The organism is Pedobacter sp. ASV28, from assembly GCF_016428855.1.
In the GTDB taxonomy this organism is placed as follows: Bacteria; Bacteroidota; Bacteroidia; order Sphingobacteriales; family Sphingobacteriaceae; genus Pedobacter.
The window spans coordinates 1-57671 of record NZ_JAELTN010000018.1 but is presented as its reverse complement, the minus strand read 5'-3'; the positions used below and the strand labels follow the sequence as shown (position 1 = coordinate 57671).

The 57671-nt window shown below is 37.5% G+C and carries 53 protein-coding genes and 1 pseudogene (1 of these 54 running past the window's edge); 26 read left to right on the top strand and 28 right to left on the bottom strand.

The genetic code is table 11. From position 1 onward, the window contains the following. From JHD79_RS08790 to JHD79_RS08775, 4 genes are all read left to right on the top strand, one after another. On the top strand, positions 1-729 hold the 3' portion of the coding sequence (locus JHD79_RS08790; RefSeq protein WP_199118856.1) for a copper homeostasis protein CutC. 12 nt of this gene lie to the left of the window's left edge; the window shows 729 of its 741 coding nt (coding positions 13-741); the start codon falls outside the window, past its left edge; it ends in the stop codon at positions 727-729. Further along, positions 726-1157 carry a hypothetical protein gene (locus JHD79_RS08785; protein WP_199118855.1) on the top strand — a complete coding sequence of 144 codons (432 nt, stop codon included), beginning with the start codon at positions 726-728 and terminating at the stop codon, positions 1155-1157. Before JHD79_RS08790 ends, JHD79_RS08785 begins: the two co-directional genes overlap by 4 nt. 246 nt (positions 1158-1403) lie before the next feature. Further along, on the top strand, positions 1404-3191 hold the full coding sequence (gene lepA, locus JHD79_RS08780; RefSeq protein ID WP_199118854.1) for a translation elongation factor 4: 1788 nt from the start codon (positions 1404-1406) through the stop codon (positions 3189-3191). Positions 3192-3272: 81 nt separating this feature from the next. Further along, positions 3273-4151 carry a bifunctional 5,10-methylenetetrahydrofolate dehydrogenase/5,10-methenyltetrahydrofolate cyclohydrolase gene (locus JHD79_RS08775; RefSeq protein ID WP_199118853.1) on the top strand — a complete coding sequence of 293 codons (879 nt, stop codon included), beginning with the start codon at positions 3273-3275 and terminating at the stop codon, positions 4149-4151. Between the two features lie 96 nt (positions 4152-4247). On the opposite strand, the gene JHD79_RS08770 is transcribed toward JHD79_RS08775, so the two are convergent. After that, the gene (locus JHD79_RS08770) at positions 4248-4601 is read right to left on the bottom strand and encodes a Rieske (2Fe-2S) protein (protein WP_199118852.1); all 354 of its coding nucleotides are present in this window, start codon (positions 4599-4601) and stop codon (positions 4248-4250) included. Between the two features lie 46 nt (positions 4602-4647). Between JHD79_RS08770 and JHD79_RS08765 the strand changes: the two genes are divergently transcribed. The 3 genes and pseudogenes from JHD79_RS08765 (at position 4648) to JHD79_RS23130 (ending at position 7668) form a co-directional block, all read left to right on the top strand. Beyond that, entirely contained in the window at positions 4648-5271 is a 624-nt protein-coding gene (locus JHD79_RS08765; RefSeq protein ID WP_199118851.1) for a 7-carboxy-7-deazaguanine synthase QueE, read from the top strand. A gap of 84 nt (positions 5272-5355) precedes the next feature. After that, entirely contained in the window at positions 5356-7245 is a 1890-nt protein-coding gene (locus JHD79_RS08760) for an OmpA family protein (protein WP_199118850.1), read from the top strand. Further along, positions 7224-7668 (top strand): annotated as a pseudogene (locus tag JHD79_RS23130) (DUF6526 family protein). The gene JHD79_RS08760 and the pseudogene JHD79_RS23130 overlap by 22 nt, the downstream one beginning before the upstream one ends. 149 nt (positions 7669-7817) lie before the next feature. Here JHD79_RS23130 and kdsA read toward each other — a convergent pair. Further along, complete coding sequence (kdsA, locus tag JHD79_RS08750; protein WP_199118848.1) at positions 7818-8630, bottom strand: 3-deoxy-8-phosphooctulonate synthase; 813 nt, start codon at positions 8628-8630, stop codon at positions 7818-7820. Between the two features lie 120 nt (positions 8631-8750). Further along, the gene (gene recQ, locus JHD79_RS08745) at positions 8751-10940 is read right to left on the bottom strand and encodes a DNA helicase RecQ (protein ID WP_199118847.1); all 2190 of its coding nucleotides are present in this window, start codon (positions 10938-10940) and stop codon (positions 8751-8753) included. A gap of 87 nt (positions 10941-11027) precedes the next feature. Between recQ and JHD79_RS08740 the strand changes: the two genes are divergently transcribed. After that, positions 11028-11993, top strand: a complete 966-nt coding sequence (locus JHD79_RS08740) for an SIS domain-containing protein (RefSeq protein ID WP_199118846.1) — start codon at positions 11028-11030, stop codon at positions 11991-11993. A 21-nt stretch (positions 11994-12014) separates the two neighbouring features. Next, positions 12015-13106, top strand: coding sequence for a mannose-1-phosphate guanylyltransferase (locus JHD79_RS08735; protein WP_199118845.1), 1092 nt, complete (start codon positions 12015-12017; stop codon positions 13104-13106). 12 nt (positions 13107-13118) lie between these two features. On the opposite strand, the gene rlmB is transcribed toward JHD79_RS08735, so the two are convergent. Then, positions 13119-13886, bottom strand: a complete 768-nt coding sequence (gene rlmB, locus JHD79_RS08730) for a 23S rRNA (guanosine(2251)-2'-O)-methyltransferase RlmB (RefSeq protein WP_199118873.1) — start codon at positions 13884-13886, stop codon at positions 13119-13121. Positions 13887-14076: 190 nt separating this feature from the next. Between rlmB and dnaB the strand changes: the two genes are divergently transcribed. Further along, entirely contained in the window at positions 14077-15636 is a 1560-nt protein-coding gene (dnaB, locus tag JHD79_RS08725) for a replicative DNA helicase (RefSeq protein WP_199118844.1), read from the top strand. Positions 15637-15936: 300 nt separating this feature from the next. On the opposite strand, the gene JHD79_RS08720 is transcribed toward dnaB, so the two are convergent. The 3 genes from JHD79_RS08720 to JHD79_RS08710 are packed head-to-tail and all read right to left on the bottom strand — an operon-like array spanning position 15937 to position 18253. After that, positions 15937-16677, bottom strand: a complete 741-nt coding sequence (locus JHD79_RS08720) for a TIGR00730 family Rossman fold protein (protein ID WP_199118843.1) — start codon at positions 16675-16677, stop codon at positions 15937-15939. Positions 16678-16692: 15 nt separating this feature from the next. Next, positions 16693-17892 carry a chromate efflux transporter gene (chrA, locus tag JHD79_RS08715; protein WP_199118842.1) on the bottom strand — a complete coding sequence of 400 codons (1200 nt, stop codon included), beginning with the start codon at positions 17890-17892 and terminating at the stop codon, positions 16693-16695. Between the two features lie 25 nt (positions 17893-17917). Beyond that, positions 17918-18253 (bottom strand): lipopolysaccharide assembly protein LapB, encoded by a 336-nt coding sequence (locus JHD79_RS08710; protein ID WP_199118841.1) that lies wholly within the window; start codon positions 18251-18253, stop codon positions 17918-17920. Positions 18254-18435: 182 nt separating this feature from the next. On the opposite strand from JHD79_RS08710, the gene JHD79_RS08705 reads away from it, so the two are divergent. From JHD79_RS08705 to JHD79_RS08685, 5 genes are all read left to right on the top strand, one after another. Next, positions 18436-19173 carry an electron transfer flavoprotein subunit beta/FixA family protein gene (locus JHD79_RS08705; RefSeq protein WP_199118840.1) on the top strand — a complete coding sequence of 246 codons (738 nt, stop codon included), beginning with the start codon at positions 18436-18438 and terminating at the stop codon, positions 19171-19173. Between the two features lie 82 nt (positions 19174-19255). Beyond that, a complete protein-coding gene (locus tag JHD79_RS08700) occupies positions 19256-20224 on the top strand; it encodes an electron transfer flavoprotein subunit alpha/FixB family protein (protein ID WP_199118839.1) in 969 nt (322 codons plus the stop codon). 56 nt (positions 20225-20280) lie between these two features. Further along, a complete protein-coding gene (locus JHD79_RS08695) occupies positions 20281-20898 on the top strand; it encodes a bifunctional nuclease family protein (RefSeq protein WP_199118838.1) in 618 nt (205 codons plus the stop codon). A 98-nt stretch (positions 20899-20996) separates the two neighbouring features. Continuing rightward, positions 20997-22382 carry a nucleoside permease gene (locus JHD79_RS08690; protein WP_199118837.1) on the top strand — a complete coding sequence of 462 codons (1386 nt, stop codon included), beginning with the start codon at positions 20997-20999 and terminating at the stop codon, positions 22380-22382. A 25-nt stretch (positions 22383-22407) separates the two neighbouring features. Continuing rightward, positions 22408-23481 carry a DUF3667 domain-containing protein gene (locus JHD79_RS08685; RefSeq protein WP_199118836.1) on the top strand — a complete coding sequence of 358 codons (1074 nt, stop codon included), beginning with the start codon at positions 22408-22410 and terminating at the stop codon, positions 23479-23481. Between the two features lie 371 nt (positions 23482-23852). Here the strand turns inward: JHD79_RS08685 and JHD79_RS08680 are convergent, their stop codons facing one another. From JHD79_RS08680 to JHD79_RS08640, 9 genes are all read right to left on the bottom strand, one after another. Then, positions 23853-25121, bottom strand: coding sequence for a citrate synthase (locus tag JHD79_RS08680; RefSeq protein ID WP_199118835.1), 1269 nt, complete (start codon positions 25119-25121; stop codon positions 23853-23855). Positions 25122-25214: 93 nt separating this feature from the next. Next, entirely contained in the window at positions 25215-25751 is a 537-nt protein-coding gene (locus tag JHD79_RS08675) for a DUF3347 domain-containing protein (RefSeq protein WP_199118834.1), read from the bottom strand. 171 nt (positions 25752-25922) lie between these two features. Next, positions 25923-26429, bottom strand: coding sequence for an outer membrane beta-barrel protein (locus JHD79_RS08670; protein ID WP_199118833.1), 507 nt, complete (start codon positions 26427-26429; stop codon positions 25923-25925). 227 nt (positions 26430-26656) lie between these two features. Beyond that, on the bottom strand, positions 26657-27196 hold the full coding sequence (locus tag JHD79_RS08665) for a hypothetical protein (protein WP_233164615.1): 540 nt from the start codon (positions 27194-27196) through the stop codon (positions 26657-26659). A gap of 180 nt (positions 27197-27376) precedes the next feature. Further along, positions 27377-28504 carry a DNA adenine methylase gene (locus JHD79_RS08660; RefSeq protein ID WP_199118831.1) on the bottom strand — a complete coding sequence of 376 codons (1128 nt, stop codon included), beginning with the start codon at positions 28502-28504 and terminating at the stop codon, positions 27377-27379. 15 nt (positions 28505-28519) lie between these two features. After that, on the bottom strand, positions 28520-29455 hold the full coding sequence (gene miaA, locus JHD79_RS08655) for a tRNA (adenosine(37)-N6)-dimethylallyltransferase MiaA (RefSeq protein WP_199118830.1): 936 nt from the start codon (positions 29453-29455) through the stop codon (positions 28520-28522). Continuing rightward, positions 29455-30306: a hypothetical protein gene (locus JHD79_RS08650; protein ID WP_199118829.1), complete on the bottom strand. Its 852-nt coding sequence runs from the start codon at positions 30304-30306 to the stop codon at positions 29455-29457. Before JHD79_RS08650 ends, miaA begins: the two co-directional genes overlap by 1 nt. Next, positions 30297-30674 carry a hypothetical protein gene (locus JHD79_RS08645; protein ID WP_199118828.1) on the bottom strand — a complete coding sequence of 126 codons (378 nt, stop codon included), beginning with the start codon at positions 30672-30674 and terminating at the stop codon, positions 30297-30299. The genes JHD79_RS08650 and JHD79_RS08645 overlap by 10 nt, the downstream gene beginning before the upstream one ends. A gap of 159 nt (positions 30675-30833) precedes the next feature. Then, positions 30834-31310 (bottom strand): YMGG-like glycine zipper-containing protein, encoded by a 477-nt coding sequence (locus tag JHD79_RS08640; protein ID WP_199118827.1) that lies wholly within the window; start codon positions 31308-31310, stop codon positions 30834-30836. Between the two features lie 327 nt (positions 31311-31637). Between JHD79_RS08640 and JHD79_RS08635 the strand changes: the two genes are divergently transcribed. Next, a complete protein-coding gene (locus tag JHD79_RS08635) occupies positions 31638-33023 on the top strand; it encodes an MBL fold metallo-hydrolase RNA specificity domain-containing protein (RefSeq protein WP_199118826.1) in 1386 nt (461 codons plus the stop codon). Here the strand turns inward: JHD79_RS08635 and JHD79_RS08630 are convergent. The 6 genes from JHD79_RS08630 to JHD79_RS08605 all read right to left on the bottom strand — a co-directional run bounded on the left by JHD79_RS08630 (position 33020) and on the right by JHD79_RS08605 (position 40662). Next, the gene (locus JHD79_RS08630; protein ID WP_199118825.1) at positions 33020-34003 is read right to left on the bottom strand and encodes a type IX secretion system membrane protein PorP/SprF; all 984 of its coding nucleotides are present in this window, start codon (positions 34001-34003) and stop codon (positions 33020-33022) included. The two genes, JHD79_RS08635 and JHD79_RS08630, sit on opposite strands and share 4 nt — an antisense overlap. 1 nt (position 34004) lies before the next feature. Next, positions 34005-34928, bottom strand: a complete 924-nt coding sequence (locus JHD79_RS08625) for a gliding motility-associated C-terminal domain-containing protein (RefSeq protein ID WP_199118824.1) — start codon at positions 34926-34928, stop codon at positions 34005-34007. A 32-nt stretch (positions 34929-34960) separates the two neighbouring features. Next, positions 34961-35704 carry a hypothetical protein gene (locus JHD79_RS08620; RefSeq protein ID WP_199118823.1) on the bottom strand — a complete coding sequence of 248 codons (744 nt, stop codon included), beginning with the start codon at positions 35702-35704 and terminating at the stop codon, positions 34961-34963. A 47-nt stretch (positions 35705-35751) separates the two neighbouring features. After that, complete coding sequence (locus JHD79_RS08615; RefSeq protein WP_233164614.1) at positions 35752-38397, bottom strand: hypothetical protein; 2646 nt, start codon at positions 38395-38397, stop codon at positions 35752-35754. Between the two features lie 380 nt (positions 38398-38777). Beyond that, entirely contained in the window at positions 38778-39461 is a 684-nt protein-coding gene (locus JHD79_RS08610; protein ID WP_199118821.1) for a DUF4397 domain-containing protein, read from the bottom strand. Positions 39462-39648: 187 nt separating this feature from the next. Further along, complete coding sequence (locus JHD79_RS08605) at positions 39649-40662, bottom strand: hypothetical protein (protein ID WP_199118820.1); 1014 nt, start codon at positions 40660-40662, stop codon at positions 39649-39651. Between the two features lie 207 nt (positions 40663-40869). Between JHD79_RS08605 and JHD79_RS08600 the strand changes: the two genes are divergently transcribed. Further along, complete coding sequence (locus JHD79_RS08600; protein WP_199118819.1) at positions 40870-41523, top strand: YceH family protein; 654 nt, start codon at positions 40870-40872, stop codon at positions 41521-41523. Positions 41524-41578: 55 nt separating this feature from the next. Here the strand turns inward: JHD79_RS08600 and JHD79_RS08595 are convergent, their stop codons facing one another. Beyond that, complete coding sequence (locus JHD79_RS08595) at positions 41579-42358, bottom strand: C40 family peptidase (RefSeq protein WP_199118818.1); 780 nt, start codon at positions 42356-42358, stop codon at positions 41579-41581. Positions 42359-42486: 128 nt separating this feature from the next. Between JHD79_RS08595 and JHD79_RS08590 the strand changes: the two genes are divergently transcribed. Continuing rightward, positions 42487-42936 carry a universal stress protein gene (locus JHD79_RS08590; RefSeq protein WP_199118817.1) on the top strand — a complete coding sequence of 150 codons (450 nt, stop codon included), beginning with the start codon at positions 42487-42489 and terminating at the stop codon, positions 42934-42936. A gap of 5 nt (positions 42937-42941) precedes the next feature. Here the strand turns inward: JHD79_RS08590 and JHD79_RS08585 are convergent, their stop codons facing one another. The 3 genes from JHD79_RS08585 to JHD79_RS08575 all read right to left on the bottom strand — a co-directional run bounded on the left by JHD79_RS08585 (position 42942) and on the right by JHD79_RS08575 (position 46511). Then, positions 42942-44162 carry a sterol desaturase family protein gene (locus tag JHD79_RS08585; protein ID WP_199118816.1) on the bottom strand — a complete coding sequence of 407 codons (1221 nt, stop codon included), beginning with the start codon at positions 44160-44162 and terminating at the stop codon, positions 42942-42944. A 2-nt stretch (positions 44163-44164) separates the two neighbouring features. Then, positions 44165-44920, bottom strand: coding sequence for an alpha/beta fold hydrolase (locus tag JHD79_RS08580; protein ID WP_199118815.1), 756 nt, complete (start codon positions 44918-44920; stop codon positions 44165-44167). A 106-nt stretch (positions 44921-45026) separates the two neighbouring features. Next, entirely contained in the window at positions 45027-46511 is a 1485-nt protein-coding gene (locus tag JHD79_RS08575; protein WP_199118814.1) for an aldehyde dehydrogenase (NADP(+)), read from the bottom strand. 195 nt (positions 46512-46706) lie between these two features. Between JHD79_RS08575 and JHD79_RS08570 the strand changes: the two genes are divergently transcribed. Continuing rightward, complete coding sequence (locus tag JHD79_RS08570) at positions 46707-48482, top strand: aminopeptidase P family protein (RefSeq protein ID WP_199118813.1); 1776 nt, start codon at positions 46707-46709, stop codon at positions 48480-48482. A 10-nt stretch (positions 48483-48492) separates the two neighbouring features. Here JHD79_RS08570 and JHD79_RS08565 read toward each other — a convergent pair whose 3' ends face one another. Beyond that, positions 48493-48987: a very short patch repair endonuclease gene (locus JHD79_RS08565; protein ID WP_199118812.1), complete on the bottom strand. Its 495-nt coding sequence runs from the start codon at positions 48985-48987 to the stop codon at positions 48493-48495. 164 nt (positions 48988-49151) lie between these two features. On the opposite strand from JHD79_RS08565, the gene JHD79_RS08560 reads away from it, so the two are divergent. The 3 genes from JHD79_RS08560 (at position 49152) to JHD79_RS08550 (ending at position 52381) form a co-directional block, all read left to right on the top strand. Beyond that, positions 49152-50216, top strand: a complete 1065-nt coding sequence (locus JHD79_RS08560; RefSeq protein WP_199118811.1) for a sensor histidine kinase — start codon at positions 49152-49154, stop codon at positions 50214-50216. An 18-nt stretch (positions 50217-50234) separates the two neighbouring features. Further along, positions 50235-50960 (top strand): LytTR family DNA-binding domain-containing protein, encoded by a 726-nt coding sequence (locus JHD79_RS08555; RefSeq protein ID WP_233164613.1) that lies wholly within the window; start codon positions 50235-50237, stop codon positions 50958-50960. Between the two features lie 110 nt (positions 50961-51070). Continuing rightward, on the top strand, positions 51071-52381 hold the full coding sequence (locus JHD79_RS08550) for a sensor histidine kinase KdpD (protein ID WP_199118809.1): 1311 nt from the start codon (positions 51071-51073) through the stop codon (positions 52379-52381). Here JHD79_RS08550 and JHD79_RS08545 read toward each other — a convergent pair. After that, on the bottom strand, positions 52378-53826 hold the full coding sequence (locus tag JHD79_RS08545) for an ATP-dependent RecD-like DNA helicase (RefSeq protein ID WP_199118808.1): 1449 nt from the start codon (positions 53824-53826) through the stop codon (positions 52378-52380). The genes JHD79_RS08550 and JHD79_RS08545 overlap by 4 nt on opposite strands. 1061 nt (positions 53827-54887) lie before the next feature. Between JHD79_RS08545 and JHD79_RS08540 the strand changes: the two genes are divergently transcribed. From JHD79_RS08540 to JHD79_RS08525, 4 genes are all read left to right on the top strand, one after another. Then, entirely contained in the window at positions 54888-55712 is an 825-nt protein-coding gene (locus tag JHD79_RS08540; RefSeq protein WP_199118807.1) for a DUF3822 family protein, read from the top strand. Further along, positions 55703-56251, top strand: a complete 549-nt coding sequence (locus tag JHD79_RS08535; RefSeq protein WP_199118806.1) for an RsmD family RNA methyltransferase — start codon at positions 55703-55705, stop codon at positions 56249-56251. Before JHD79_RS08540 ends, JHD79_RS08535 begins: the two co-directional genes overlap by 10 nt. Positions 56252-56344: 93 nt before the next feature. Then, positions 56345-56806: a pantetheine-phosphate adenylyltransferase gene (gene coaD / locus JHD79_RS08530; RefSeq protein ID WP_199118805.1), complete on the top strand. Its 462-nt coding sequence runs from the start codon at positions 56345-56347 to the stop codon at positions 56804-56806. Between the two features lie 118 nt (positions 56807-56924). Further along, a partial coding sequence (locus tag JHD79_RS08525; RefSeq protein ID WP_199118804.1) for a TraB/GumN family protein occupies positions 56925-57671 on the top strand: 747 nt, incomplete at its 3' end.

The window sequence follows — 57671 nt, the reverse complement described above, 5'->3', positions numbered from 1 at the left end:
GAAATCTGTGCCAACTCGATCGAATCTGCCAAGGCTGCCGCCAATGGCGGTGCCTCTAGGATTGAACTTTGTAACAATTTGGCCGAAGGCGGAACCACGCCCAGCTATGGACAGATAAAATGGTGCCTAGATCATCTTAAATTAGAAACATGGCCTCTAATTAGACCCAGAGGGGGTGATTTTCTCTATAGCGAATCAGAATTTGAAAGCATGCTGATTGATATCCATATGGCAAAACAACTCGGCTGTGATGGACTGGTAACTGGTCTGCTAAATTACGATGGGTCTATTGATAAAGATAGGTGTAGGCAGGTCATTGACACAGCCCACCCTTTACCCGTAGCTTTTCACCGGGCCTTTGACATGAGCCATAACCTCAATGTGGCATTAGAGGCAATTATTGAGCTTGGATTTGTTAGAATCCTAACTTCTGGAGGTAAAGAAAATGTTGATGTTGGAGCGACCAACATTTCAAAATTGGTTGAACAAGCAAATGGAAGAATAGAAATCATGCCCGGCGGTGGGATAAACACAAATAACATTTTAGCTATTGCCACTCAAACCCAAGCCAAAAGTTTTCACACCACCGCAAGGGAACTTGTCAAAAGCCAAATGTCATTTATCAATGAAGCAAGTAAAATGGGAAAAGCTACCGATGAATATAGCATAGAACAAAGCTCAACAAGCATAGTTAAACATTTGGTTGATCTCTTAAATCGCCATCAATGAAAACCATAAGATTAACCTTAGTCCTTTTGCTTTTTGGTCAATTGCCCATGGCACAAGAAACAAAGCAACCTATACCTTCATTTATGAAAGGTAATTTTGCTGATGATTACGATATAAAATATTCCATTAACGACACGCTTTGGACACAACACCCAAACATCAACTATCATATTATAAAATGGAATATAGAGGAGCAATACCTGATTGCAAAAAATGACAGTAAAAATAAGGCTGATGCGAATAAATACACCAGAATAGATTTTATGACCTTCGAAGATATGCCTCCATGGTTATGGGGATTTTGCCTTACGGCCTATAAAGCGAATACAGATGAAGAGGCCGAGAAAACAGCCGCTTCCGATAGGAAAAACCCAAGAAAAGGCTGTAATGGCTATCCTTTTTCAAGAATGAAAGGTATTGTGCCATAAATAGTAGCCATGGCTTCTATCAAATAAACCAGCTTGCAGTGGTTATCCTTTTTGATGCCTTGATCTTAAATAAGATTCTAGGTTTTAAAGCCTATAAGTTTATACAATACCAACTCCTCAAAAAGATAAAAATGGAAAGCTGGGCTTCCGATAGATCGCACGCCCCATATTTGCTTTTCAAAATGTTAAACATAAGCCCTTTAAAGGTCACTTAAATTTGCCTAAAAAGGTTATCTTTGCACAAAGATGAAGAATATACGTAATTTCTGCATAATTGCACATATAGACCACGGCAAGAGTACTTTGGCCGATCGCTTATTAGAATATACCAATACCATTTCTCAACGAGAGGCACAAGCACAATTGTTAGATAATATGGACCTGGAACGTGAACGTGGAATCACGATTAAAAGCCATGCCATACAAATGAATTACAAAGTTGACGGCGAAGAATATGTCTTCAACTTAATTGATACACCCGGGCACGTTGACTTCTCTTACGAAGTTTCTCGTTCCATAGCTGCCTGTGAAGGTGCACTACTTATTGTTGATGCTTCTCAAGGCATACAGGCACAAACCATTTCTAACCTTTATTTGGCACTAGAACATGACCTGGAAATTATTCCTATTCTAAACAAAATGGACTTACCTGGTGCCATGCCAGAGGAAGTAAAGGACCAGATCATAGACCTGATTGGCTGTAAAAGAGAAGAGATTATTCCTGCTTCTGGTAAAACAGGCATGGGCATCTCCGATATCCTACAAGCTATTGTAGACAGGGTTCCAGCCCCCGTTGGAAATCCAGATGGAGAACTACAGGCATTGATTTTCGATTCGGTTTTCAACTCGTTTAGAGGTATTATTGCTTATTACAAAGTAGTCAATGGTCAAATCAAAAAAGGCGATAAGGTAAAATTCATTAATACCGGCAAACAATACCTTGCAGATGAAGTAGGCATTTTGAAGCTGGACATGTCGCCACGCAGTGTAGTGAAAACAGGTGATGTAGGCTATATTATTTCTGGCATCAAAGAGGCGCGAGAGGTTAAAGTTGGTGATACCATTACTACCGTTGATAGGCCTGCAGCCGATGCCATACAAGGTTTCGAAGAAGTAAAACCCATGGTTTTTGCCGGAATTTATCCTGTAGATACCGAAGATTTTGAAGAGCTGCGCGAGGCCATGCATAAATTGCAGCTTAATGATGCTTCTATTGTTTTCGAACCTGAAAGTTCTGCTGCCTTAGGCTTTGGTTTCCGTTGTGGTTTCTTGGGAATGCTACACATGGAAATTATACAAGAACGTTTGGAACGCGAATTTGACATGACCGTAATTACTACGGTACCAAACGTATCGTATATTGCCTATACTACAAAAGGAGCTGAAATTATTGTAAACAATCCTTCTGATCTACCTGACCCGAGCAAACTCGATTCGGTTGAAGAACCTTTCATTAAAGCCAATATCATTACCAAAGCAGAGTTTGTAGGACCTGTAATGTCGTTATGTATACAAAAAAGGGGGATTATTGTTAACCAATCTTACCTCACCTCCGATCGTGTAGAATTGGTGTTCGAAATGCCAATGGGCGAAATAGTATTCGACTTCTACGACAAGCTCAAAACGATATCCAAAGGTTATGCCTCATTTGATTACCATCAAGTGGGTTACCGCAAATCTGATCTGGTACGTTTAGACATGCTTTTAAATGATGAGCCGGTTGATGCTTTATCTTCTTTAATCCATCGCAGCAATGCCTATGATTTTGGAAAAAAAATCTGTGAAAAACTAAAGGAACTTATTCCTCGCCAACAATTCGAGATTAAAATACAAGCTTCTATTGGAGCCAAAGTTATTGCCCGCGAAACATTGAGCGCCTTACGTAAAGATGTAACGGCCAAATGTTATGGTGGAGATATTTCCCGTAAGCGTAAATTATTGGAAAAACAGAAAAAAGGTAAAAAACGGATGCGCCAGGTAGGAAATGTAGAAATACCACAATCTGCATTCATGGCAGTTTTAAAATTAGATTAATTAGTATCAAGATTTGAGGATCTAGTAGCAAGACTTATTGCCATCTCGATACTCGATACTTGCTACCAGATACTTTATAAAATGCAATTATTAGACGGAAAATACGTATCGGAAAAAGTTAAGGTTCAAATTGCTGAAGAAGCTGCCGATTTCTTAAAAGAAACGGGCAGAAAACCACATTTAGTAGCCATTTTAGTGGGGAACGATGGTGGTAGCGAAACTTATGTAGCCAGCAAGATGAAAAACTGCGAAAAAGTAGGCTTTAAATCTTCTTTATATCGTTACGATGAAACGGTTAGTGAACAAGAACTGCTTGAAAAAATTGAAGAGATAAATGCTGATGCTGACGTAGATGGCCTAATTGTTCAATTACCGCTACCCAAGCATATAGATCCTGAGAAAGTAACCGAAGCTATAGACCCTAAGAAAGATGTAGATGGTTTTCATCCCATTAACCTGGGCAGGATGATGCGTAATCTTCCTTGTTACATTCCGGCAACTCCCTATGGCATCTTACTCATGTTACAGGAATATCATATAGACACTACCGGAATGCATTGTGTAGTGGTTGGACGTAGTAATATTGTGGGTAGCCCCATGAGCATCTTAATGGCCCGTAATGCTAATCCCGGCAATTGTACGGTGACTTTAACGCACAGTAAAACCAAGGACCTTAAAGACCAAGTTTTGCAGGCAGACATTATTATTGCCGCAATTGGCAAAAAGAATTTTATTACTGCCGATATGGTAAAACCTGGAGCTATTGTTGTTGATGTGGGCATCAATAGAGAAGTTTCCACCACTACAAAATCTGGTTATAAATTATATGGGGATGTCGATTTCGAAAACGTAGCTGAAAAATCTTCTTATATCACACCCGTACCAGGTGGCGTTGGCCTAATGACTATTGTTGGGCTGCTAAAAAACACTTTGGCTTCAGCAAGAAAAGAAATCTATTGATATTTACGAGTTGTTAAAAATATTTCATATGAGCTGCTGTATTTATAAATACAGCAGCTTTTTTTGGCAATGGAATTTTAGGAAGAATTTCTCAATTTACGCAAGCAGTAAATGCAACTTAAAAAATCTTTGCCATAAACTTTCCTTAAAACCTACATACAATCCATCGTCCCTCAGCTCAACAGGGTAAATATTAATATAATCACCTTGTCCTTCTGCTCCTCTCCCATTTTCCAGGTTATATTCATAACGGTGAATTGGACAAACAATATGCCCATTCTTACACCAACCACTACTTAAATTTCCACCTGCATGTGGGCAAGTGTTCTGTGTAGCATATAACTTTTGTTGATGATTTATAACGCATATTTTCTTCCCGTTAGCCTTAACCTGAAGCACAAAATCAGTTGGCAACACCTCTTGTTTTGACAAAACCTTTACCCAAATCATATTATATGGTTTATTGAATGCTTATATTTGCACACTAATTTACAAAATGGCACATCAAATACCAGAAGACGGTACCTTACTTCCTTTAATGGAAGAGTTTTACACGATACAGGGCGAAGGATATAATACGGGCAAGGCGGCTTATTTCATCCGTCTAGGTGGCTGTGACGTAGGTTGTCATTGGTGCGATGTAAAAGAAAGCTGGGATGCCGAATTACATCCACTCACCCAAGTAGATGATATTGTGGCAAAAGCAACTACTTTTCCTGGCAAGGCCGTAGTGGTAACCGGTGGCGAACCTTTAATCTATAATTTAGACTATCTGACCAAAAAACTACAGGAACAGCAGATCCTTACTTTCATAGAAACTTCTGGTGCCTACCCGTTATCAGGTTCTTGGGATTGGATCTGTTTATCACCAAAGAAATTTAAGGAACCAAGACCCGATATTGCCCCATTCGCTAATGAACTAAAAGTGATTGTATTTAATAAAAGTGATTTTGAATGGGCGGAAAGATATGCCGAAATGGTAGGCGAAAACTGTAAGCTTTACCTTCAGCCCGAATGGTCAAAAGCCAGTACGGTTACTCCGTTAATTGTAGATTATGTAATGGCCAATCCTAAATGGGAAATTTCATTACAAACCCATAAATTCCTTAATATTCCTTAGTTTTTTGATTAATTGGTTAATTGCTAATTGTTTGTAACTTGCTTAGCTAAATTTCTATAAATCATGGATTTTTACTTTAGATGTATGCGTAGTTGCTTTTTATTGATCCTTCTTTTTTGTGCCAATCTAGTTTATGGACAATCTTTGGTAAAAAAAGCACAAAGTAGTTATGATGATGCCCAGCAATTCGTTAGACAGAATATTTTTGACGAAGCACTTAAAAACCTCAACCTTGCTGTTACGCTCGACCCTAAATTTCAAAAGGCCTATTTACAATTAGGTGATATCTACAGAAGGTTAAGAATTATAGATAAGGCTAAAGAAAATTACAGAAAGGCCATTGCCGCTGCCCCAGTAGAAGATTTTAGCCTGTATTATACTTTGGCAGAGACCGAATTACAGACTGGAGATTATGAACAGGCTAAACGAAATTTTGAGCTTTTTCTTCAAAAGAATGTTAATGTAGATAAAAAATACATCGACAAAGCGCATAAATACATCAATGATTGTAATTTCTCTCTCGTGGCCATTAAAAATCCCGTTCCGTATGAGCCCTTTAATATGGGCTATTATATCAATAGTGAATACAGGGACTATTTCCCTGCGCTAACTGCCGATGGACAAACGATCATTTTTACCAGAAATATAAAAGGAAATGAAGATTTCTATACTTCAACCAAAAAAAATAATGAATGGCAGAAAGCTGTTCCTTTAAGTGATAATATCAATACGCCTAATTATAATGAAGGGGCACAATCTATATCTCCAGATGGCAGATACCTCTTCTTTACCGGATGTAACCGACCTGATGGTTTAGGCAGATGCGACATCTATGTTTGTAAAAAAGAGGGCAATGATTGGAGCAAGCCCCTCAACCTGGGCGACAAAGTGAACTCTGAAAACTGGGAATCACAACCCTCTATCAGCCCAGATGGCAGTACATTATATTTTTTGAGCAATAGGCCTGGTGGATATGGTGGTTACGACATATGGAAATCTTCACTTGACGATGATGGGCACTGGGCAGCCCCTGTAAATTTGGGACCCAATGTAAATACGCCCTATGATGAAGCTGCTCCATTTATACATGCTGATGGAAAAACACTTTATTTTTCTTCTGATGGTTGGCCTGGATTAGGTAATAAAGATATTTTTTACAGTCGCTTGCAAGAAGATGGCACTTTCTCAAAAGCTGTTAATTTAGGCTACCCCATCAATACCTTTAATGACGAATTTGGTTTCATTGTAAGTGCCGATGGCAAAGAAGGCTTATTCTCCTCAGATTTAAAAGGTGGTTTTGGTGATGTAGATATTTATCGTTTTAAGCTTCCTGAAGCCTTAAAACCCCTTCCAGTTACCTATGTAAAAGGTATCATCAAGGACAAAGAAACTAAAGAAACGCTGGAAGCCTCGGTGCTGATTATTAATTTAAATAAGCAAGAAGCTGCCTATAATGAATATACCGATAAAGCTACAGGTGATTTTATGGCTGTGATGCCCACCGATGAAAAGTATTCATTCAATGTGATGGCCAATGGCTATATGTTATATTCCAAACACTTCGACATTAAAAATTCAGATGCCAATAAGCCATTGGAATTTGAAATATTGCTAGATAAAATAAACGTAGGCAGTAATGTGATGCTGAACAATGTATTTTTTGATACCAACAAATACGAACTTTTACCTGCCTCTCTCATAGAACTCAATTTATTAACTGAACTGATAAAGAGCAATCCTAATATCGTTATTGAAATTCAGGGACACACCGATGATGTAGGCGATGTAAAAGCCAACCAAAAACTATCTGAAAACCGTGCAAAGGCAGTTTATGATTTTTTGATTAAAAATGGCATAGAAAGTAAACAATTAACTTTCAAAGGTTATGGAGAAAGTAAGCCTAAGTTTAACAATACCACCGAAGAAGGAAGACAACTGAACAGAAGAACAGAATTTATCATTACCAAAGTCTAAAAAAATGGGATAAAAATTATAAAAACCACAAAAGGTATAGTATTCCCTTCCATTTTATTATTTTACCTCTTATCTTAATCGGTTTGGCAATAGCCATCATTAATTTCACACATTATTCAGATGTAATGTATGGCTTAATGTGCCTTGTATTTTTACTCATCGGGGGTAGCTGCTGCATTTGCCCGTTATTTTGCTTTAGGCGTACAAGATAGGATAGCCAGAACTGAAGAGAGATTACGTTATTACACTCTTACCGGAAAAACCTTACCAAGTAATTCAAAAATGGGACAAATATTAGCACTTCGCCTTGCCAGTGACGATGAATTTATTTCCCTAGTCGAAAGGAAGATAAAAGAACAGCTATTGCCAAATGAAATAAAAAAAGTCGTAATAAACTGGATAGCCGACTATTATAGGATTTAGTTGTTTATGTATTGCCTATCCTTTTCTTTGTCCCTTAATTGATTTTCAAGAAGGCGTACAAAAATATCTTTCCTTTGCGAGCTCCAATTCACTTGGTTACCATAGACAAGTGAATTAGAGACTTAAGGCCAACATTGACACTCCTTAAATTAGATTACCGCCTGCCTAATTCTGACCAATTTGGTCAATAGTTCTTCTAGCAATGCTAAATTCAACATATTGGCTCCATCAGATTTTGCATTTGCCGGATCTGGATGTGTTTCTATGAATAAACCATCAGCACCCACCGCAATAGCAGCTTTGGCAATGGTAGTGATCAATTCTGGTTTACCTCCAGTTACTCCGCTACTTTGGTTTGGTTGCTGCAGGGAGTGGGTACAGTCCATAACTACAGGTACGCCGAAACTTTGCATTTCTGGTAACCCCCTATAATCTACTATTAAGTCTTGGTATCCAAATGTATTTCCCCTATCCGTTAAAATCACCTTATCATTCCCAGCGTCCTTTATCTTATCTACGGCAAATTTCATGGAACCTGCAGAAAGAAATTGGCCTTTTTTTACATTTACCACTTTATCTGTCTCTGCAGCTGCAATTAACAAATCGGTCTGGCGACATAAAAATGCAGGGATCTGAAGTACATCTACATAAGCAGCTGCCATAGCCGCCTCCTTACTTTCATGAATATCAGTAACGGTAGGCACGTTAAATTCTTTTCCTACCTTCTCCAAAATCTTCAATGCCTTCTCATCTCCTATTCCTGTGAAGGAACTTCCCTTACTTCTGTTTGCTTTACGGTAGGAGCCCTTAAAAATATAAGGGATATTCAGTTTATCGGTTATACTTACAATTTTCTCTGCTATGCGCAAGGCAATGTCTTCTCCCTCAATAGCACATGGCCCCGCCATTAAAAAAAAATTATCCGTATCTGTATGTTTTAATTTATCTAAGTAGTTTATCATGTTTAATATAGAGTATCAGTATTTTAATATCAAGTATCAAGATGTGAGCATAAGGATGCGAGTATCAAAACTTAAAGAGCAGGATGTGGAGATAATAAATACTAGCTCCACAATCTGTAATTAATTTCCAAGTTCAGACATAAATTTAATACGCATCAATTGTATTTCTTCTCTTGTGTAGTCCGCTTCTCCCAATTCTCTTAAAGCTTCATCAATAGAATCAGAATCTGCAGATCGGAAATAATCAAATACTTCATCTTGCCTATCTTCGTCAATGGTCTCGTCCACGTAATAGGTCAGATTAAGTTTAGTGCCAGAGTTTACAATGGCTTCCACTTCTTTAAGGATATCGAAATAGGTGATGCCTTTTGACCTGGCAATATCTTCTAGACCAATCTGTCTATCTATATTCTGAATAATGGAAACTTTTAATGCCGATTTATTAGCCTGAGTTTTGATTACCATATCTACCGGACGATCAATGTCATTATCTTCGACATATTTTTTGATCAGTTCGATAAAAGGTCCTCCAAACTTCAATGCTTTGCCATGCCCAACCCCTGATATCTGTTTCAGTTCATCATTCGTGATTGGATAATGCGTACACATTTCCTCTAAAGAAGGATCTTGGAAGACCACAAATGGAGGAACGTTTTTTTGTTTTGCAATTTTCTTCCTGAGTTCCTTTAACAGTTGTAACAACTGTGTATCCAAGGCCCCTGTTCCTTGTTTAACATCTTCCTCATCGTCATCATTTACCGTTTCAACAATTTCATTCAAGATGAACTTAAGGTTATATGGGCTCTCAATAAAATCCCGACCTATCTTGGTCAGTTTAAGCAGGCCGTAATTATCAATATCCTTTGCCAAAAAGTTATTTAAAATTGCTTGTCTTAATAACGATTTCCACAAAATTTCGCCATCTGTTTTACCTGAACCAAACTCTACCAATTTATTTTGCTCATAAGCAATGGTTTGGGCTGTTTCATGGCCCATGAAAATATTCAGCAGGTGGCTATCATCAAATTTTTCGCCGGTAGACTCTATTAGTTTTAATAAGGTTAATAGGTATGGTTCCGCTTCAAACTGTTGTTTTGGCTTTTTACAATTATCACACATGCAGTTACAGCCTGTTTCGTTAAAATTCTCTCCGAAATAGTGTAATATTTGCTTTCTTCTACAAACTGATGATTCGGCGTAATCGATTACCTCTTTAAGAATTTGGGTACCAATCTCACGTTCAGAAACAGGCTTGTCTTTCATGAATTTAGCCAGCTTATCTACATCTTTTTGCGCATAAAAGGCAATACAAACCCCTTCTCCTCCATCTCGGCCAGCCCTTCCAGTTTCCTGATAATAGCCTTCCATACTCTTTGGTATATCATGATGAATAACAAAGCGCACATCTGGTTTATCTATCCCCATTCCAAATGCAATTGTGGCTACAATCACCCCTACATCCTCCATCAAGAATTTATCCTGTGTATCGGCCCTCACTTTAGGCTCCAAACCTGCGTGATAAGGCAAAGCCTTTATGCCGTTAATGTTTAAGGCATCAGCCACCTCTTCGACTTTCTTCCTACTTAAACAATAAATAATTCCAGATTTCCCTGGATTATATTTAATATACTTGATAATTTCTTTGGTAATATTACGCTTAGGTCTAATCTCATAAAACAGATTAGGTCGATTAAATGACGACTTAAACAATGTAGCATCCGTCATTTGTAAATTTTTGATAATGTCTTGTTGTACCTTGGGCGTAGCAGTAGCCGTTAGCGCAATAATTGGAATACCATTTCCCAAATTAGCAATTACCTGTCTGATCTTACGGTATTCTGGTCTGAAATCATGTCCCCATTCAGAAATACAATGTGCCTCATCGACGGCAACAAAAGAGATCTTCAATAACCTCAAAAATTCGACGTTCTCTTGTTTGGCCAATGATTCAGGTGCTACATAAAGTAATTTGGTATGTCCATCCAATAAATCGGTCTTCACCTGATTGATTTCCGATTTGTTTAATGATGAGTTTAAAAAATGGGCTATACTATCACTTCCTCCAAACGCCCTGATCTGATCAACCTGATTTTTCATCAGGGCAATTAATGGTGATATGACAATAGCAGTTCCTTCACTCATTAAAGCAGGCAGCTGGTAGCAGATCGATTTACCTCCACCTGTTGGCATGATTACAAAAGTATTTTTGCCCTCTAAAATATTGGTTATGATTGATTCTTGATCACCCTTAAAATTATCGAATCCGAAGAAAGTTTGCAGGTTATCAAATAAAGACTTTTTAACGTCCATTTTTTGTATTGAATATTGTGTGCTATTATTGTTCAAAATAACATAATTTTGCAGTAATTAAAGTATTAATTTACTAATAAATTCTCTTTGGAAAGTAAAAAATCAATAATTGATTCGGCAATTTCTACTTTTAAGCTAGAATCCGAAGCTATACTCAAACTCATTGACCATCTCAATAATGATTTTATTGACGCTGTAAACATGATTTTAAGCAGCAATGGCCGAGTTATCGTAACCGGAATTGGCAAAAGTGCCATCATTGCGCAAAAGATAGTGGCTACCTTCAATTCGACAGGAACACCCGCCATATTTATGCATGCTGCCGATGCTGTACATGGAGATTTGGGCATGATACAAAAAGATGATATAGTACTATGTCTGTCTAAAAGCGGTAATACGCCCGAAATTAAATTATTAGCTCCCCTACTTAAATTATCGGGCAATAAATTAATTGGAATGCTGGGCAATGTCAAATCTGATCTGGCCAAACAGGCAGATTTAATACTAAACACCAGCGTTGAAAAAGAGGCCTGCCCACATAATCTTGCCCCAACCACCAGTACCACAGCCCAATTAGCCATGGGCGATGCTTTAGCCATATGCTTGTTGGAAGCCAGAAAGTTTGAATCTACCGATTTTGCAAAGTATCATCCCGGAGGGGCCCTTGGAAAACGCCTTTACCTAAAAGCAGGAGATCTGGCTGCTAAAAATGAAAAGCCCAAGGTATCTCTACAGGCACCAGTAAAAGATATTATTATTGAGATCAGCAAAAATCGCCTGGGTGCTGTTGTGGTCATAGAAAATGACAAAATTCTAGGTATCATAACCGATGGGGACATCAGAAGAATGCTGGAGAACCATACCAACATCGAAAATATCAAAGCGGTTGATCTAATGAATAAAGCTCCTAAAACAATTGACAAAGACGAGCTGGCCCTACTTGCATTAGAAATTATTAAAAAAAACAACATTACCCAGATTTTGGTTACTAAAGAGAACCAATATTATGGTTTGATCCATCTACATGACCTTTTACAAGAAGGTATAGTTTAAAACTTTATATTTGCTGTAAGTATGGATAAGAATAAATATGCATTGATTATGGCCGGCGGTGTTGGCAGCCGTTTTTGGCCAGTAAGCAGAACCGAATTCCCTAAACAATTCATCGATTTTTTTGGTATTGGAAAAACACTTATACAAAGCACCTATGAAAGGTTCTTGAAAATATGTCCTCCTGAAAATATTTTCATTGTGACCAATGAAATATATACCAATCTGGTTAAAGAACAATTGGCAGGTATTTCTGAACAACAGATATTAGCCGAGCCCATGATGCGCAACACTGCTCCTTGCATTGCCTATGGTTCAATGAAGATAGCAGAAATTAACCCGAATGCTGTCATCGTAGTCGCGCCCTCTGACCATACCATTGCCAATCAGGCCGCATTTATCGAAGCCATTGAGCAATCCATTGCTTCTGCCTCAAAACATAATTGCCTAATTACCTTAGGCATCAAACCTAATAGACCCGATACAGGTTATGGCTATATACAATATATCGATGAGGTTTTAGCCGATAATAGTGAGGTACATAAAGTTAAAACCTTTACCGAAAAACCCAACTTGGAGCTGGCCAGGTCTTTCCTACAAAGCGGTGATTTTCTTTGGAATGCAGGCATCTTCATTTGGTCTGCAAAAGCCATAAACAGGGCTTTTGAAAAACACCTCCCAGATATGCATGAGCTATTTGCGGCAGGTAAGGCCATATATAATACCCTCAACGAGAAACAATTCATTTCTAATACCTATCTGCAATGCACGAATATTTCCATCGATTTTGGCATTATGGAAAAAGCCGAAAACGTATATGTTCTCCCTTCAGAATTTGGCTGGTCTGACCTAGGGACCTGGGCCTCTATTTATGAAATGGCAGAAAAGGATTATGTAGGCAATGCCGTTATTCCTTCAGAACAGGTCATGATGTATGATTCATCTAATTGCATGGTAAATGTGCCCAAAGAGAAATTGGTGATCCTACAAAACCTACATGATTACATTATAGTAGAATCAAACAATACCTTGCTTATATGCCCAAGAGCTGAAGAGCAAAATGTAAAAAATATTGTAGCAGACGTAAAAGCTAAATTTGGCGGAAAGTTTATATAACTCCGCCAAATACTAAAGGTTTCTTTGTCTTACCGCTTCGTACAAGATAACGCCAGCAGCAACAGAAACATTTAAGGATTCTATTTTTCCTGCCATTGGTATCTTGGCAAGATGATTAGCCACCCTCAATAATTCATTTGATATGCCTTCATCTTCCGAGCCCATTACTACAGCAGTAGGCAAAGTATAATCAGGTGCATAAATAAGTTCATTTGTTTTCTCTGTACAAGCCACAATCTGCAAACCACTGTCCTGTAAAAACAAACATGTTTTATGTAGGTTAGCGTGTCGACAAACCGGAATGGTGAACAGAGCACCTGCCGATGTCTTAATGGCATCAGCATTTATTTGTGCCGCGTTTTTTAAAGGCACTACAATAGCATGAACGCCAACACATGCAGCCGTTCTGGCAATGGCTCCCATATTCCTTACATCGGTTACACTATCTAAAACCAATATGAGAGGAATCTCTCCTCTTTCAAATATGGAAGGAATGAGGTCTTCTATATGCTGATAAGTAATGGGAGAAATCACCGCTATAACACCTTGATGGTTCTTTTGCGACATCCTGTTCAATTTCTCTATGGGAACAGAATTTAAAGGAATTAAAGTATCGTGCAGCAACGTTTTAAGCTCTGTAAACAAATCACCAGAAAGACCTCGCTGTAAATAAATCGTTTCTATATCCCGTCCGGCTTTAACGGCCTCAATTACAGCTCTAATGCCAAATACAAACTCGTTATTCTCTTTTATTCGCTGTGGTCTTCTAAAATTATCCATATTTTTATTTACTGCTGCAAAAGTAACCATTAAATCTATATCGCACATTAGCTTATCCACATAAAATTGTTTAGAACTTACCTCTTCTATAAAATAAGCATAAAATTTAATTAGTTTATCACTCAAGTTGTTGACAAACGTGGTAAAACTTCTTCAAAAAAAACGATCATTTTTTAGTTACTTTTGTGATATGAGTATCGATAAGGAACAACAAGGACAAGGTAAATTTTCAGTTTCAGCAAGAAAAGGCAGATTGGCAAATACCATAAGTACTGTGGACAAAATACAACCCCAGGCAACAGACCTTGAAGAAGCCGTATTAGGTGCCCTAATGCTCGAAAAAGATGCCCTATCTGCAGTTATCGATATCTTGAAACCCGAAATTTTTTATGACGAAAGACATAAGAAAATATTTGAAGGCATCCAACAGTTATTTTTGAAATCCAAACCAGTAGATATTCTAACGGTAACTTCTGAATTGCGTACAAATGGCTTCCTTGAAATGGTTGGAGGCGCATATTATATTACCCATTTAACCAACAGGGTATCTTCTGCGGCAAATATAGAGTACCATGCCCGTATTATCTCCCAAAAGTACATACAGCGTGAGCTGATCAGGATCTCTACCAATATTATTAAAAATGCCTACGAAGATACGACCGATATTTTCGACTTATTGGACATGGCCGAGAAAAGCCTGTTTGATATTGCCCAAAACAACCTGCGCCGAGATACGCAGAAAATGGATGAGATCATCAAACAATCTCTGGCCTCTTTAGAAGAACTAAGGACAAAAACCGATGGCCTTACTGGAGTTCCTTCCGGCTTTACAGATTTAGATAGGATTACTGGTGGGTGGCAAAAATCCGATTTGGTTATTATTGCAGCGAGGCCGGCCATGGGTAAAACAGCTTTCGTTTTAAGTTGTGCCCGTAATGCCGCTGTCGATTTTAGCAAGCCTGTGGTTGTTTTCTCATTAGAGATGTCATCTGTACAGCTTGTTAATCGTTTAATTTCTGGAGAAACTGAAATTGAGCAAGAAAAAATCAGAAAAGGGAATTTAGCAGAATGGGAATGGCAGCAATTACATAGTAAAATAGGCAAGCTTACCGAAGCCCCTCTTTTGATTGATGATACGCCCGCATTAAATATTTTTGAATTTAGGGCTAAATGCCGTAGGTTAAAATCACAATACGACATACAGATGATCATTATCGATTACTTGCAGTTAATGCATGGTAAAGGTGAAGGCGGTGGAAATCGTGAACAGGAAATCGGTAGTATATCAAGGGCTTTAAAATCGGTAGCTAAAGAGTTGGAAGTACCCGTTTTAGCACTTTCACAATTAAGTCGTGCAGTAGAAAGTAGACCGGGCCAAAATGGTAAAAGGCCAATGCTTTCCGATTTACGTGAGTCGGGTTCAATTGAGCAGGATGCCGATATGGTATTATTCTTATATAGACCTGAATATTACGGCATCACCGAAGACGAAAATGGCCGTTCCAATGCGGGAGTTGGTGAGGTAATCATAGGTAAAAACCGTCATGGTGAAACAGGTATTGTTCCACTGAGGTTTATTGGTAAATATGTTAAATTTGCCGATCTGGAGGATAGCTTTATGCCACAGTCCAGCTTCTCTGCAGATAATAACAGCCTAATGCCTTCCGAAAATTTTGACAGACCGGCAGGAAATATCATCATCAGGCCATCGAGTATGAACGATATGTTAGATGATGAAGCTCCTTTCTAAAAATCAAGCGTTTTAATAAAGCTTGGATTTGTTGAATTGCTTTACTGATCAATTGTTTAATTACCGAAATTCCGAGTTTGGTGATTTGTTTTATTGGGTGTAAGAAGTGAAAAGCCAGGCTTAACCATCTCTGCTAGGATCGTACGCAGGAAAACATTGGGTTGATCGTTTAACTGGTTAATTTGCGGGGAGTCCTAAGTATAAATTTCAATTTATCTGTTAATTGAATATAATTCATCTACTTTAAAATCAGTTATCGATCTTAACATTCATCCTTTTTAGATTAGTAGGAGACAAACATTAGGCAGCTTCCACTTTCTTTTCACCTAAAATCCACCATGCTTTTTTAGGTGCCTGTACTTTAACCCCAGGTGCATTATCTTTATACTTTTTGATATGGTCAACTACTTCTTCAATATCATCTGTGAACAGCAACAAATCCATATCTTCTGGACTAATGGTTCTTTCTTCCAACATTTTTTCTATATGTAGATAGATTTCTTTATGAAATTCTTTCCCCATAATCACAATAGGAAATTTTTCTACTTTTCCAGTTTGCACCAAGGTTAAGGTCTCAAAAAATTCATCCAATGTACCAAATCCACCTGGCAATACCACAAATGCATAAGAGTATTTTCTTAAGAGTTCCTTTCTTACAAAAAAGTAATCAATATTCACATAAGTATCTAAATACGGATTTTCATGTTGCTCATGAGGCAATACAATGTTACAGCCCACCGATAAACCACCGGCATCTTTAGCCCCCCTATTTGCCGCTTCCATAATACCCGGACCTCCACCGGTCATAATCGCAAAACCCAATTTTGAAATTTCATATGACACGCTACGGGCCATTTCATAATATGGATGATCTTCCTTAAACCTGGCAGAGCCAAAAACGGTTACACAAGGACCTACAAAATGGAGCTTTCTAAAGCCTTTATAAAATTGATAAATCACCCCCAATACGTATTTAAGTTCCCTAAACCTAGTTCTCGCTCCTTTTAAAAAACTAACTTCTTCTTTAACAAACTTGTTCATCTTAAAATATATGCACTAAATAATATAACCTAAGAGTACGCCCACAATGATAATCAATGCGGGACTAATCTTGGTAAAATTCAACAATAAAAACGTAGCTAACATGACCCCTAAAAAGATCCAATTTAAACCGATTGGGGATAACAACATAAAAAAGGCCGCGATAATAAAGCCAACACTAACCGCATTTATACCTGACAACGAATGTTTTATACGGGTAATCTTCTTTAGGTCGTTCCAAAAGGGAACAATAAACAACACCAATATCAAACCTGGCAAATTAATGCCCAATACCGCCAAAAAACCACCTAAAATCTGTCCGCTAATACCATAACCACCATGTTTCATTCCCAGTGTACCCAAATAACTCGTAAAAGAAAAAGTAGGTCCAGGAAGAATTTGCTGAAAGGCAAAACCAGAGATGAAATCAGACTGGCTCAAATAATGTTTCATCTGTACAAACTCAGTAAACATCATGGGCACCAGCACCTGTCCTCCCCCGAAAATAAAAATCCCGTTTCGGTAAAAGTTTTCAAAAAGCCTAATGGGTAAGCTGAAAGGTGATGTTCGATTGATCAAGGCCCCAAGCATGGCCATAAACAATAGCACTCCAATAAAATAGCCCATTTTCTTGGGGTTTATGTTGGCAAATAATCTTACCCTAAGCTCTGTTTCTTCTGTCGGCGTACCAATGGCAGAAGAAACCATCCCCCCTATTAATATGGCTAAAGGAAAAACATAAGCCTCCCTTAAGACCAGGGTGCCTACAAAAGCCCCAATGCACAAAAAAATGGAAATTTGGTTTGTCAAAACTTTTTTGCCCAGTTTAAAAGCTCCGTAGGCAACAATACCTAAAGCTATAGGATGGACATATTCTAAAACTTCGATAAATTTTTGTTTCTGATCTAATAAAGAATACCAAATGGCCGCTAAGATCATTATGGCTGCAGAAGGTAATATCCAAATCAAAAAGCTAATAATAGCCAATTTTAACCCACCTACTTTATAAGCTATACCTACCAAGGTTTGGGTAGATGCCGGCCCGGGCAGCACCTGGGCTAGTGCATTCAATTCCAATAATTCTTCTTCCGTTACAAAGTGTACATTGTTCACGAAGTAACGAAGCAGCAAAGATAAGTGCGCTTGTGCACCACCAAATGCGGTAAACGTAAAGAAAATTACATTCCGAATAAAAAAGAATTGCTTTTTAGCCATCTTTCAACTTTAACAAATAGAAAGATTAATCATCTTCATAATCTAAACCAGCAGCAGTATTATAGGCCCCCTGTAACTCGGATAGGGCATGCATATCTCTTTTTTGCCTGGCCGCATTCATTCCATTTTGATAAATGGCAATGGCCTTTTCCTTTTCCCCCAGTTTTTCATATAATTTTCCGAGATGGTAATAAGTGCCCACATAAGAGGGGTGTTCTTCTGTTAGCTTAAGGTAATATTTTAAGGCATTAGCATTATCATTTTGTACATTGTACTCAGTTGCTATAGCATAGAGTATAAAACTGTCATTTGGATCTGCTGATAAAAATTCGAATAACTTCGCCAATCGTTGGTTTTGCATTTTAAATCCCTGCTTTTTTAATTAGATTTGCAAAAAGACAATTTAAAGAACACAGTATAATTTGTCAAACAATAACGATATATTAATGGTTCATTACCATAATGACAAATGTAAACATATGAAACCATCTCGATAGTTAGTCGGGATAGCCGAACAGCCTTTAAAAATCAAATATATAAATTATGAAAATATTAGTTTGTATCAGTAACGTTCCCGACACGACCACAAAAATAACTTTTACTGGCGATAATACACAATTCAATACTGCCGGTGTACAATATATCGTCAATCCATATGATGAAATTGCACTTTCAAGAGCTATAGAACTATGCGAAGGGGGAAAAGGTACCGTAACGGTAATCAATGTAGGTGAGAGCAGTACCGAACCTACCATCAGAAAAGCCTTGGCCATTGGGGCCGACGATGCCGTTAGGATCAATGCAATACCAAGAGATGCCTACTTTGTAGCTTACCAAATTGCAGAGTATGCAAAGGCAAATGATTTCGATATTATTCTATGCGGAAGAGAATCTATAGATTATAACGGATCTCAGGTAGCCGCCATGGTAGGCGAGTTTTTAGATATCCCATCTATATCGATCATTAAAAAATTAGATTTTGATGGCACAAATGCCACCATTGAACGTGAAATTGAAGGTGGAAAAGAGGTGGTTAGTGTAAGCGGAAAATTTGTAGCCAGCTGCGCCGAAGGAACTGCCGAAGCTAAAATTCCTAATATGAGGGGCATCATGTCGGCCAGAACCAAGCCTCTACAAGTAGTAGAAGCCACTTCAATTGACCAATTGAGCAAAATCAGTAAATTTGAAACGCCCGCCCCTCGTGGATCTGTTAAACTAATACCAGCAGAGCATGCAGAAGAGCTGATTGGTTTATTGCATACAGAAGCTAAGGTAATATAAATGACCAAATATCCCTACTAAGGGTTTAATTAAACAATTAGAAACATAAAATTTAATCCCTTTATCAGGGATGGAGGTAAATATGTCAGTATTAGTATACGTAGAACAAGTGGATGGTAAATTCAAGAAATCAGTTTTTGAAGCAGTATCTTATGCCAAAGCCATTGCAGATAATCAGCATACAAATTTAACAGCCATATCTATTGGAAATGTTGCCGATAGCGAATTAAAAGAATTGGGGAAATATGGAGCAAGCAAAATTTTAAAAGTTGAAGCAGCGCAACTCAAAAATTTCGTCAACCAAGCCTACGCTTCTGTTATTACCGAGGCTGCACAGAAGGAAGGAGCTGATATTGTGGTTTTATCCAATTCATTTTCGGGCAAAGGATTGGCTCCACGTGTTGCAGTGAAACTCAAAGCTGGCCTAGTGGATGGTGCCGTTGAATTGCCCAGCAGCAATGGAGAATTTTCCGTTAAAAAAACCGCTTTTTCAGGAAAGGCATTTGCGGTGACCACCCTTACCTCTGCCAATAAGGTTATTGCCTTAAACCCTAATGCCTTTGGCATAAAAGAAAATGCAGTTGACCCTACTATAGAAACATTTAGTCCAGAAATAAAACCAACAGATTTAAACACCATCATTAAAGAAATTGTACGTGCGACCAATAAAGTATCTTTACCAGATGCCGAGTTAGTTGTTTCTGGTGGCAGGGGATTAAAAGGTCCTGAGAACTGGGGAATGATCGAAGAGCTTGCCGATCTTCTAGGGGCAGCTACAGCTTGTTCGAAACCCGTTTCCGATGCGGATTGGAGACCTCATTCCGAACACGTTGGACAAACAGGTATTGCCATTAGCCCTAATTTATATATAGCTATTGGTATTTCGGGTGCCATACAACATTTGGCAGGTGTAAGTTCATCAAAAGTTATTGTGGTGATCAATAAAGATCCAGAAGCGCCGTTCTTTAAAGTAGCCGATTATGGCATTGTGGGTGACGCATTTGAAGTCGTTCCTAAAATCATCGCTGCTTTAAAAGCACATAAAGGATAGTTTTACATAAAGACCTCCTCGGTTTCCAAAAAAATCGGAAGTCTTATTTTATACATATGAAAAAAGTAAAACTTGATATTGTAGGACTATCGTACAGCCAGACCCAGTCTGGAGCTTATGCGCTTGTACTGGGCGAAGTAAACGGAAGAAGAAGGCTGCCTATCATTATTGGTGCTTTTGAAGCTCAGGCCATAGCCATAGAAATTGAAAAGATGACGCCTACCCGTCCGCTTACACACGATTTGTTCAAATCGTTTGCACAAGCTTATCAAATTGAAATTACCGAAGTTTTAATCTATAATTTAGTAGATGGTGTTTTCTTCGCAAAATTAATCTGTAGTAATGGATCAGAGCAGATAGAGATCGATGCACGTACCTCTGATGCCATTGCCCTGGCTGTAAGGTTCAATTCCGTAATTTACACCTACGAATTTATATTGGCCTCTGCAGGTATTGTAATAGAAGGAAATGATTTCCTTTTTTTAGAAAATATGGACAGTATTACCAATCCACAAAATACAGAAGAAGTCCAATCATCTATCCCTGTTTCAGGCTACCAGAACCTATCTATAGAGGAGCTACAGCAAAAACTAGATGCAGCACTGGCAGAAGAGGCTTATGAAAAGGCCGCCCGGATTAGAGATGAGATCAACAAAAGAAATGCAGGTAAATAACCTGCATTTTTTAATTAATAGTTATATTTTACTGTATTTATTTTAAAATAATCCTATATTCAAACCTTTCAAAACAACTAAACAAAAGGTAAATATTTATGAATATTAAGCTACGCTTAACTATAATGAGTTTCATGCAGTTTTTTGTGTGGGCTGCTTGGTTAATTACCATTGCCAACTATTGGTTTGGTACCAAACAATGGGATGGTGCTGATTTCGGGATTATATTTGCTACCATGGGAATAGCGTCCCTGTTTATGCCTACGCTTACCGGTATTTTAGCCGATAAATGGATTAACGCCGAAAAACTTTACGCAATTTTGCACCTTTTGTATGCAGCAGTAATGTTTTATTTGCCCCAAGTAAACGACCCTCATACTTTTTTCTGGATAATACTTGTAGCCATGTGCTTTTATATGCCAACAATTGCTTTGAGTAACTCTATAAGTTATACCACTTTAAAAAATGGCCAGTTTGACGTCATTAAAGATTTCCCGCCTATACGCGTATGGGGTACAGTTGGTTTTATTGTTGCCATGTGGGTAACGAATTTAACTGGCAACAAAGCAAGTGCCAATCAATTCTATATAGCTGGTATTGGTGCTATTCTTTTAGGCCTCTATTCATTTACTTTACCTGCCTGTAAACCTACAAAGTCTGTTTCAGAAAAAGCAACGCTTGTTCAAACTTTAGGCCTAGAAGCTTTTAAGTTATTTACCAGCTATAAAATGGCTCTATTTTTTATATTCTCTATGTTTTTGGGCGGTGCATTGCAACTAACAAATGCTTATGGAGATGTTTTTTTAGATGAATTCAAGTTATTTCCAATATATGCTAATTCATTAGTTGTTAAATATTCTACATTAATTATTTCCATATCTCAGGTATCTGAAACCTTATTTATACTTGCCATCCCTTTCTTTTTAAAGCGTTTTGGCATTAAAAAAGTAATTGTTCTTTCTATGTTGGCTTGGGTTTTCCGTTTTGGGTTATTTGCCTATGGAGATCCTGCAGGTGGTTTATGGATGATTATTTTATCTTGTATCGTGTATGGGATGGCATTTGATTTCTTTAACATTTCGGGATCTTTGTTTGTAGAGACATCTACTACTGCCAAAACACGTTCTTCTGCTCAAGGCCTATTTATGATGATGACTAATGGTTTTGGTGCTATTTTAGGAAGTTTACTATCTGGCTGGATGATAGATAGATATTTTACTAAATTTTATACAGATATAAAATCTACAGCAAATTTGGTAAATACAGATGTAGCCAATGAACATTTACTTCAATTTTTAAAAAACAAAGGTATCAATGTTTTAGCGGATGGTAGTTTAAGCCGGGCATTAGACGTAAAAGACTGGCACAACATCTGGTTAAGTTTTGCACTTTACGCCTTAGTTATCACTATTTTATTTGCTTTAATGTTTAAGCACAAACACACCCGTGCAGAGGTAGAAGCTATCAATAAAATCAGTCATTAATTTAGTAATCGTATTATCATAAACCATGTCGTCCATAAAGCTTAGAAAAGAAAAAAATTGTTTAAACTGTGGCCACGAAGTAGCAGAAACTTATTGTCCACATTGCGGTCAGGAGAATATAGAATTAAAAGAAGATGCATGGCATATGATTACACATGCCATTGCAGATTATTTTCATTTTGAGCATAAGTTTTTTGGCACTATTAAGCCCTTACTTCTTAAGCCTGGTAAATTAACGGTCGATTATGTGGCTGGTAAAAGGGCATCTTTCCTGCATCCTATTAAGCTTTATATTTTCATCAGTATTGTATTTTTTATCACCATTTTTAGCGGTAATGATAAGAAAAATAAGTATACCGAAACTAACGTACAAATAGCAGAAAAGCTAAAAAAAGATACGGTAGTTAGTAATTCTGTAGACGAAGTAAAAGAAATACTCAAGTATATCCCTGTAAGTAAAAGTAAAAAGGATAGTATTTTAAAAGAGGTTAAAAAAGATATTAAAGAGGATGGCAGCGCTACTGTTAACATTGGCACGAAAAGAAAAAAACGCGGCTTTAACAAGTTTGTGTACGAAAACCAGACGTTGGAAGAATATGAGAAAAAGCAATTGGCTTTACCTAAAGCAGAACGTGATAATTTTATTGTAAACTATTTCACTAAGAAAGGTATCGAATTTAATAAATACCCCGATCCAGGCAAGAAGATTGGTGAGGACATGATTAAATATGTACCGAAGATGATGTTTGTTCTTCTACCTCTTTTTGCGTTGATTTTGAAATTAGCTTATGTTAGAAAAAAACGGTATTATTACGAGCATCTAATTTATTCTTTCCATACGCATTCAGCTATTTTCTTAGCCTTAATTGCCTGTACCTTTGTTAGTTGGCTAACTAGCTTTGTTTACGATCTTAGTGGATTAATTAGCTTTCTTGGCTTCCTTTACGTAATTTGGTATATCTACAGATCGTTAAGAACTTTTTATGGTAGTAGTAGATGGGTAACGGTGCTAAAGTTTTTCTTCTTGAATTTCTGTTACAGTATTTTGCTCACACTTTGTTTTTTAGGTATTATTGCCATTAGTTTTATTGGCGGATAATTAGACCTTTTTTACCTTTATTAGACTTTGACAATCTTAAATACATCTTGTTATAAAACTGCCATCTAGTACACCTTGTTGCCTGCTAGATGGCAGCAGAAAACTTTTGTTTTTGCTTATCATTCTTAATGTAATGAAGAACAACAAATTTATGTTTATGCAGTCCAGAAAACAGATCTCTCATTTCTCTTAATGACAGGTTAAACAAAACACAAAAAGGGAATGGCAGAAAGCGGGGTTACTATTTGCCATGAAATAGCGCTACTGGATTTTCTAATAAATACCAAAACAGAAATCTTTTAACGCTAAAAAGCCGGCAATCCACCGGCTTAGCAATTAATATATTTGGTTGTAAAGAGAGTTCTTTTGTATTACAAGTGCTTATCTACATCTCCAACATAAATTTGGCGAGGTCTGCCAATAGGTTCTTTGTTGGTTCTCATCTCTTTCCATTGTGCAATCCATCCTGGTAGACGTCCCAACGCAAAAAGTACAGTAAACATTTCTGAAGGGAAGCCCAATGCCCTGTAAATAATACCAGAGTAGAAATCTACATTTGGATATAATTTACGGTCGATAAAATATTGATCTGTTAAAGCAGCCTGCTCTAGTTTTTTTGCAATTTCCAGTACAGGATCGTTAATGCCTAAACTTTCTAAGATATCATCACAAGCTTTTTTAATGATTTTAGCTCTTGGATCGAAGTTTTTGTAAACGCGGTGACCAAAACCCATCATTCTAAATGGATCATTCTTATCCTTAGCTTTTGCAATCCATTTATCGGTATCTCCACCGTCTTCTTTAATTCTTTCCAACATTTCAATTACGGCCTGATTGGCGCCACCGTGCAATGGACCCCAAAGCGCTGAAATACCAGCAGAAATAGAAGCATATAGGTTACAATCTGAAGAGCCTACAATTCTCACGGTAGAAGTTGAACAATTCTGCTCATGGTCCGCATGAAGGATCAATAATTTGTTCATTGCACTTACCACTTTTGGATTTGGTTCAAAATCTTCGGTGCGTTGACCAAAAGTCATCCATAAATAGTTGGTGATGTAATCGTATTTATTTTTAGGATAAATTAGGGGATGACCTAAAGATTTCTTATAGATGAAAGCCACAATGGTTGTCATTTTGGCCAACATTTTAATGATCGTAAGATTTTTTTCTTCTTCTGATTGGTTAGCTTCTAAACTTTCTGGATAGAAAGTAGAAAGGGAACAAACCAATGAAGACAATTGGGCCATAGGATGTGATTTCGAAGGATATCCATCAAAGAATTTCTTCATATCCTCATGAATCAAGGTATGCATACTGATGTCTTTCTGAAACTTTTCCAAGGTCTCTTGTGATGGCAGTTCACCATAGATCAATAAATAGGCAACTTCTAAGAATGATGCTTTTTCAGCTAGCTCTTCAATAGGATATCCACGATATTTCAAAACACCCAATTCCCCATCCAAAAAAGTGATTGCACTCTTGGTAGATCCTGTATTCTTGTAACCTAAGTCTAAGGTGATGTGACCGGTAAGGTCTCTTAATTTTGAAATATCGATAGCTTTTTCTCCCTCCGTACCTGTAATAACCGGAAATTCATAAGTCTTTCCATCTATCTTAATTTCTGCAGTAGTCGACATATATTTAAAATTTTATATAAGTATAAGTAGTTATTTCTGATTATAAAAATTTATGCTCCATACGGATACATAGTTGTTACATTTTTGCCTGTATTATTTAGCTTTCACCTCTGCTATTACTGCTCCGCACTCCATCATTTCCGACCCATAATATGGGTTTTGGATTTTCTTTTCAGTAGACAGCCAATCTCCCCCATCTCCTTTGTTGGCCATAGGGCAGTGCTGTACATATATAGTTCCAGAAGTAAGCACTGTATGTTGAAATACCGGAACAAGTTCCGTATTTAAGCTCGTGAATTCTTTTCGTTGGGCTGCAATATCCTTTGCCGTTGCTATTTTCTGCGTTAAAATGGCAGCATTTTCACATCCATTATAGCCTTTTAATAAAGTTGCCAAGGTTGTTGCGGCCGGTTTAGCTGCTTCAAAATTTGTTGATACAAGTTCATCTTTTAGCTTGATATAGGCCGAGAAGATGGTCTGAAGTTTTTCGTCAGCGATATGCAGGTCAGCAACCTTGCCCTCCACTTTTTCAACCGACAGGGTATCTGTGGCGGTTGTTGATTTGTTTGTGCTGTTGCAAGCCATTAAAATCGATATTGCAACCACGCCAAAATAATTTCTTACTTGCATTATTTATAATTCTTACGGCCTTACATTTCAATAAAGTAAAGTCGATCATTAGAAGTTTTGTTTTTTGCTCAAAATAGCATTTATAATTCTAAATTCACAAAAAAAGCCTCGATAAAATTATCGAGGCTCTGTAAAATTATATTCTGATTATAATTTCTTCACATTGGTTCTTTAAAGTTTGAAACCATAAGCCAATCTCAGGCCTACATAGCCATTATTAGCCCCACTTTTAGTTAACCCCTCATACTTAACACCTAAGTCAAGACCGCTACTCCATGCATAGCCCACCACAGGTGAATAAACAAATGAGGTTCCCGAACCAGAGTTGGTGCCAAAAGCAGCTCCCACCTCACCTAAACCATATACTCCAGCTCCTGTTTCATTAAAAAAATACTTAAGACCAGCTTTCACAGGAATATAACCAAAGCTACCACCACCATAAGTATCTTTAATGGAAATATTAGTATAACCTGTTGTTAAGGGAACCGATAATTGTTTATCAATATCAAATTGATAACGAATATCACCTCCTATCGCAAAACTATACCCTGTTTGTGTTGGAACACCTACATTTAATCCAATACCAAATTTTGGTGCAGATTGAGCATTTACATTAGTTGTAAAGAATATAGCTAATGCAGCTGCTGCAACGGCTACGATTTTTGTATACTTTTTCATTTTTCTTACTTTTAAGTTTTATTGTTATTATTTTTTTATGATTGATGATCCCACCAATTGAAAACAGATAAGCAAACAGCATGCCATGCCAACTTTGAAAGCACTCAAATAGTACTATCAAGTCGCTATACAACAACAACTTAAAGCTTTTAAAACTATAGTAGCTTCTTTTGTTACAGAAATATTTTTAGAAGCTCAAACTGTATAGAAAAATGAACAATTAAAGGTTAAAAGAGCTTTTTATCCCACAGTTTTAATTCTTTTAAACTAAAATGGTAATTAACCGTAACCCCTTTATGCTTTCCATCTACTTCATCTCCCTTTCCACTTTTTCGCCTAAACTTTCTTTTATCGCCTTCTTTTTGCCATATGGGTTTTAGCTCCGAAACCAAACGATAATAGTAATTTGCTTCCTCTTCCCCTAGTACACATGGACGATTTAGCAATGCCCAAAAAATAAATATTTGAAGGTTATGGTCTTGTTCTAGTCCAAAATACCGTTCTAAATCGCTCAAATTAAGCGCTACAGTTTCAGAAGGTTTTAATCCGCTGTATGGAATTTTTGTTTCTATACTCATAAAGGTGCGGCGTTGCACTTTTACTTCTATATAGAATATTTTGCCTTTCCTATCTTTTACTTCAATATCGGGATATCCCTTCTCAGTCGTTTTACAAGCTGAAAAAGAGGTAGATTTATTGACATACCCAATCAATTGATGTTCATAATATTCAGAAAAGCTTAAATCATCTTCAAATTGATAATTCATCTTACTTTGACCGTCACAGGGAGTTGGACAATCATTGCAATTAAAAACATAGGGTTCTATTTGCAGGTATTCTTTCATCCGTATTATTTTTCAATATTGATGAAGTCTTACCCTTACACGAAGGTATCATGATCTATCCATGCCCATATGAGGTGGGGAATCATGCAGTTTCTTCATCATTTAATAATTGGTAATGATTAAATGTGTCACTTTTCTATCATTTCGTCCTCTCACATTATAAGTATAATGTTTTCCAAAAGTTAGCATTTTAACCCGAGAATCAGAATATATTTCACGAATATATTTTGTTTCCTTAATCACTACCATCCATTTTGCCGCACAATTAATCAGAAATCTGGCTAAACGTTTTTGGTCGTCCTTAGTAAAAGCATTCTGGTCGTATTCAGAAAATTCACTATCATATGGCGGATCTAAAAAAATAAAATCGGTTGGAGTTAAGGTAAGATCATTCAACAGTTTTTCGAAATCCTGGTTAAAGATTTCGGTACGTTCGAAAAGTTTTTGGGTAGCCTCTTCAAAAATCAGATCGGCCTTTTGTCTAAAATTCTTGTTGTTATAAGCTATTCCTCCGTATGGTATATTAAATTCGCCCTTGGCATTGTACCTAAACATAGCAGCATAACAAAACTCCCTAACAAAGTACCAATTGGCAGCTGATTTAGGCTCAGAAATTGAAATGTCTCCATGAAAAGCCCTATTCATTAAATTTCTAAAAAAAAGATACATGCCACTTTTTAATCCGGTATGAAAATGATCTTTTAATTCTGAGGTATTGAATATGCGCTTTTCTTTCTCACAGATGCGCCGAATACGTAAAGCCTTATCTGATATACTTCCAATTAAAAACTTCATAAACAACAGTTTATCAACCATAAAATCTTCAGAATTTATGGCTTTATATTTAGATATACGTATAGGAATGGCTGTTGTAAACTTCTCTTGAAAAGCTATAAGGTCCTTTTCTTGTTTTATAAAAGTGGTAAACGCTGGTGCACAGTCCTCCCATAGCTCATCACACAACCCGGTCATTTCTTCCCAGGCATCTGCATACTCATAGATTTTATCTTTAAATTCACTATTGTTTATATGCTTATAGAATTTAATTAAATCACTGCTTTTATCATTTATGATGGCTTCTGTTTTAGGTTGTAGGGCAAAGAATACGCCCCCCCCTCCAAAAAATGGCTCTATATAACGTTCAAAAGCAGGAATATAGTCCTTGAATAAAGTAAATTCCCTGTACTTCCCTCCAGTCCACTTAATAATTGGTTTTACTTTTTTATCCATAGCACGAAGATGCAATTATTTTAAATCAAATTCATGCTGTATAAGCTGTTCAGCCATATTTTTTGAAAGCCTCTTATCATCGTCTACCGTTATCCAATTAATTTGTACTCCATCTTTTTCCATCTTTCTAAAAAAGGTCATCTGTCGTTTGGCAAACTGACAAATAGCCACCCCTAAACGTTCTTTTAAGGCAGCCAAACTCAATGTTCCATTTAGGTGCGCCATTACAAACTTATATTCCAAGCCATAGAAATTGATCATATCTTCACTTACTCCTTTTTTTAGCAGCAGTTCAACCTCTTCTATCAGTCCATTGGCCAACCTATAGTCTAAGCGTTCGATAATTTTTTTTCGGCGTATTTCTACTTTGTTCACTAAACCAATCACAACAGGAACCAATTTTGCTCTTTCTTCAACATCAAGATCATTATAACTCAAAAAATCAGCAATTTCTATTGCTCTAACTAATCTTTTTAATGAGCTATAATCAGCATGTTTTCTTAAATGTTCTGGATAAGCATTTAATCTTTTTTGTAAATCATCCTTACTTAGCAATTGTAATTCTTGCCTTAAATCAAAATTAACTGGAACAGCGGTAAGCTCATGATTCTGTAAAATACTATGAATGTACATCCCTGTGCCTCCGCATAAAATAGGCAATTTATTTTTTGCTTTTATATGCTCAAAAGCTTGATAAAAATCATTTTTAAAGGCATTTACTTGGTAACGCTCTCCTGCATCTTTAATATCAATCAAATGATAGGGAATATTAATTTCTCCCACCCGGTATTCACCCAAATCTTTTCCCGTACCAATATCCATACCTCTAAAAACCTGTCTACTATCTGCACTGATAATTTCGCCATTAAACCGATGGGCCAAATAAGCCGCCAAGTTGGTTTTCCCAGATGCAGTAGCACCTAATATGATCAATAGGTTCTTTTCAGACATTAATCGTTGTTAGTATAAAGATGATATTTAAGATTCCCCGTATTAAATAATTTCACAAAGCCTCTTTGTAGTATAAAATCATCCAAATTTAAAATATTTTGTGCTTGATAGGCATTAAGAATTTCTTTAGGCAAACGATGAGGAAAATACCTGTTCAATGTTTTTATCTCTACATATAAAAAAGCTGGAGGTGTGATATCAGACTGCCTAAAGCCCAATTTATGATATCCTTTACCTAAGGACCAATCTCTATCGGCATAAGTCATCAGGTCATTGACCTGAACTTGTTGCAGGAAATATTTTATCAGCTTACTTAGGCCACCTATTATCGTATAGCCAGATTTCGTAGCAAAACGTACCAATTCAGCCGACTGGTAGGCCACCCCCTTACTTTTCATGGGTCGAACATGACTGAAGCATCCAACAGCAACCAAATTACCATTAAGGGTTATTCCGTAATTATATTTTGCCTTTACGTATCCCTGTAAGTGATTTTCGTTCAGAAAGACTGAGGTTTGCTTTTGATCCAATGCAATGATCTCAGTTTTCCGGGCATACAAGCTTTTGTTATGGCCACAAAAGGATCTAATTCTACTTAATACCTGTTCTCTTTTGGAAAACCAGACATCCTCCCATAAATGCACCAACAACAAGCCTCTTTCCTGATACTTTGTCTGTAGCGACAGCAACTGCTCAGGCAGAAATAGATTATCCAAGGGTACCAAGTGTACAAACACGATCTTTTTAATATCAATGATATAAAATGGTTCTACCTCTACCATACTTACAGAATGATATTCATTTTGTAAGTTCAGAAAGAAATCTTCTTGAAATAAAGGATTTAAACCCACTCGTTCTTTTTATATATTTTAAAACCTTTGTCTAAAGCATCGGCGATCTGCTCTAATAATGCATCATCCAGTTTATTAATTTGAAAGCAAGATAATCCTTTTAATAGTTTAAATAGCGAAGGATGGAAAACCACCTTGATTTCTGAGGTTTGATGTACTGGCATAAAATAAAATCCAACATGATTTTTTAATATTTTAAGTCCAGCAAAATAGAGTTCATTTTTTTTCTGGCCATCAATCATTACATTTCTTTCACTCCACAACTCATAAACAGTATCTGAGCTTAACCTGGCATTCAACCCCAATGTTTCATAAGGTTGCATCACGGCCCGTATGGATTGGAAAATTTCTATAAGATTGGTTTTCATAAAGCTTTAGTTTTACACAACAAAGTAACATGCTTTATTGTAATTTTAAAACACTATTTATCTGTAAATGTTTCTCATTATTCTTTTGAAATTAATTCTTATTCAATAAAAATGCCCATAATCTGTAAAAATCATGGACATTCATCATATATGATGGAATTATTGTTTTTTCTGCACTCGACCACTTTTTCTATCTTCAGCCCTGCCTATAACATAGCCAGCACCAGCACCGGTCAAGCCTCCTATAATTGCTCCACGACCATCTTTTTTATCAATCAAGACACCTGTCAATGCACCTACCCCCGCGCCTATGACCGTACCTTTAGCCGCATCACTCCAACCTTTTTTCTTATTGGCCTGTGTAGTGGTCTGTCCTGCCGATGAGTTAGTTACCGTACCACTAGAAGAGTAGGCCGCTGAAGCAGCGCTACGTTTCGCTGCAGCAAGCTCAGCTATATGTTGTTCGTCTTGTTTTATTTTTTCATTTTCAGCTTCTGCACGTTTAAAACTATCTAATTTCAAACTATCTTTTATGGCCGTTAAAGCCTGCTGTTTTTCCAAAGCTTCCTGTTTTGCACTTTTCCCACAAGAGGCCAAAACTACTGCAAGTGCAACTACTGTGAATATCTTTTTCATAACTTTCCTTTTTATGGTATAAGTTATACATTCTAAAAAATTGTGCCAAAAACAAATGACAATTAGATTAAACCGGCTATAAAAACAACACTTTTACATTCAAAAATTTTAAAACACCATACAAAATGTCTTTCAAAAAGCATTTAAAGTACCATATCAAAATGCTAAACTACAGATTTAAATCATCATCAAGGTGTAGCCTGATTGTTAGTAAATTAATTAAGTGGCCTACGGTTTCATTAAAGTGATTAATAAAAAGCTTCATCAAATTGTCGGTTATTAAATACAAAAAAACATATATTGTAAGCTTATATTTTATTTCAATTCATGAAATTAACCATTTGGGGTGCTGCTCAACAAGTTACAGGCAGCATGCACCTTTTAGAAACAGAGCGGAGCAAGATCTTAATAGATTGTGGGTTGGATTACGAGAAAGGAACGTATCAGGAACAGAATAGCTATTTCCCTTTTCATCCTGCCGATATAGACCTCGTCATTTTAACACATGCACATATAGATCATTCTGGCAATCTTCCCACCTTAATAAGAATGGGATACAACGGACAAATATTATGCACTGGGCCAACTGCCGACCTTGCCGAGATTTTGCTTTTCGATTCCGTCAATATTTTCTTGGGAAAACAGAAAAGACATAAAAGCAGGAAAAAACACCACAGTGGCCCACAACCATTATACCTACAAAAGCATGTAATGGAGACCATGGATAGGTTTATAACCCTTGGCTTTAACAAACCCTTTAAAATTAATGGAGATATTGAGCTTACTTTTTCTCCCGTAGGACACTTGCTAGGTGCCGCAGCGGCTATTTTAAGCATAAATGAAGGCGGAAAAAACACAAAAATTGCATTTACAGGAGATATTGGCAGAAAAAACTACCCTGTACTTGTTGACCCACAGCCATTACCTGAAGTGGATTATCTAGTATGCGAATCTACCTACGGTGGCCGACTGCACAGTAAAGATGCTTCGCTAACAGACACGCTGATTGAAGTGATTGAGGAGACCTGTATTAAAAATCCAGGCAGGCTAATTATCCCTGCTTTTAGCATAGGAAGAACACAATCGTTGATATTTACGCTCAACAAGATTTTTAGCGACGGCTTACTTCCTAAAGTAAAAGTCTTTGTGGACAGTCCGCTGGCCAATATGGCTACGGCGATCTATAGAAAGCACCAACAATATGTTAGCGAAGAGGCCAAAGATTTTTACCAAAAAAATGGTGACGAATTTGAATTTGATAACCTTACTTATCTGCAAACGCAAAAAGAGAGCCTAGCGGCAAGCAATTATCTTGAGCCCTGTATTATTATTTCATCTGCCGGAATGCTAGAGGGGGGACGAATACAAGACCACTTATATTACAACATACAAAACTATTATTGCACCATTTTATTCATCGGTTATTGTGCAAAAGGCACCCTTGGCGATAGACTTTTACGTGGAGACCCGATTATACGCCTCAGAAATCGTGATTTAATGGTATACGCCAAAATCGAAAAGACAGATTTATTGAGTGGCCATGGAGACCATAATGATTTATTAGAAGTAGTTAGGCAACAAAGACCAGAGCATTTAAGAAAGGTATTTTTAGTACATGGCGAAATCAACAGTATGGCCAGCTTTGCAACAGCTTTAACAGAAGAAGGCTATAAGGTGGAAATGCCCGAACGTGGGGTAAGCTATGAACTTTAGAAATAGCAAAAATTGATCCGGCGTTCTTTCTCGTTCATAAAATTCCAGCTAATGGATATTTCGTGGGTAGAACCACTGTAACGGGAAAGGCCACTTAAAGCATGGTCATAAGAATAACCTAGCCTTAATCTCTGATCTATAAAGACTTCGGCCATACCAATAATGGCATTGCTATTTTTAACATCGCCTAGCAGTGCAGGTTTATTGTAAAGTTTAACCCCTGTTCTATAGCCCGCACCTATCCATACCTTTTGTTTAAACAGGAAAAAAGCATTCAAATCTAACACCGTAGGACCAGATACATCATCCTTTATGAGAAAAAATGGCTTAAAATCAATTTCATATTCAACCAGAGGAATTAATACTCCTCCAGTTAAATAATAGTGTGGATTTGGGGTAGGATAATTAAAATCTAAGTTTTTCTTATTGAGCATATACCTCCCTATCAAATTATTTACAGAGGCTCCCACATACATTTTCTCGGTAGAGAAAAATACACCAGCCCGCATGTCTGGTATGATTTTCTTGACCATTCCAGTGGGAATAAAATTATCACCTTGGTCTATTGGATCAAGCATATTTCCATCTATACCAGATTGTTGGAAGCCAATGCCCAAGCCAAAAGCCAATTTAGACGTTTCGTCTTCATTGACCGGAAAACGATAGGCATAATTGGCAAAGGCAGATAGGTTCTTTTGCGCCCCTAATTGATCCGCACCGACAATTAGGGACAAACCCACACGTTCATTAGGCATTAAGGCATCGGCCGCAAAAGAAAAGCTTTTAGGAGCGCCATTTATACCCATCCATTGATTTCTGTAAGTTGCATTGAGGTTTAACCTTTCCCGATAACCCGCATAGGCAGGATTAATGTAAACCGCATTGAATATGTACTGGCTATACTGCGCATCTTGTTGTGCAAAGCCAGCAACACTTACTATTGTTAACCAAAAGACAATATACCACCTTCTTCTTTCCATACTATTTATCTCTTAATAATGTTATCCAACCTGTCACACTCTGGGTATTACCTTCTTTCGACACCAACTTTAGTACATAGTAATAAGTGCCCTCACTCAAACCTTCTCCACTCCAATTGTTATTATACCCTCCAGTACTTCTATATACTTCATTACCCCATCTGTTAAATATGGACAGTGTATTTTCTTTATAAAGCTCTATACCTTCAATTTTCAGCACATCATTTTTGCCATCGCCATTTGGGGTAATCACGTTCGGCACCCTGATGTTACCAATAATCTTTTTAGTATCGGTAGAGGTATTGTTAGAAAGATCTGGATCAAACAAATCACCCGTCACCCTGGCAACATTGATAATCGACCCAACGTTCTTGCCCTGCACCTTGATCAACAAAGTAGCTTTTTGCCTATCTACAAGTAATGGAATGTTCCAACGAATTAATCCATTATTATAAGTTGCTGAACCATGAGTATTACTTTCAATACCTAAATAGGTCAAACTAGGCGGCAAAGCATCTATCATTACCACATTGGTATTGTTGGCATTCCCCTTATTCTCTACTGTTATCTCATAAGTAAAAGTTTCATTGGGGCCTACATGGCGTGCTTCTGATTTTTTTATGATCTCTAAGTCCGAATATTCAAAAATTACCAGAAAAGCATCCGATAGATCAGATGCGCAGTCTCCATTGTTAATGGCCTTTACCCGATAGCTACCGCCTATGGTAGTCGTTAAGGTAGACCGATTTTCATTGGCAATAACACGCCCGTCCCTATACCACTGATAAGAGTAGTTCCCATCTGAATGTGCGCCAAGTGTTACCGGCGTACCCCATGGAACCCTTATCTCGTTAGGGTTTTGAGCTTTTGCAGTCGCAACATGCAAAAACAATGAAATTAAAAATATCAGTCTACAGATCTTCATCCTTTAGGTAGCAACCAATGTCTGCAGTAAAGCTACTGTACCAATGAGATAGAAGGTTTTCCTGGTTTAGGGGTAACGATAACGGTTTGTGTTGCTGTTGCCGTTACTTCACATCCATTATTATCTCCCGCAATGAACACACCTGTATTAGCCGCTAATTTTACATATTTTACCTTTGCATTAAACACATAAGTTCCTGCCGTAGTGGTATTCATGGTGTATACACTTGTGTTGGTGTTGCTGCCATCGGCTGTACCTGGTGTGGCTGGATTACCCGCTGAAGTTACCGTCCAAGTGTAAGCATAACCAATTCCATCAGGAAGACTGGCTCCTGGCGTAGTTGTTGCCGTAATTTCAGAACCAGATAAAGGACCACTATTAGCACCACAATAGGTAGCATTGGTTTTGGTCAGTGCCAGTGTTTTGGTTGGAAGTTTGTAAACTTTAAATGGATCTGAAGGATCACCCACACAGCCACCTTGAGTTTCTATTGTCGTGGTATAACTATGGAGACCAACTGCCAAGCTATTGGGAACAGTATAATTAGTAGAATTGGCTCCTGAGAAGGTAAATGGACTACCGGCTACTTCAACCCCATCTTTATACCAACGTACTTTATCTCCATTGGTTAAGGTAGATTCCTCGGGCATATGCAATGTTGCTGTAGCATTATCACATAAATAAACATCATAATAAGTTTGTGCATAGCTCGAAAAAGCAAAACTTAAAAGCAAAACGAATGTTGCAAGTGCGGTGCGGGTAATTGTTGTTTTCATTGTTTTATGGATTTTTTATTGTTTTTTATAATATTTTATTGATTTTTCTATTGGGTGAATTGTATATGTCCTTTTACTGGTTTCGGGTGAATGGTCACTGTAACCTCTATATTTTTTAATTGGCTACAGCCCGTGGCCAAGTCTTTAACTGATATTAGTTTGTATGTAAATACGCCAGTGCTACTTAGCGATATGGGAACTGTTGTAGTATCTGACCCAGAAGGCGTTGTAACCGTTTGTACGCTACCATTGTTAATGGTATAGCTAAATTCATAAGCACCGGAGGTATTGGACCCCTTAAAATTAATTACAGGATTATCATTGGCGTCTATACAGATGCTTAACGGGCCATCTGCCGTAGCATTAGGTAAGGGGTTGGACCTGATGATCACATTTGTTTGTGTTCTTTTGGTATTTAAGGTTTTGATTAAGAAGGTATGTATCCCAGAAGAAGATAAGCTTCCACTTACTGTTCGGTTTCCACCAGTATCTTGTGAACTTAGCGCTATGGGAAGCGCTGAATTTTCAAATTGTGTTCCATCGGCAGATAAGGCATAGCTGACCGCGGTAATATTACTTCCTTGACACACTTCCTGACCATTAACCGTATTATATTTGATGTTGTTACACAAACCAACACCAGATGAGGCTCCATTTAAACACTCTTCATCTGCATCTACAGGGCCCGCAGCATTATTGCCGGTCGCATCAGGATCGGTTAAATCGGTAGGCCTTAATATGCTGGCCTTCATATTACTAAATATTTGATTAAAACCTCCCGTAAACGTGGCTTCTATTACGAAGTCAATTGTACCCTGGTTTGGCAGATTAAGTGAAGCGGTGTAGCTCTGCGCCGCCATAACAGCATTGCTCACTGTTATACCTGCGCTTTGATTTACCTGGGTGACTGTATTTATAGTTAATCCGGATGGAAAATTTATGGCTAACCGTGATCCATTTGCTGCCGACGGGCCATCATTTTGAACCTGAACGGTATAGGTAATTTTTTTCGCCGAAAAATACTGGCTTAAATCTGGAACTATTGATTCTATTTTTAAATCTGCGACCAGAATTTCTATATTGACCAATTGCGTCGTTCGGTCACTTTCTATATAAGCCCAAGTATCCATCGACCTATTGTCTCCAAAATGATCATTTGCATTGGTATTGTATCTACCAAACTTATGTCCATTGCTATTACTGCTTATTCCACTTAAATTGGTTACTGGATTTGAACTATACCTAGCAGCATTTCCAGCATTAGAAATATTAATGTCGTCCCAATAAACCTTATCACTGTATTCTGCCGGATTTGGGTTAGCAGAGTTCACATTATAACTGGTATTGTTCTCCGTCAATTCGATAATAATACCTCGCGGATTTACTTCCATATCTATATAGGGAAAGTGAACTTCTGCTGACCTGAGGAAAGTTTGCACCAAAGGTGAAATTGGTCCTGGCGGTAAAAAATTTCCATTTCCATCTTTGGCATCCCAGAATATTTCATTATAGCCCTGAACAGCTGAACCATTGATCACGCGGTCGGCACCATTTGGCAGCGGGATAACAATTTGATAACTACCCGATGTAGAAGAAGTGAAAGTAATTTTTGCACCCTTATGGCTAATTTTGCCTTCAGTTCCTTCAACGCCTGCAAATTTTAAATCGGTAATGATGGGTAAGATTGCATTCTTTTTGAGCCACATATTCTGATTAGCTCCAGTTACATATGCTGTTGCTGATGTTGGCAAATCGGGATTTGGCCTGTTATAAAAAATCTTATGTGTTTTGTTTAATGCATTATCGAGCGTTCTTGGATCGTGAAGGCCCGAAAGGGCTGCAACCGTAGATGCATTTAAGCTTTTATAAGTAGCCACTCCATTTACCGCAAAACCATTGTTATTGGAAAAAAAAGTAAAAGCCCAACCATTATTTCCATTGGTTTGTACACGATATGCCCTTCCATCTTCGGTAAGAACATAGTTGGTCACATAAAATCCTTTTGCTTCAGTAAAATTCGGGCTAATCGAAAGGTTCAAAACGTTTGTATAAACACGGCCATTTAACCACGCAGTTCCAGCAGTATTTCGTACCGAAACATCCCAAGCAGCAACCAAATTCGAAGTAGTTCCAGTGGGCTGTGTCCAGTTCGCATCGGCAAATACATCAGCTGCACTTATATCAGTACTATTACCGCTGCCAATTGGCGCCACAAATTCTATTCTCCAAATGCCCTCTCGTGCAGCAGTAACGGGAATTGTTATTGGGGTATAACCCGCTGGATTTCCTGGCCAACTTGGCCCTAATACTTCTGAAGCCCTATTTGAAATACGCCCTGTAGAACCAACCAAGTTATAAGTGGTTGAAACACCATCTGGCGAGGTTACGATTATACGACCGTTATTTACACCAATTGCGCTTGATGCCACAGCAATGGTTTCATTTGCTTTCGCATAAACGAAATGAGCCCCCCTAGTTTTAAACGGAAATCTATCCAGGTAATTAACCCCATCTACGTTTGCGTACAAAAACGCTCTGTTTCCCAGTGCTCCAGACGGATAAAGATCTTTACTTCCTTCTGCAAAAGTGGTTTTAGAAAAAAAAGAAAGCAAACAAACCAGCATGCAAAAGCATTTGCCCAGCAAAGCATGTTTATTGGATACAGGAAATTTTAGCGCACCACTTTTAAACATAGTTAACTAAAATAGCTGCACGATCTTACTTAAGCATTTTATTCCCAGAAGCATAAGCTTTAATAGATGTTTGTCAATCCACAAATGTTTGTCTCAAATAGCAGGCTCGTTTTAAGTCCATTATTCAGGACTAAAATATGCTTATTTTCCACACAAGTGAAATTTTTTCTACAATTATTACAATAACAAACACCAAATGAATAATAGTGTAGAAAAAAATACTCAAATTATCAGGATATACTATAAAAAATACCATTTCAAAGGCATTACAATTCCCCAACAAAAACAGCTTTTATTTCTTTTAAAACCAGAGAAATACACCATAAAAAAGCCCCCTTGTTTTTGAGCAAGGGGGCTTTTCTAATTAGATTTATGGCGATTTAGTCCTGCGGAACAATATGATACTGTACTGTACCTCCATCTACCGTATCAAACCAAACCAAGTAATTTTTACCTTCTTGAAATTCTGATCCAGGAATATGGGTAATCACAGCAGAATCTTCAACTTTAACCTTTAATACATTATCTGTATTGATCTCGAAATATACAGGATCTGCACCAAAGCTAAGCTGCGAATTGATTGGCACTCCTGCCTGATCCACAATACTTAATTTTTTATTATCAAATGCCGCACATAAATTTAAAAATCTTACCCTGAATTTACCCGCTGCAGGCACTTTGTCATTATTAATATAACCGGCTATAAAAAATTTTTCGGCACCATTGCTATAAAGAAACAATGTATATTTTGCATCATTGGCCAAAACCACATCAGACACGGCAGAAGCAGTATTTAATAAGGCATCCTTAAACCATAACACGCTATACCCTCCCACGGCTCCCACATAATTGCTATATGCTCCATACCCAACCGTATTAGTGGTCAATTTGGCATTATCTTGATAGAAATCATGAGGATTTGCACTTAAAAGTGTATTTACTACCCTAATTTTTGCCACCCCAGGATCTTGCTGAACGAAATCTTTTTTACAAGACGAGAGCAGGGCCAACAAAACAAAAGCACTCAACACCCACCCTCCCATATTTAACTTAAAATTCTTCATATTCCTATTATATCAATTTAGATCACAAAACTAAGCATCGCATTTAGTTATCCCAAGTAACTTTCCTAGTGCTTTAACTGTAATTTCTATTTATTTTTAAAGTTATACCCATACCATTTATTCAGATAATTAACCACTGCTCTGCTAAATCTATCTGCCGATATTTCGATAATAGCTGGATTGTTCCTTACTGTAATACCAGGTGTTTCGGCCTGTATAGCCGATATATTATCGAAATAGCCCGTAGTTGAACCCAAGACAACCGTACCGTATTTCTAGTGCAAAAACCTCCGTTGAAATAAGGTCTCTTTTTAGCTGAGCCATTTGCCTCCACGCCGAAAAGTTCCGCTTCTGGTGCAAGTGTTTTAATTTTGCTCCCAGGTACTGCCACTACATTTTCAGCTTCCAATAGTCCTCCAAAACTATAAGGTCCCCTTATCAATTCAGAGAATGGAACATTAGGATGCAACTTAGCTATCGCAGCAATAGAAGAAGAATCGGCCAAACGATCTAAATAACCATCAGGCTGTGAAATGGCATAATTACTCAAGCCATAACCCAACTCTGTTTGATCTATAAACTTGCTCGACAATAATTTTCCTTGAACGGAAACGTAAGGTTGTGGATTTTGATAAGTATGCGCCTGACCATGAATATCCAAGAACAAAGCTCCTTTCCCATTTTTTTGAAAAACAGCCATACGTTCACGGGCAGCTCTCAATAAGCTGTGGTAGCTATTGTACGTTTCTCGAGCATCCTCATTCACATATCTTTTATCAACTTCATTCGGAAAGGTATTTGGATCCACTCTTTTCCTGCCAATGGTATTGATTACTATCCATGATTTTTTCTTTGTACTGCGATAAAAATAGTATTCGATCTTCAAGGCCAAAGGCAATGTATTGATATCCCTACCCGTTGTTCCACTTTCTGGAATTTCGGGACTACCCACTGAAGTACCATCATGGGGAACACCTAACAATAGTGGCGCATCGTCATCGCCAACTACCAATTTTACATATTGTTTATAACCATAAACGGTATCGCCAGGCTTATAGCTCCTGCCTTCATAAGTAAAAAATTTTTCTTGTTCTTTTACCGCCGATAAATTCTTCTCTTTTTTAAATACAAAAGAAATGGACAGAAAAGAAACCGCCAAAACGGCTAAACCTATGTTTAATTTTAAAAAGGATTTATTCATATATATTTAATTTATCAATTGTTAAAGGCAATTCCATAAACAAACTTCTGCTTTCCTTGCAAGCAGTGATTATATCATAGACTGTTTTCATCCGAAAAAGGATCGCTTATTATGTAACTAATTTTAAAGTACCCTTACATAGTTTTCCAATTCACGTTTACTATATTTGAAGCACAACCTCTATATCAACTAAACGAAAACATTTTTATGGACGAAAAAAACATACCTGTATTAGATGCCGCCCAAATAAGGGTGTTAGGTGCATTGATGGAAAAATGCAGAACTACCCCCGATTACTACCCTATGACCTTAAATGGCCTATTGGCCGCCTGCAACCAGAAGACCTCTCGCAAACCGGTGGTGAATTATGATGAATCAACCATAAGCACTGCTTTAAACAGCTTAAAAATTTCCGGTTTAATTTCTACCGCCACAGGAGGTTCGATCAGAAACATTAAATACAAACATAATTTCGCTATTGTCTACCCATTAGTTCCTGCGGAAGTAGCCGTTATGTGCCTATTATTTTTACGAGGGCCGCAAACACCGGGAGAGATCAATACCAACTCTGGCCGACTATACGAATTTGACACACTTGAAGAAGTACAAACCGTATTAGAGAAACTTGCTAATGAACAGCCTGCCTATATTAAACAATTGCCGAAAAAACCTGGACAAAAGGAACAACGGTATATACACTTGTTCAGTGGGGACGCAGAAGATTATGAAGATGATTTCACGGCAGAGGAAAGCGCAGCAAAACCAAACACACAAGTAGAAGAACGCTTAGCGAAGGTAGAGATTGAACTTGCCGAGCTGAAAGAAAATTTTGATCGGCTGATGAAAGAGTTAATGGGGTAATCAAAAAACTTAAGCTGAAAATAACCTGTAAGCCCTTTATTTTCAGTTTTACTCATTAGACATATCGCTTTACGATTCTTAGTTTATGGGTGTATTTACCCAACTCTGCATTATAGATGCCCTGATCATCAATTGGATCTATGCGCACCTTACCCGCAGCGTGAATGATACTCGAGTTGCTAAGCATAAGTCCAACATGGATAATCTTACCTTCTTCGTTATCAAAAAAGGCCAGGTCTCCCAATTTAGCCGAAGCTAGAAAGTCAACCAGATTCCCCTGTTCTGCCTGTTGCGAGGCATCCCTTCTAATATTTAAGCCCAACAATTTATAAACTGTTTGAACGAAACCCGAACAATCGATACCAAAAAATGTCCTACCTCCCCATAAATAAGGCGAATTCAGGAAAAATTTTGCCGTCTGTTCTACCTTAGACATAAAAGTTGATGGATCGGGAATTAAGGCGGGAGTACATACCTTAAATCTTTCCTCACCCAAGTAACAAAAACCATTTTGGTAAAAGGGAAGGGTACACCCCGGACTTAAGTAATACGTTGTACCTTCTTCATCCAATAGCCTATTATCGAACTGCGCATTGGTTATATGATGATAGCTTTCTTCGTCGTTATATTGCAACGATGAAACTTTTTGAAGCTGCTTATAATCCATCCAACCTTCATAATGATCATGATGGGTTTTTACTAGGCACCATTTTTCTGTTTTTTCCAGCAGCAGTACACGATCTCCAAATAATAATTGTGAAACAATCTCACTTCTATCTGATGGTTCTTTTCTTAAAGGGGCTACCGAAATTCTGCAAACGTGGTACAATTCCATATTTCTTTTAATTACCTGCCATAAAAGTAATGCAAATATGTGATATAAATCATTGAATTTTATGTTTAACCCATGGAAACTTTATGGTTAATAATTTGTTAATTAGCTAAAGCAAAAACAAGAAGATCATGAGCTATAAAAAAATTCTTATTGCAGTTGACAATAGCACCTGTGCCGAAAAAGCAGCTAAAGCAGGTTATGAAATGGCCAACTTATTTAATGCCGAAGTGGCACTGTTAAATATTATCGAACCCATACCTCCCGTCACCAATCCAGATTTTGCTTTAGCACCCGTGTTAATTGATGTTTATGATAACAGTGTAGAAAACAGCAATGTCCTATTAAAGGAAATAGAAAATAAATTTGGGAATGGCAAATCTTCTACCTATCTCTCTGTTATGGATACGGCAAGCCATGGTATTTTACAACAGGCTGAAGAGTGGAAAGCTGACCTAATCGTAATTGGTACGCATGGACGTACGGGCATCAATCATTTCCTTATGGGCAGTGTGGCTGAACACGTAGCCAGAAAATCGGCCTGTCCGGTACTCATTGTACCAAATAAAGCAGAGATTTAAAAACGCTAGACTTCTTCGTATTGCAACACATAGTTTCTATATAAACGGCTTAGGGAGAACACCCTCTCTAATATGATAAGAATAATGGTAGGAATAAAAATAAGGCCGAAGTAATCTATTTTTAGCAAAACAAATCCTACAACAAAAATAAGCCTTACACATTCTAGATAATAGATCCATTTACGCTGCTCTAACAAAGCACCACAATTAATCAACGTAATCAGGATAAAGAGTAGTGCAAAAATTTTATCCTCTATCTGGAAATGGTTATAGCATGCAGTGGTCACCGTAAGCACCAATACACTCATCACCAATTGAAGATTAATATAGTTTTTGAGTTTAAATTTAGCATACTCCTTAGTTTGATGCGGTAAGTATCTTTTTTCCAATATTGGCCTAATGTCCTGATCTAAAACTGCCGGACTACCAAATACCACTTTCATCTTGTTTTTAAATCCGGATTCTCTCCTACAAGCCTCCAACAGTTCTAGATAATAATGAAAATGCTGCCATAGAAAACTATAGCTTTTAATAGGATGTGTTAGACCATAGATAGGCGCTTCTTCCTCTTTTTGGAAAGTACCGAACAACTTGTCCCAAAATACAAATACATCACCATAATTTTTATCTAGGTATTTTTCATTACTGGCATGGTGTATCCCATGTAATGATGGTGTAATCAATATATTTTCCAACCACCCTAATTTGCCAATCAGTTGGGTATGGGTAAAGAAAGAGTAGGCTCCATGTACCGTTAAAATAACCATTACCATAGTTGGATGGAAGCCTAGAAATGGCAATAAGCACCAAAAAAAACCTCTAATCAAAGCCTGAAAGGCGGTAATTCGTGCCGATACGGTAAGGTTAAATTCTTCACTCTGATGATGCACAATGTGTGCGGCCCATAAAAAATTAACTTCATGCCCTAATCTATGGTACCAATACCATACTAGATCTGTAACCAATATAAGCAGCACCCATACCCACCAAACATTGGGAATATTAAAGACGGCATAATGGCCATATATATAATTGAACAAATCAAAGAAGCTAGCTGCAATAAAAAGATTTAATAATCGCTCTGCTATTCCAATGCTTACATTAGATACAGAACTTTCATACTTGAATATATGTGCCTTGTTCTTTCTAACGGCTAAGACATACTCCAAGTATACAAAAATAAAAAAGGCTGGAATGGCGAATGCCAGATAATTAATATTAGACATGGTTACGAGGCTATAAAATGGCTTACGTATTCATTAAACAATTCTGGTTGCTCCATCATGGGTGCATGCCCACAATGGTTGATATAATGTAGAACCGAATTAGGTAAACATTCGTGAAATTGGGCAGCTACTTCTGGTGGTGTAACAATATCCTGCAAGCCCCAAATTAGCAATACAGGTATCTTAATAAGTGGCAGATAGTCTTTCAAGTTTTGTTTTTGCGCATCTCTGGCCAACATAATGACCGATAATGCTTTGGTCTTTTGCTGCACAATGTCAAAAACATAGGCTACCATTTCCTCATCTATAACTTCCTTCCTATCAAATACATCTTCTATTTTCGATCGGATATAATCATAATCCTTTATCCTTGGAAAAGTACCACCAAAAGTATTTTCATACAAGCCCGAACTACCTGTTAAAATCAATTTTTCAACCCTGTTTGGATGCTTTAAGGTGTACAACAAAGCCACATGGCCTCCTAATGAATTTCCAATGAGAATAGGTTTTGTAATCTTATTTTTGGACAGATAGCTCTCCAAGAATAAAACCAACTTATTTAACCCTCCTCCCAAAAATTGGTTAAAAAGAGGTAATTCTGGAGACCAAACCCTATAATCGGAAGAAAACTTTTGCTCTACCCTTTTCCAATTACTTAAATGGCCAAACAATCCATGCAACAATACAATATCTTGGGTAGCCGATGCTTGGCGATAGGATATAAAATTCGTTTTAGCTTGATTGAAATGTAATTGCATTCTAGATAAATTTTGAGATTAAACACGCAAAACTTTCCAAAAATAACAATTTATTTAAATAAACTACTAATTCTATAGAATTAGTATTATATAGAAATCACCTAACTTACATCATAGCACCGCGTGTGAGTTCGTCATTTACTGTACGCCAAATATTTAGTGGATTTTCATCCTTCAATTCGTCGGGCAAAAATACATTATCCCAATTTTGAAAAGCTACAGGGCGGGCAAATCGTTTAATTCCATCGGCACCTACAGCGGTAAATCTACTGTCTGTACAGGAAGGAAACGGTCCACCATGTTGCATAGATAGGCATACTTCCACTCCTGTAGGTACTTGATTAAGAATAAACCTTCCACACACTTCTTGTATGGCATGCATGAGTTTGCCATGATTTTTCAGGTCTTCGGAACTGGCCATCAATGTTGCGGTCAACTGTCCTTCCAAGCATCGCGCCACTTTTAACATTTCATCTTCATTTTGACAAATAACCAATAAGGAATATGGACCAAATATCTCCTCATGTAGCTTTTGATTGCTTAAGAAAGTTTGGGCATTGGTTTGGGTAATTGTAATAGGCCCTCCTCCCACGGTTATTTCACCTTTCGTTTCATATAGTAGCTTTACGCCTTTCTGTGCTTTAGCTTTTTTCAGGTTTTCGTTAAAATTTCTTGCAATTCCTTCATGTAGCATCTTGGCAGGCTGTATTTCCTTTAATTGGTTAATTAACTCGGCCACATAAAGGTCTAACGCTTCACTTTGCCGGGCGATAACCAAGCCTGGATTAGTACAAAACTGGCCCATGCTCTGGGTAATAGAAGCCGCCAATAATTGAGCGGTGTGCAGGTAATCTGTTTCTAATTTTCGGGGAAGCAAAAAAACTGGATTTATACTGCCCATCTCTGCAAACACTGGAATAGGTATTTTTCGTTGATTAGCCCAATCAAATAATGCCTTACCTCCACTATAAGATCCTGTGAAACCTATTGCCTTTACGAAAGGGTGTTTCGCCAAATATTCGCCTACTTCAACACCTGCTCCGTACAGGTGGGCAAATATTCCATCGGGCATTTTACATTCCGAAGCTGCATCCCATATCGCCTTAGCTACCAAAGTGGAGGTTTTGGGATGCGCCGGATGTGCCTTTACAATAACCGGACAACCTGCAGCAAATGCACAAGCGGTATCTCCACCTGCTGTAGAATAAGCAAACGGAAAATTACTGGCACCAAATACTACCACGGGCCCTAATGGCACCAACATTTTTCGCAAATCGGGTTTGGGCGGGGTTTTATCAGCGATAGCCGTATCTATACGGGCTTCAAGCCAATGTCCCCGTTCGACTGCATCCGCATAACTATTCAACTGAAAAATTGTACGTGCTCTTTCCGTTTCCAAACGGGCTATGGGCAAATTGGTTTCTTGGGCTGCAGTTTTAAGTAGTTCTTTGCCCAATGCTGTTATGGCGAACGCTATAGCCCTCATGAAATTGGCACGTTGTTTTAAGGAACAAGTTTTATACACATGAAATGCTTTTTCGGCTTTCTCTAATACCTTGTCAATTTCTATATTGCTACTGTCTTTGTACATCACTATGTTTTAAGGTAAACCTATACTTAAAGTTAGGGCTATTATTTTATCTTTCGGTCTGCCAATTTTAAAATGAATTTTAAATTATAATCGGCACTAAACTTCACCATTTTTCATGTTTTCGTTTAATTTATTGCCAAATATTCCGCTATTTTTGAACCATCTTTCCAATCAAAAATTTAAATAGTATAGAGTATGACCTATCTTGAGAAATTATCAGCCATTCGCCAGCAAATGAAAATTGATGGCATTGCTGCCTACATCATTCCATCTGCCGACCCCCACATGAGCGAATACTTACCTGATCATTATAAAAGCATTTCTTTTGTAACGGGTTTTACCGGTTCTGTAAGTACCGTAGTCATCACACAAGATTTTGCAGGACTTTGGGCCGATTCAAGATATTTTGTACAAGCCGAAGAACAACTGGCCGGCAGTGGCTTCCAACTGATTAAGTTAAAAGCACAAGGGGTAGCCGAATATATCGACTGGCTAGCTGAAAAACTGGATATTAATGCTACAGTGGCATTTGATAAAAGAACAGTATCTATCTTATTGGGCGAACAGCTAAAGAAACAGCTTATTGCTTTAAATATTCAATTTGAACAAAAGGATTACATTGGGCAGATTTGGAAAGACAGGCCCTCCCTACCTGCTCAACCCGCCTTTCTGATTGACGAGAAAGTGGTTGGCCAATCTGTGCCAAGCAAATTAACAGCCATTAGAAAGGAACTTGCCAGGCTAAACGCCTCCCATCATTTAGTCTCATCTCTTGATGATATGGCTTGGATATTCAACATCAGGGGCCAAGATGTAAGCTTCAATCCAGTGGTGTTAAGTTTTGCCCTCATTTCTTCAAGCGAAGCCAAGATCTATATTGACGAAAGCAAATTATCTACTGACGATCTGACCAATTTAAAAGCAAACGGGATTACTATTGCCAACTATGATGCGATTGACAAAGATTTGGCGTCTCTACCTGATCACAGCAGTATCTTAATTGACCCTAAACGAAATTGCTACTACCTCTATCAACAAATTCCCCAATCCGTTAAAAAGATATTAGAGACCAATCCATCTACCTATTTCAAAGCCATTAAAAATGACGTTGAGATTAAAAATACGCGTAAAACAATGATTAAGGATGGAGCCGCCATAACTTATTTTTTTAAATGGATAAAAGATAATATAGGCAAAATAGAAATTACCGAAATTTCGGCGGCAGAAAAATTACGCGACTTCAGGGCTGCCCAAGATGGTTTTGTAGGCGAGAGCTTTAATACCATTGCAGGCTATAGGGCGCATGGTGCCTTACCTCATTATGCAGCCACAGCAGAAAGTGACGTAGCCATTAAGGCAAAAGGTTTATTTTTGGTAGATTCTGGTGGCCAATATCAATATGGCACTACAGACATCACCCGGGTTATTCCGCTAGGTGAAAATACACCTGAAGAAAGTACAGATTATACCTTGGTCTTAAAAGCCATGATAGAAGGTTGTAAAACCCGTTTTCCTAAGGGTACCTGTGGTTATCAGATTGATGCCATTACCCGTAGACCAATGTGGGATTATGCCTTAAACTATGGTCATGGTACTGGCCACGGGGTGGGTTATTATTTAAACGTGCATGAAGGTCCTCACATTTTTAACGCATCGGCAACACCTATACCTATTGAACTGGGCACCATTACTTCCATAGAACCCGGAATTTATAGAATAGGCAAACATGGCATACGCATTGAAAATTTGGTGCTAACGGTAAAAGATGAGCAAAATGAATTCAATGAGTTCTATGCTTTTGAAACTTTGACCTTAGCGCCAATTGACACGACTTTGGTAAAGAAAGAATTGCTTGAACATGCTCATATTACCTGGCTGAACAATTACCATCAACTGGTGTATGAAAACGTGGCTCCTTTGTTAGACGACGAAACTCGGACTTTCTTAAAAGAAATGACAAAAGCCATATAAATGTAGTACCTTAAATCTTATCTGGCACTTTTAGGCTCCTGGCCGCTTCGATATAAAGCATCACTTGATTGACACAAACCATCAGGTGATGCTTTACTTCATGTTCCCAAAAACGCATTACAGTATAACCCATGCCCTCTAAACTTTGCTTCACAAACCTATCTCGTTGCATGTTTCGTTCAATCTTCGGCAACCAAAATTTCTGGTTAGTTTTTGGTTTTCTGTCGTTCCACTGGTAGCCGTGCCAAAAATCGCCATCAATAAATATGGCTAACTTATATTTTTCGATCACTAAATCTGGTCTGCCCAAAAGATCGTTTCGGTGAATACGGAAACGAATGTTTTTAGCCCAAAGTGCCTTCCGTAGCAGCAGCTCTGGCACACTATTTTTCCCCTTGATTTTAGCCATGGTCTTACTGCGCTGCTTAGTGGTATAAAACCCTGCGCTTTCTTCAAAACGGGGCACTTTGATTACATTTTTTTCTAAAGGGTAACATTTCGTCATGACCACTACAAAAATACGGTTATATCAAAGATATTCATCACAAAAATCCAACCATTCAATAGGCTTCTGCTACCGTTAATCTATTTTTCAGCAGGAGCATTATAAATATTAAATAAATTTGATCAAAAGCTGTTTTTAAGCTTAGCATTGTTATTTTAGGAAAAATGGAGCAACATACATGTACTTTTAAGGAAGGTAATTGGGTTTATCGTAACGTTAAATATACCATAATTGGCCTATTAGTAGGGCTAGCTTTAAGTGCAATTATAGGCGTATTGAATAGCAATGGCATTTCTTGGAGAGGTATATTCGGTAATATACTTTTCAGTTTGTTTATTACACTGAGCATATCAAATGTAGTTGCCCTATTCCAGCATTACAGCAATATAGCCAGTACCAATTTTTGGAAATTTATACTTTCGTTTTATATCTGCAACCTCATAGGCATGGTACTTGGCATAGAAATCAGCTATTTCATTATTTCTATACTATTTGATGTTAAATACCAAATTTTCTATCATAAGCAAGATTACAAATCTATTAGTGTAATTGTGATGGTAGTGGGTACGATCGTATTATTATATCATCTACAGAAACGTAATGCAGAAAACCTTTTAAAAGCCAAAGAAACCGATCTTCTAAAATTACAACAACTTAAAACACAGGCTGAACTGCAAGCCTTACAATCAAAAATAAATCCTCATTTTCTATATAACGCTTTAAATTCCATTGTTAGCCTAATACATGAAGACCCAGACAAGGCAGAGGACATGACCATAAAGCTGTCAAAATTGTTCAGGTACAGCATCAACTCCCAACAAGAGAATTTCTGTACCTTAAAAGAAGAGATTGAGATTTTAAATACTTACTTAGTCATCGAAAAAGTAAGGTTTGGCAATAGAATACGCTTTGATATGGAAATAGACAGCTCACTGGATCATTTACTGTTCCCTCGTTTTCTATTACAGCCTTTGGTAGAAAACGCACTCAAACATGGACTAAAAGACACTTATGAAAATGGTTTAATGAAAGTGGTGATTAGAAAAACAGATAAGAAATTAGAAATTCTTATTCATGATAATGGTGCTCCGTTTCCAGAGGAGCTTGTAGCCGGTTATGGCCTACAAAGTACTTTTGATAAATTGCAACTGTTATATGGTAATGGTTACGACATCCAATTAATTAACACATCCGAAAAGCAAATTAAAATTTCAATCCCTGCAAATTAATATCTTATGTGGAAATCGATGATTATTGAAGACGAACAATTGGCTAGGCAGCGCTTAAAGAGATTGTTAGCCACTTATGATGAAATAGAGCTTATTGCCGAAGCGGAAAATGGTATGCAGGGTCTTGAGCTTATCAATCGACTACAACCAGAACTCATATTCCTCGATATTGAAATGCCCTTGCTTAATGGCTTCGAGCTATTGGCCCAACTGACCCATCAACCAAAAGTGGTCTTTACAACGGCTTATGATCAATATGCCATTAAAGCTTTTGAGGAAGGCTCTATCGATTACCTGCTCAAGCCCATTGAATTAGATCGGTTAGATAAAACCATTAAAAAGCTAAAAGAGACCAATCTGGCTACTTCTTCCTTATCTATTGAGACTTTATTAAACCAAATACAGGGCAAAAAAAACACCAAGACTCTTACCGTAAAGCTTGGGGAAAGAATTTTACTGATCAAAATAAATGATATCATTCATATTGAAGCAGAAGACAAATATGTTTTCTTGCACACCAGCGATGGAAAGAAGCATTTAACCGACTACACTTTAGCCATTCTGGAAGAAAAACTACCTGAAGATTTCATCAGGGTACACAGAAGCCACATCATCAATACAGACTGTATTAAGGAAATAAGGAAAGGTTTCAATGGTGCCTTGATTTTCATACTCAACAATGAGGCTAAGGTTAGTTCAAGTCGTTCTAACAGCGAAGGGTTGCGATCTAGATTTGGCATATAAGCGTTTAAAAAACAGTAGTTTGTTACTTAAGCCATGATTATTCTTAAAGTAGAACTAAAAATTCCTATAATATCAATAAGCTTTAGTATTTTTGTTACAAACCAACTAATTTGTTCAAGTTCCTAACATATAGAACGCCATCAAAATTCTTTGCTGAATTTGATGATTATTATAGCTACTCCAACTTAAGGCAAGTTAGGATTATCAGTGGTATTATCTTTACCATTAGTTGCCTTGTACGCACCCTATCTTTTATTTTCAACGATGAGGTTGCGCTGTTGGCGTATCACCAAGAACTTTCTTTCTCCAATTGGATCCAATTTTTTGGTTCGTTGGCCTTTTTTTTGGCGAGTGCATATGCATTAAAATCAAGAAAAGTATCTAAAAGCTTGAGAAAAGCCATTGTCTTGTTCTTTGTGATCTATATGTTGACCATGTCTTTTAGCGTAAGCTATATTATGTCGTTACATAATGCCAAAAATATGCTCACTATGTTTTTAATTGGCATTGCTACAACAAGCTTGTTTTTTGCTCTTGAGTTTAAAACACTCCTCTTGATCATTTTCTATACCATGTCCCTTTATTTAGCTGGATTGATTTTCCCTGATCTGCCCATACAACAAAAAATACTCAATTGTGTGGCTGCTATTATACTTGGTACCGTATTACTTAGTTTCTCTAGATACAGTTACTATTTCAAATCAAGCCACTTTGTAAAGCTTAAGGAGTTGGAGGAAAAAAACAGAGAAATTCTGCATCTCAGCAGTCAAAAGAGTGAAATACTTTCCTTCGTTGCGCATGATTTAAGAGCGCCTCTTAACAACATTGAAGCACTAAGCCAAATTATGCTATTGGAAAACGAACATGATAGCGAAGCACAGATGATTGCCGATTCTGCTATGCAGGCAAAAAACATTATCAATGATTTAATTGAAGCTGTAAAATTAGACCAAACAGAAATATTAACTGAAAACATCCCATTAAAAGCCTACATTAACCGTATTATCAATAAATGGGAAGCCAATACCGACCGTAAGATTATTCTTCAGTCAGGAGGTGATGAAATTAGCCTACAGGCCAACCCCTCCAAGTTAGAACGCGTAATTGACAATCTGATCAGCAATGCCTTAAAATTTTCTCCTGCCGACAAGCCTATTGACATTTTTATAAGCCAACAACAGAATAATGCCATTATAAAAGTAGAAGATTTTGGTATTGGCATTCCCCAAGATCTGCAATCGCATATTTTTGAGCAATTTTCAAGGGCTAGCAGAAAAGGCCTACAGGGCGAAAAATCAATTGGTTTGGGGCTGCATATTTCACATAAAATTATTGAACAGCATCATGGCGAACTGCTGGTTGACAGTAAAGAGAACCAAGGCACTACTTTTACCATACAATTGCCTTTGGCCATAGCTTAATATTCTTCCGCTATCTTACCTGCAAAAAGATCTTTGCTAAAATTCACTAAAAAAAGTTCTTTTTTCGCCCTGGTCACCGCAGTATATAGCCAGCGCATAAAATCAAGATCAATCATTTCTGAAGTTAAATAGCCCTGGTCAACAAAAACGGCATCCCATTGGCCACCTTGAGCTTTATGGCAAGTTACCGCATAGGCAAATTTAATTTGTAATGCATTGTAGTAAGGGTCTTCCTTAATGGCCAACAATCTTTCTTTCTTATTAACGATGTGTTCGTAATCTGACATTAACCCTTCAAAAAGCTTTTTATTCTGTTCCTGAGACAGGTTTGGAGTTTCTATTTGTAAGGTATCTAGTAACACTTTGCAGGTAATGGAACCAAGGTCTGGAAAATCGATCAGTTCTAACTGTACTTCTGCAAATCGAAAACCATAACGTTCTTCTTCCCTACGCACCCTAATGATCTTAGCCATATCACCATTGGCAATGAAAGCCGCATCCTGATTTTCAGGTAGCCAAAAGTAGTTATTTCGAACCACCATGATCTGATCGCCTCCACTAAGTTCTTCCTCTCTATACAGTAACCTAGCCCTGATCTGATTATTATAGGTATTGGCCGACTTATTTGATCGACAGACCACCAGTGCATTTTCTACTCCATATTTGCCATAAGCATATTCCAATCCTTCTACAAACTTAAGCCCCGTCATGCTAAAGATATCTTTATAATTTTTGGTGATGAACTTTGGCCATTTAGGTTGATCGTCATCATGATTGATCAGCTTTCGAAGCATGGTGGCATTGGCTAAAATGCCAGATTTCTTTTCCTGCCTTACCACTTCCTTTAGCTCTACCGACCTGACCTCCAAATAAAAATGATCTTTCAGGTATTGGGGATTTAATGCCGGGCTGTCTATGCTTCCAACGGGAGGCAATTGGGCGGTATCGCCTACAAACAATAAAAAACAATTCTTTGGTTTCCCATCGCTACTCAACTGAAATACAAACTCGATTAGGTCTCCTAAAAAAGAGGATCCATTTTGTGCATTCCATTCATCGGCGATCATTGAAGCCTCATCTATAATGAAAACCGTATCCTGTGCCAGATTTGGAGCAAGTTGAAAAGATAGGTCCATGGCTATCGCATTTCGCTTTCTGTAGATTTTCTTATGGATAGTCAATGCTTTTTTATGGGTATAGTTGCCCATCACCTTTGCTGCCCTACCTGTAGGCGCCAACAAAACTGATTTTAACCCGAATTTAGGCAGGGCTTTTACCAATGCCGCTACAGAAGTTGTTTTTCCAGTACCTGCATAGCCTTTTAGTACAAAACAAGTTTCGTTACCAGGCTTACTCAAGAAAATAGCCACTTCTTTACAAAAAAGCAATTGTTCTGATGTTGGAGTAAAAGGATATGACTGCGCAATGAGGTTAACTTTATCCATTTAGCAAAGATAGTTATTAGTGGACAGGCACCTGACTATAAAGCATAAAAACTTCAATCAGTTGTACCTTATCGAGTAGTTATAATCCAACTTTGAAAGTCTGACCAACCATCTTAAAAATAATTACAAATTTAACGAGACAGACCAGACTGTTCTAGCCTGTCCCATTTATGATAATTTTTTAGTGAAGTTTATTATGGATGATCATAAAAAGAATTATTTCTGCAACAAGGAGTGTTACATTAAGTAGAAACAATAGGTTTACATAAGTCAGAAATTTCCTTCGAAGAACGGCTGTCATCCTATTTGTTGGGGCAACAATGTGTTTTTCATACCAACTGATGGGAAATTTTGTTTTCAAACGACTTGATACCAATACAGAGAATAGAAATGCTATAATTGCAGATATTATATATGTTAAATTGCTTGGCATATCCGTAACGAGGGAAAATAAAATGCTCAACGGCAGAATTATATGAAAGGATGATAAAATACCAGCCCAAAAAAAACCTATCTGGTAGGTATATTCATTAAAGCGCTCAATCGATCTAAAATTTTGTCTTCTCCACAAAAAGCTAAGGTGATAACCACATAACATTTTTCTTAATAGTTTCATTTTTATTTATTGACAAGCATTTGCACTTTTCCAATTCAAAAGGACTGTATCAGACCCGATTTTGCTGCATTAATTTTCTTTTGTAGGATGAAAATATCGTTTTTTAGATCTTTCCGTATTTTAGAGATAGCAAAAATGTATTTTTCGTTTATTAACTGCAATGAAAATTTGCAATAGTTTCATTTTGCATTTACTTGGGCATTTTGGCCACCTGATGCAATTAGGCTATGCCAGAAGCTTATATATTTGGTAGCTTTAGCAGATATCAGTACTTACAAATGTTCGTATCAAAGATGATAAGAAAAGGCAATTAAAAGAATAGGATAAAGTTAACTGATAGTTACACATAGGCAATTTAAATATTTTAACCAATCACCCAAACCTGTGGAAGCAAACAACAAAAACCAACAAACCATTTTAAAAAAAAAGCTATTTTTGTTGATACATGAATAATAACAGCATTTTATTAATCGACCCTAATTTTGATCCTGCCGTAAGCGAACAGTTGAACCTGGTCCTCAAAATTGGTATCGCCAACTTCTCATATGCCATTGTAGACCATGAAAAAAAACAGGTACTCGCAGTTTACGATGAACAAGAATGTGAGAATGGCTATAACAAACTTTATGAACGTTTAAAAAACGATAGCTATCTAAAGCGTTCTTATGGCGATATTAAAGTTGCCGTACATACTGAAAACCTGATCTTTATTCCAAATGAACTGTACAGCGAAACCATGTTGGACAGTCATACCAAATATTTTCATGATGTCGATTCTAGAAATATTTATGTACAACCTGATGACAATACTGGTTTTACCAGTATCTTTTCACTGCCTAAATCTATAGAAGAACTGATTGACCAGCATTGGCCGAAAAATGAAAAGCTACAGCAAAATATAGGCCTGCTCCATTTGGCTCAACAGTATACCGAAAACACATTGCTTATCGATTTTACGGTAAAATCATTTGAGGTGGCCTATGGTAAAGGTCAACAAATTATATTTCAGCAAAGCTATCAATTTGACCATATCGAGGAGTTTAATTATTATCTCTTGCTCATTATTAACCAATTGGGCATTGGGCCTGTGGCTACCACCATAAAAGTAATGGGCATTGTGCATGAGCATGATGAAAAATGGAACTGCTTGGCAAAGTATTTTACCAAAATTGATTTTCTAATTATCGAATCACCACTGGATGTAGCTATTCTTGATGATATGCCGGCGCATTATTACACCAGTCTATTATCCCTTTGTCAATGCGGATAGTTGGGGGAAAATTAAAAGGCCTACAGTTTAACGCTCCAGCTAAGCTACCGGTGAGACCTACCACCGATATGGCCAAAGAAGCCTTATTCAACATTCTTTTAAATCGTTACGATTTTGAAGGGTGCAATATACTTGATCTATTTACCGGTACTGGAAATATCAGCCTGGAGTTTGCCTCCAGGAATGCCAAAAGTATTACTGCTGTTGACCTCCATTCGGGCTGCATTGCATGGGTCAAGTCCATAAAAGATAAATACCAGTTAAATGCCATTGAGATTCTAAAAGCAGACACTTTTAAATTCTTGGCACAAACGCCCAACAAATATGACATTATATTTGCCGATCCGCCCTATGACCTGCCCAACATCCCAGCCCTACCACAATTGGTTGCTACACATAAGCTATTAGAAGAAAATGGAGTTTTGGTTGTGGAACACCCTTCCATGCTAAAATTGGATCAGCAGCCTGGCTACGTGGAAACAAGAAAATATGGCTACTCTTCCTTTAGTTTCTTTAAAGAGATAAAAGAGCAAGGATAAAAGAGCAAGGACCTATGCAAAACGTTAGTTTCCTCTCAATTCATCTTTATTCCTTATTCTTTGTTCCTTTATCCTTTTCAACTATCTTTGAACATGAAGATTGCTTTATTTCCAGGTTCTTTTGATCCTATTACCATAGCCCATGTTGATATCGTTAAACGTGCCCTTCCGCTATTTGATAAGATTGTAGTGGGTATAGGGCTAAACAGTTCCAAACAAAACTTTCTATCTGCCGAAAAAAGAGAAGAAATTGTAAAGAGCATTTTTGTTTCCCATCCCAATGTAGAGGTACAATTATACCAAGGCCTTACCATTGATTTTTGCAAGAAAATTGGCGCTACCTACATGGTCAGGGGCATACGATCGGCTTCAGATTTCGAATATGAACGTGCCATTGCCCAAATTAACAAAAGTATGATGCCCGAAGTAGAAACCATTATTTTACTAAGTAGGCCCGAGTATTCGGCCATTAGCTCTACCATTGTAAGGGACATTCTGCGCAACCAAGGCGATGTAAGCCAGTTTGTACCTAAAGAGGCCCTTGCATTTTTATAAAAAATATTCTTTTTTTACAACTGAAAAACAACAAGTTAACGCTTTTAACAAAAAAAGATCGTAATGGCATGTAACGTTTTCAGACAACTTATACTAATGGAATAAATTAAACCATTAGATGATGAAATCCTTTATCAAAACAGTATTACTAAAAATAGTAGACCTTGCACTTATCTTTATCATTGTATTTTTAATCAGTGTTCAAGTTTATGGTCAAACATCAAACCCCAACAATTCCCTACTGTGGAAAATAGAAGGCAATGGCCTACAAAAACCATCTTACCTTTTTGGCACCAATCACATGCTGTGCGAAGGGGATTATGTTATCCCACAAAAAATTAAAGATGCCCTAGCGCAAACGGAACAAAGTTATCTAGAAATCAACCTAGACGATCCCAATTTTGCCGTTGAAGCTCAAAAACACATGAAGAGCGATCAAAGCTTGGCAAGTTTAATCAGTAAAGAAGATTATAATTATATCGATTCATTGTTGAAGGTCAAATTAAAGACCAATCTTAAACAACTGGAAAGCATTAAGCCTATGCTCGTGGTGAGCTCACTTATGCAAACCGCTATACCCTGTAAGCTTGTCAGTTTCGAGAGCGAGATTATTAAAATCAATAAGGCTGCAAACAAGGAAATACATGGCTTATCGAGCATTGCCGAACAATATTCTTTCTTAGATAAGATTTTTAAGCCTAAGGACTTTGTCCCTTTCCTTAAAATGTGGTCAGAGGAAGAAATGAAAAAGAGTTTTAAGGAGCTAAAGGAAGCCTATCTTAAGGAAGATCTCACTACGATAGACAAACTGATGGCTGCTTTTTACACTTCCGATCCTGATGGTTATCATCAGCTACTACCCGTT

Bases quoted from the DNA above. Each gene is read 5' to 3' on its own strand.
- JHD79_RS08785 (WP_199118855.1), top strand. From the start codon at position 726: ATGAAAACCATAAGATTAACCTTAGTCCTTTTGCTTTTTGGTCAATTG.
- lepA (WP_199118854.1), top strand. From the start codon at position 1,404: ATGAAGAATATACGTAATTTCTGCATAATTGCACATATAGACCACGGC.
- JHD79_RS08775 (WP_199118853.1), top strand. From the start codon at position 3,273: ATGCAATTATTAGACGGAAAATACGTATCGGAAAAAGTTAAGGTTCAA.
- JHD79_RS08770 (WP_199118852.1), bottom strand. From the start codon at position 4,601: ATGATTTGGGTAAAGGTTTTGTCAAAACAAGAGGTGTTGCCAACTGAT.
- JHD79_RS08765 (WP_199118851.1), top strand. From the start codon at position 4,648: ATGGCACATCAAATACCAGAAGACGGTACCTTACTTCCTTTAATGGAA.
- JHD79_RS08760 (WP_199118850.1), top strand. From the start codon at position 5,356: ATGCGTAGTTGCTTTTTATTGATCCTTCTTTTTTGTGCCAATCTAGTT.
- kdsA (WP_199118848.1), bottom strand. From the start codon at position 8,630: ATGATAAACTACTTAGATAAATTAAAACATACAGATACGGATAATTTT.
- recQ (WP_199118847.1), bottom strand. From the start codon at position 10,940: ATGGACGTTAAAAAGTCTTTATTTGATAACCTGCAAACTTTCTTCGGA.
- JHD79_RS08735 (WP_199118845.1), top strand. From the start codon at position 12,015: ATGGATAAGAATAAATATGCATTGATTATGGCCGGCGGTGTTGGCAGC.
- rlmB (WP_199118873.1), bottom strand. From the start codon at position 13,886: ATGGATAATTTTAGAAGACCACAGCGAATAAAAGAGAATAACGAGTTT.
- dnaB (WP_199118844.1), top strand. From the start codon at position 14,077: ATGAGTATCGATAAGGAACAACAAGGACAAGGTAAATTTTCAGTTTCA.
- JHD79_RS08720 (WP_199118843.1), bottom strand. From the start codon at position 16,677: ATGAACAAGTTTGTTAAAGAAGAAGTTAGTTTTTTAAAAGGAGCGAGA.
- chrA (WP_199118842.1), bottom strand. From the start codon at position 17,892: ATGGCTAAAAAGCAATTCTTTTTTATTCGGAATGTAATTTTCTTTACG.
- JHD79_RS08710 (WP_199118841.1), bottom strand. From the start codon at position 18,253: ATGCAAAACCAACGATTGGCGAAGTTATTCGAATTTTTATCAGCAGAT.
- JHD79_RS08705 (WP_199118840.1), top strand. From the start codon at position 18,436: ATGAAAATATTAGTTTGTATCAGTAACGTTCCCGACACGACCACAAAA.
- JHD79_RS08700 (WP_199118839.1), top strand. From the start codon at position 19,256: ATGTCAGTATTAGTATACGTAGAACAAGTGGATGGTAAATTCAAGAAA.
- JHD79_RS08695 (WP_199118838.1), top strand. From the start codon at position 20,281: ATGAAAAAAGTAAAACTTGATATTGTAGGACTATCGTACAGCCAGACC.
- JHD79_RS08690 (WP_199118837.1), top strand. From the start codon at position 20,997: ATGAATATTAAGCTACGCTTAACTATAATGAGTTTCATGCAGTTTTTT.
- JHD79_RS08685 (WP_199118836.1), top strand. From the start codon at position 22,408: ATGTCGTCCATAAAGCTTAGAAAAGAAAAAAATTGTTTAAACTGTGGC.
- JHD79_RS08680 (WP_199118835.1), bottom strand. From the start codon at position 25,121: ATGTCGACTACTGCAGAAATTAAGATAGATGGAAAGACTTATGAATTT.
- JHD79_RS08675 (WP_199118834.1), bottom strand. From the start codon at position 25,751: ATGCAAGTAAGAAATTATTTTGGCGTGGTTGCAATATCGATTTTAATG.
- JHD79_RS08670 (WP_199118833.1), bottom strand. From the start codon at position 26,429: ATGAAAAAGTATACAAAAATCGTAGCCGTTGCAGCAGCTGCATTAGCT.
- JHD79_RS08665 (WP_233164615.1), bottom strand. From the start codon at position 27,196: ATGAATTATCAATTTGAAGATGATTTAAGCTTTTCTGAATATTATGAA.
- JHD79_RS08660 (WP_199118831.1), bottom strand. From the start codon at position 28,504: ATGGATAAAAAAGTAAAACCAATTATTAAGTGGACTGGAGGGAAGTAC.
- miaA (WP_199118830.1), bottom strand. From the start codon at position 29,455: ATGTCTGAAAAGAACCTATTGATCATATTAGGTGCTACTGCATCTGGG.
- JHD79_RS08645 (WP_199118828.1), bottom strand. From the start codon at position 30,674: ATGAAAACCAATCTTATAGAAATTTTCCAATCCATACGGGCCGTGATG.
- JHD79_RS08640 (WP_199118827.1), bottom strand. From the start codon at position 31,310: ATGAAAAAGATATTCACAGTAGTTGCACTTGCAGTAGTTTTGGCCTCT.
- JHD79_RS08635 (WP_199118826.1), top strand. From the start codon at position 31,638: ATGAAATTAACCATTTGGGGTGCTGCTCAACAAGTTACAGGCAGCATG.
- JHD79_RS08630 (WP_199118825.1), bottom strand. From the start codon at position 34,003: ATGGAAAGAAGAAGGTGGTATATTGTCTTTTGGTTAACAATAGTAAGT.
- JHD79_RS08625 (WP_199118824.1), bottom strand. From the start codon at position 34,928: ATGAAGATCTGTAGACTGATATTTTTAATTTCATTGTTTTTGCATGTT.
- JHD79_RS08620 (WP_199118823.1), bottom strand. From the start codon at position 35,704: ATGAAAACAACAATTACCCGCACCGCACTTGCAACATTCGTTTTGCTT.
- JHD79_RS08615 (WP_233164614.1), bottom strand. From the start codon at position 38,397: ATGTTTAAAAGTGGTGCGCTAAAATTTCCTGTATCCAATAAACATGCT.
- JHD79_RS08610 (WP_199118821.1), bottom strand. From the start codon at position 39,461: ATGAAGAATTTTAAGTTAAATATGGGAGGGTGGGTGTTGAGTGCTTTT.
- JHD79_RS08605 (WP_199118820.1), bottom strand. From the start codon at position 40,662: ATGAATAAATCCTTTTTAAAATTAAACATAGGTTTAGCCGTTTTGGCG.
- JHD79_RS08600 (WP_199118819.1), top strand. From the start codon at position 40,870: ATGGACGAAAAAAACATACCTGTATTAGATGCCGCCCAAATAAGGGTG.
- JHD79_RS08595 (WP_199118818.1), bottom strand. From the start codon at position 42,358: ATGGAATTGTACCACGTTTGCAGAATTTCGGTAGCCCCTTTAAGAAAA.
- JHD79_RS08590 (WP_199118817.1), top strand. From the start codon at position 42,487: ATGAGCTATAAAAAAATTCTTATTGCAGTTGACAATAGCACCTGTGCC.
- JHD79_RS08585 (WP_199118816.1), bottom strand. From the start codon at position 44,162: ATGTCTAATATTAATTATCTGGCATTCGCCATTCCAGCCTTTTTTATT.
- JHD79_RS08580 (WP_199118815.1), bottom strand. From the start codon at position 44,920: ATGCAATTACATTTCAATCAAGCTAAAACGAATTTTATATCCTATCGC.
- JHD79_RS08575 (WP_199118814.1), bottom strand. From the start codon at position 46,511: ATGTACAAAGACAGTAGCAATATAGAAATTGACAAGGTATTAGAGAAA.
- JHD79_RS08570 (WP_199118813.1), top strand. From the start codon at position 46,707: ATGACCTATCTTGAGAAATTATCAGCCATTCGCCAGCAAATGAAAATT.
- JHD79_RS08565 (WP_199118812.1), bottom strand. From the start codon at position 48,987: ATGACGAAATGTTACCCTTTAGAAAAAAATGTAATCAAAGTGCCCCGT.
- JHD79_RS08560 (WP_199118811.1), top strand. From the start codon at position 49,152: ATGGAGCAACATACATGTACTTTTAAGGAAGGTAATTGGGTTTATCGT.
- JHD79_RS08555 (WP_233164613.1), top strand. From the start codon at position 50,235: ATGATTATTGAAGACGAACAATTGGCTAGGCAGCGCTTAAAGAGATTG.
- JHD79_RS08545 (WP_199118808.1), bottom strand. From the start codon at position 53,826: ATGGATAAAGTTAACCTCATTGCGCAGTCATATCCTTTTACTCCAACA.
- JHD79_RS08540 (WP_199118807.1), top strand. From the start codon at position 54,888: ATGAATAATAACAGCATTTTATTAATCGACCCTAATTTTGATCCTGCC.
- JHD79_RS08535 (WP_199118806.1), top strand. From the start codon at position 55,703: ATGCGGATAGTTGGGGGAAAATTAAAAGGCCTACAGTTTAACGCTCCA.
- coaD (WP_199118805.1), top strand. From the start codon at position 56,345: ATGAAGATTGCTTTATTTCCAGGTTCTTTTGATCCTATTACCATAGCC.